This is a genomic window from Paraburkholderia sediminicola (assembly GCF_046030555.1).
GTDB lineage: Bacteria > Pseudomonadota > Gammaproteobacteria > Burkholderiales > Burkholderiaceae > Paraburkholderia > Paraburkholderia sediminicola_E.
In genome coordinates, this window is the sequence record NZ_JAQQCH010000003.1 from 1 (window position 1) to 57,671 (window position 57,671).

Consider the following 57,671-nt stretch of genomic DNA (forward strand, 5'->3'; position numbering starts at 1 on the left):
GAGAACGGTCGGCATGTCGTCAACCCCCTTTTGTGAATTTTCTTTGGGGCAAAAGCGAATCAACGCCCGGACTTGCATCCTGCTATAGCGCCCCTATATATAGCGAGGCGGCGGAATGCAAGCACGCCGTGTGAGGGTGCGCGAGTTCATCTATAGTAGGAGGCTTGTCGCCAGGCGCGACGAATGGCCGGCACGCCGTTCGTAACGAGCCCCCGCCCATGACCAGCGGGGCGCGAGGGAGTCTGCGGCAAGAGTGCACGACGAAATGGTGTGCTCACAATGAGCGCGAAGGCGCAAGGTCGTATATAATGCGAGCCGCGCAAATTCGCACTTTTCTATCGGCCCGCTTCGCGCGGGCTCATCTTTTTTGCTCCCCAGAGCACAGCCAAACAACCGCGTTGAGTCACTCAGGTGATGTTGAGCCATGCTCGAAACGCCTGACGGTCGCGTCTTGCGTCTCATAGCGAAGCCTCTAGAGGAGAATACGTGAACCCTTTTGATCGCGAAGATTCGCAACACGAAACGGCCGGATACACCGCCAAGGCACCCGCTGGCCGTACAGCCAAGGGCAAAGGCGCCGGCAAAGCGATCCCCGTAGCGGCTGAGCTTCTGCCGCAACAAGCCGAAGAACGCCAGCGCCAGATGCGCGCGCTGATCCAGCTGGGCAAGGAGCAAGGCTACCTGACCCACGCGCAGATCAACGACCACCTGCCCGACAACTTCGCGCAAACGGCGGCTATCGACAGCATCGTCAGCGCCTTCAATGACATGGGCGTGGCGGTCTACGAGCAGGCTCCGGATGCGGAAACCCTGCTGCTCAACTCGAACGCCCCCGCCGTGGTGTCGGACGATCAGGCAGACGAGGAAACCGAAGTCGCGTTGTCGACCGTCGATTCCGAGTTCGGCCGTACGACCGACCCCGTGCGCATGTACATGCGCGAAATGGGCGCAACCGAGCTGCTGACCCGCGCGGGCGAAATCGCGATTGCGAAGCGCATCGAAGACGGTCTTCACGAAATGGTGCAGGCGATTGCCGCTTGCCCGCTCGCGATCTCCGCCATTCTGGCAAGCGCTCAACAGGTCGCGGACGGCGAATTGCGCATCGACGAGCTGGTCGACGGCCTGAATGAGGACACGGTCGCCGCGGAAGATGCCAACGCGAGCGCGGACGCGGCGGACGTCGACACCGACGCAACCGACGATGACGACAGCGATAGCGAAGACGACGACGACGCCGGCCCGGCCGATTCCTCGGCGGCGGACGAAGCACGTCTGAAGCAGCTCACCAACGACTGCCTCGAAATCTTCGCCCAGGTCGGCATCCTGTCCGACCAGATGAACGCCTCGCACACCCGCGGCGACGTCAGCTCGAAGGCTTACCTGCGCGCCCGCGAAGAGATCCAGCAGCACCTCGCCAAGATCCGCTTCACGGCACGCACGATCGACCGCCTGTGTGGCGACGTGCAACATCAGGTCGCGCAAGTACGTGCGATCGAGCGCCGCATTCTGCAAATCGTCGTGACGAAGAGCGGCATGCCGCGCGAGCAGTTCATCGAGTCGTTTTCGGGTCATGAAGCCGACCTGGGTTGGACCGAACGTGCCGCGCGCGGTGCGTCGGCGTTCGGCGCGGCGCTGGAGCGCCATCTGCCGGCAATCCAATCGGAACAGCAAAAGCTGATCGACATCGAGGCGACCGTTTCGCTGCCGCTCAAGCATCTGAAAGAGATCAATCGTCAGATGGTTGCGGCCGAATCGAAGATGCGCAAGGCCAAGAGCGAAATGATCGAGGCGAATCTGCGTCTCGTGATCTCGATCGCGAAGAAATACGTGAACCGCGGCATGCTGTTCCTCGACTTGATCCAGGAAGGCAACATCGGTTTGATGAAGGCGGTGGACAAGTTCGAATACCGCCGCGGCTGGAAGTTTTCGACGTACGCAACGTGGTGGGTTCGCCAGGCTGTGACGCGCTCGCTCGCCGATCAGGCGCGCACGATTCGCGTGCCGGTGCACATGATCGAAACGATCAACAAGCTCAACCGCATTTCGCGCGAGATTTTGCAGCAGACTGGTCAGGAAGCCCATCCTTCGGTGCTGGCCGAACGCATGGAACTGTCGGAAGAGAAGGTGCGCGGCATTCTGAAGATCGCCAAGCAGCCGGTGTCGATGGAAACGCCGGTCGGCGACGACGGCGACGCCACGCTCGGCGACATGATCGAAGATTCGGCAGCTTCCTCGCCGGCTGACGCAGCGATGCAAGCCGACTTGCGCGCCGCCATCGATGACGCGCTCGACTCGCTGTCGCCGCGCGAAGCGAAGGTGCTGCGTATGCGCTACGGCATCAACACGAAGTCGGACCACACGCTTGAAGAAGTCGGCAAGCAGTTCGACGTCACACGCGAGCGGATTCGTCAGATCGAAAGCAAGGCAATGCGTAAGCTGATGCATCCGAGCCGCGCAGATCGCCTGAAGTCGTTCCTCGACCGTTAAGCAAACGGGTTGCGCTTGTCGTGTGTCATGCACGGCAAGCGCATGCCGCACACGCTGCGCGCGCAACCGACCTGAACCGCGTAACGTCCGCCGGCAACGGTCTCATTTATCCACACAAATTGTTCGCAAGCCTGTGGATATCCTGCGCAAGACTCACACAAGTCGTTGAGCGTGTTGAGATTTCACCCTCTGCTCGCACCAGGTCGCAAGCGGCGGAGCGTACGGCTTCGCGGGCAAAACGCACGGCCTTAGGCTTAAGGCATTACAAACGTCTTCACGAGCGTCAGTTCGCCCGGCTTACGCATCGGCACGCGAATCGTTTCGCTCTTCTCGTTCGGCGTATTCTCGTTCGTGATGATCGTCACCTGCGCGACAGTGATATCGCTGCCGCTGTTTCCGTTGCCGTAGTAATTCACGTACACCAGATACGTACCCTTCAACGGCGCCGCCGACGAGTAAATCTCCGGCCCGTAGCCGGTCGTCACATCCACGTCGAGCGCGCCGCCGTTCGGCGCAACGCGGTCCCCATACCAGGTATGCACGCCGTCCGGCGAGACGACATGCAAATCCAGATCGGTCCCGTCGGTGTCCCACGCGAGCACCACACGCAACTTCGGTTGAGTCTTGCCGCTGTACGCGTCGTAAAACTGCACGCGCTTGCGCGAACCATCCGGCGCCCGCAATTCAACGCTATTGCTGCCGGACGGAAACGCGTAAGGCCGCGAAAATTTGCCGTCTTCCTCAACGCGCTGCGGCAACGGCGTACCGTCGACCACCAGCGTGCCCACCGTGGTGCCCTTCTTCTTCGGCGCGTTGCGGATTTGCCCTTCGATCAGCGCGAACTTCGACTGCCCTTCCGGCGTCGTGACCGACACCGCCGGATAATGCACGTCCTGCGTATAGCGCTCGCTGTCGCCGCTGGTGTTGCGCCAGCCGTTCAACGGCGCGCCGAAGTCGATATCGCTCGCGTGCGCCGCCGTCGCAGCCTGCAAACAGGCGACGACGAGCACCATCCAGCCAGCCTTCACCCAACCCGTCGTCTTGACCTTCATCGTCACTGCTCCCATCCCGCTGTCAAAGTCGCTCGCTTTTCACGAGTATCAGGTCGCCGATCTTGCGCAGCGGCACGACCATCGTTTCACGCCGCTCGTTCGGCGTGTTTTCATTGAACACCAGCGTCAACGTCGCAGTAATCACGTCGCGCTCGTGCGCGGCGGCGTCGAAGTTGTAGCCGGTCGAATTGAAGTTGCCCCAGTAGTTCAGAAAGAACAGCCACGTACCGTGCTCGGGTGCCGCCGACGAAAATATCCCCGGCCCCGCGCCGTCCACCGAATCGACGTCGAAGCCACTGCCGTCTTCGAGCGTGGGGTTGGCAAAGAACGCGTGCAGACCGTCCGGCGTGATCACGTGCAAATCCACCTGCGCTTTCGGATCATCCCACGTGACGATCGCGCGCAGCTTCGCTTGCGGCTTGCTGCGGTCGGCTTCGTAGAACTGCATGCGCTGGCGTTGTTTTCCGTCGGCGGAAATCAATTCGATGCTGTTCGAACCGGCGCCGAATGCCCACGGACGCGCGAAGGCGCCTTCGTCGTCGGTATAGAGCGGCGTCGGGTTGCCGTTGACGACCAGCGTCGGCGGCTTGCGCGCGTGTTTGTCGATGCGCTTCAGACGCCCTTCGATCAGCGTGCGATAGCGTTGCGCGCCACGGTCGACGGGCGGCCGGGGATACGCCGCGACGAACTGCTCGCCTTCGTTCGTCAGTCCACTGTGACGCCAGCCGCCAAATGCGCCGCTGAGATCGGCGAGCGCGCCGCCACCGCCACCATCCGCGCCGGCAGCTTGCGCATTCGTCGCCATATTCGCCGCTAGCGCAGCCGAGGCCACGGCCATTGCCATGCGAACTCGAACACCGCGCGTGGATGGCCTAAGAGGCGCCAAAGCAACAGCCACAAGAATTCGAACGCGGCGCGTCACAGGGAGCGTGCGGAACATGGCGGAAAGCGAGCGCGAGACGGTATTCATTGGATCGGATTGTCGGTACGAATCAGCGTGCGCGCGGTACGTTCGACGAACGCTTCATCGAGGCCACGCGGATGATGCTGGAACGCGAGGTGAATATATTCATGCGCCAACGCGATACGGTCCTCTTCGGTTTGCAGGCGATACACGTACACGCGGTTGCGCTGCGCGTCCGCATAGGGCCGCCCCTCACGCACCGCACACACGGCCGGCAGATCGGGCGTCTCGTAGCCGGCTGCACCGTCTATGCGCCGCGCCCACAACGGCGCGTTGCGCTGCAGCCATTGCTGGGCGCCAGCCACCTGGATGCAATCGCCCGACAACGGGCTCTCGAACGACGTCAAGGTCGCCTGCGGCCAGGTGCGGGAGAGAATCGCGTCGAAAGTGAGACCCGTGTGCGCGGACGCTTTCGCGGCAAGCCAGCTCATCTGACCGGGTGCCGCCTGGTCGTGGTGATACTGAACCGGCACGCCGGTGAGCACGAGGGTGTCGGTGAGATCGGCCGCACGGCGCGCCGCAGCGGTCGGCGCGCGCGGCAGGACGCGCTGCGTGCTGCTGCTATCGTCGATACGGAAGCAGCCGTGATCGTGATTGCCGTGCTGCACGACGTAGGACCGCGCCGCGACCGCCAACGCTTTTGCCGCTTCCGGCTGGCTCGTGTCGCCTTCCCGCTCGACGACCCGTGCGACGTAGTCATTCATGCCGAAGCGGCCAACCACTGTTGGCGCACCTGTGGCGTCGCGATCAAGCCGCAGTTCGCCGCGGCTTTCCACACGCGCCCAGTTGCCGTTGACAAAGCCGATCCGGAAATCGCCGCGCAGCGGACCATCGGGCACCGCTGCCGGCCCTTTGTCGCCGAGCACCTGGCGAATCGGATAGCGGCTGAAGAAATCGACCAGTACGCACGCGTTGTCGTCCGGTACGGTGACTTGCGTGAGCAAGGGCGCAATGCGCGGCGCGGCAGCGGCCAGTACGCGCACGCTGCCGCCGGGGCCGCCCAACCACACCGGCGTGCCGTCGGCGAGCCAGCCTGCCGCGCCGCCCATCGAGGCGCCAGGCCGCGCCGGGTCCGGCATCGTCCATGTTTTGGCGCGCAGCACGCTGCCATATAGCGATACGGTCCCCTCACCGCGTCCGCTGGTCAGCACCGACACCAGCGTACTCGCCGCCGCTTCGCGCGGCCGTACCGGCATCGCCTGCAATGCGGCGAGCAGGTCGATCACCGGCACGCGGCGCGCGGGCGTCATCGCGTGCAGGTCGCGCAGCCAGACGGGCGCATGCGCGGCCGTCCAATACTTGCGCCAATCGGCAGGATCGAGCTGCAGACGTGCAGGCTCGAAAAAGCGTCCGCATGATTGCACCAGCGCATGCTCGCGGTCGATGTGACCACCCGTCATGCAGCAATACACTTCTTCAGGATCGCCGCCGCTGCAGGTGTAATCCGGCGTGGCGATATTGCGATCGACCAGGTAACCGTAAACGAACAGCTTCCACACGCTGCCGAGCGGCGTCTCCAGCGTCGCCGGCAAGGGGCGTGCGGACTGCGGCGCGAGGCCGTCCGCCGCGCCGGCTGCGCTGAATTGCCAAAGCTGCGATTGACCATCGCGCAACCAGGCGAAGCGCAGCATTTGCGCCGAGGACGCGGCGGGCGACGCCATCGCCATACCCACACCCACACCCACACCGCCAAAAACACACCCCACCCCCACGGCGAGCGCAATCCGCAGCATAGCTGCCAGACGATCGCGCGAGGGCCGAAGAGCGGGGAGCATAGCGGTCCCGTCTACTGAATACGCAGGGTCGTCATACGATCGCTCTTACCGCCTTCGAACGCCTTGGCATCCGGCTGATACATGCGAAAATAGCGCGCGGGCGGCAACGCGAACGTGCCTGGCAACGCAAAGCGCACCAGTTGCCGCAGCGTCACCGGACGATCGAGCAAGGGCACCGGCTGGTGATAAGCCAACTCACCCATCTCATACGAAGCGGCACGCGCGAACGGCTGCGGACCGCTTACCCCTTCCTTCTCGCCCGGCAAACCGTCGATCGACACACCCCAGCTAGTCGCCTCGACATCGCCGCCCGGCGGCAGCGGCACGTCGAGCAGACCATAGTGATACGCGTTGCCGGAGCGCGGCGTGAGCGTGACTTCGTCGACGTACAACGCATTGCTGTCGATCGCATCGCCTGGCTTGACGAGACGCGCGGTGAATGCCGAGCGGCCCAGTTGGCTCCCGGCATCACCCGCCTTCTTAGGATCGGCCTTCACTTCGAGCGGCTCCAGCTTGTAGAAACGACGTTCGACGGTGATGTTCAGACGACTGTCCTCGCTCGTATGGCTGCGGAATGAGACCAGCGCGTTCACGTCGGTACGCGCGCCGCCGGCATCGAGCGTGGTCGGCACGGTTACGCCGCTCCACTTCCACAGCGGCGTGCCGGTCGGCGTCGAAGCGCGCGTCCAGCCCGCGCCTTGCAGCGACGGCAGCGAAGCCGGCGCCGTGTCGCCACCGAGCGCTTTACGCACCCATAGCAACGTAAGCGCACGATCGAGCGTCGGGTAGTCGGCGCTGCTCTTCGCGAGCAAAGCCGATGGATCGATCGCCGCGCCACCGTCGCCACCCGTCATGTAAAGCAGGCTCTGCACGAGCGGCGCGGGATCGTTGGCCAATGCCGTACGCGCCGCGCCCGTCGCGGTATCGAAGCCGTCCGGCAGTTGAGCGCTCGTGCTGCGCGCCATGTTGGCGATCAGCAGCGTCGCCATCTGCTTGCCGCGCGGCGAATCGGCTTGAGCGAACACGATGCTGTCCGACGCGCCATACGTGCCGTTGCGTGCAGGGGTCGAAGCATTGGCCGCGGCCGCTGCATCGCTCTGCAAGTCCGCCGCGACGCCCGAAACCGGCGTGGCGACCGGCAAGCCCATCTGCTGCATGAACCACAGCGCCAGCGCGCGATGCAACAGCGGCTCTTTCGCACCGGCATCCCGGTAGACGTCCATCGCGTGCTGCCAGTTGTCGGCGGGCAGCGTAATGCCGAGACTGCGGCTCGCGAGCCAGTCCGCGTAGTACGCGTACGCGGTGATCAGCGAGCTGCCACCGGTCGTATCGCCCCACCAGCCGAACGTGCCGCCGACACCCGCCAGCATCGCCAGACGTTGCCGCTGATTACGCAACAGCGCTTCGAGCCCCTGCGTCGAACTCGCGTTGTCACCGCGACCAATGGCATCGTGGGCGAGCGCCAAAGGAATCAGGCGGCTCGACGTCTGCTCAGCGCAACCGTACGGGTAATTGATCAGATCGTCGGCGACGCGCGCGAACTGGCTCGCGGCACTGCCAATGAAACGCACGCTGACGTCCTGTGCATCTTGCGGAAGATTGAGCGGCTTGTTCGAGCCGTCGAGCGCAACCGTGTTCTGATGCAGATCGAGCCAGCCGCTCGCATCGAGATGGATGGTGGTCTGCAAGCGATCCACATCCTTACCCGCCCGACGCAAGGTCGCGTTGATCACACCCGCCTTCAACGCACCGGTCGGCAGACGCAAATAGTTGGCGCCGCGCTTGAGCGTGACCTTCTGGTTCAACGAGAGACCGCCGCCGTCGACCACCCAATCGGCGTCCATATCGGCGTCGGTCTGATTGAAGGCGATCATGTCGACGGCCGGCTGATCGTTGGCGCGGAAATGCGAAGGCCCGCTCCACTTCAAATACAGCGCCTTGTCCGAACGCACATACGCAGTGCGTTGACCGACCATGCCGTCCGGCGCCGCCGCGCGCACGGTAACGCGCCAGCGAGCCAGCGAGTCCGGCATCTTGAAGGTCATCGTGGCGTGACCATTCGCGTCCGTCTTCAGCGTTCCGTCCCACGCGGCCGTGTCCTGATCGTCACGACGCGGCCGTTCGAGCACCTTCACACCACGCTCGTTGTAATTCGCGCGTTGCGGGCCGCCTGGCGCGCCCTTCAACGGCGAGCGTGCAAGGTCGTACGTAATGAACGACAGACTCGACGACGTCCGCACATTGTTGCGGCGCGGGTGATAGAAAAAGTCGACGATATTTGGCGCGATTTCCGGCTGCAACACGTAGACCATTTCATCGACCACGCTCACCGTCAGATTCGCCGCTTCCGGCTTGCCGTTCAGCGTGCTGTCGAAGTTCAGCGTGACCGTATCGCCCGGACCGTACACCGGCTTGTCGCTCTTCACATTCAGTTCGATCTGCGGTTGCGCGACCACGATGCCTGCGTTCTGGAACACGTATTCGCCGGCGTGCACGTACAGCACGGAGAACGTCATGTTCGGCGCGAATGCTTCGCCGACCTTGATGCGCGCTTTCCACTGTGACGGCGCCACACGTTGCAATTGCAGCCAGTCGCCGCCTGCCGTCAGCAAAGCGCGGTGTTCGACGTTGTCGCGCTCCAGCGTCAGCAAGGCATCGTCGACCGGCATCGGGAACGTGATCAGCGCTTCGGCGGTGTCACCGATCTTGTACTTATCGCGATCGAAGACGATTTCGACGCTGCCCGGAATCGCCTTCAACCCATCGCCCGCCACCCAATGACTCGCAGCGGCGAGCAGATTACCCGTGTCGTCCTTGACCGACAGCATGTACGAACCCGGTTCGTCGAATTGCACCGGGAACGACAGCTTGCCGCCTGCCGTTGCGCCTTTGAGCACGCCTTCGCCGTGCGTCTGTGATTCGAGTCGCGTCCATTCCCACTTGGCCGGCGCATGCGAAGACGGATCGATCGTACCTAGCGCTTGCAGATCGAAACTGACCGCTTCCTTCGGTTGCGAAAACGACTTGGCTGTCGACAGGCGATAAGGCGTCGCGCCGCGTGCGATCAGCACCTCACGCGTCACACGCACCTTGTAGGCCGCGCCATCCTGCGCGAACAGTGTCAATGCATAACGGCTCGGCTCTTTGGCCGCGGGCAGCGTGAGGCTCGCGTTACCGTCGCTATCGGTCGTGAGTTCCTGCTGTTCCAGCTTGACCGGGAACAACCCCGCATAGCGCAACTCACCATCGACGATCGTCACTTTCTGCGCTCGCAGCGTGACCGAAACCTTGCTGTCGCGCACCGGCTTGCCGTCCGGATAGCGCAACTGGATCTTGCCCTTCAGTTGCTCGCCCGTCGCATAGTCGGCTTTATCCATCGACAGGTTGACGTCGAAATGCGGCTTCACGTATTCGGCGACACGAAATGCGCTGCCGTATACATCGCCGTTGTAATCGAAGCGCAGCGTGTAGCCGCCGGCGGTGGCATCGGCGGGAAGCGTGAACGAGGTATCCGCGCCCGTATCGGAAGCAAAATGCACCTTGCTGGTCGCCAACGGCGAGCCGTTCGGATCGAGTACGTCAAGCTTGATATCGGCGTCGGCAGGCGCGGTAGATTGCGTCGCGTTCTGGAACGTGCGGCCGATGAACTTCACATGCACCGCATCGCCCGGACGGTACATCGGACGGTCGGTCACCGCGTAGATCTTGGTGTTGTAGATCTCGCTGTCGTAATAGAAATTCTCCGAGACGAACACACCGCCTTGCGGATCGGTGCCGAGCACGTAACTGCGCTCGGGGCTCACGTGTTGCAGCACCAGTGCACCGTCGCTGCCGGTAGCGCCACTTTGCAGCACGCCTACGCCGTCGGTCCAGTTCACGTCGGTATTCGGCACGGGCTTGCCGTTATCGCGCCGTACGGTCCACACCAGCATGCCGCTCGACGCCGCTTTCACGACCGCGACCGTGTCCGATACGAACAGCAACGTATGCGCGCGATAGTTGCCGATCACCGCTTCGACGATATACAGCCCCGGCGGCAGCTTGCCGACCGGAATCATCACGTTGCCCGAACTCGCTTCGATAAAGTTACTGCTGCTGCCTTCGAGGTTCACACCCTTCGGCGGCGCAATCACCTTCGCATCCCAGATCGGATAGCGAAAGCGCGCGACCATGTCATAGCCTTTCAGCGGCGCGAATTGAGAGTTCTGCTGGAATTGCGTCTGCTTGCCGGCCTGCTCGCCAAGCTTGAATTGCGGCTCGGCTTCGGTCGCCTTGCTGCGCGTCGCGAACGACAGCACGCGTTGCCAGGCGCGGCGTGCTTCGGTGAACCAGCGGTCCCACAGATAAGCCAGCGTATTCGCCAGCCCTTCACCCTGATAGTTCGGCGCGACATTCAAGCGATGCAGATTCTTCTGCGCCTTCAAAAAGTCCAACGGCTTTGGCACGCGATACACGACGATGTCCGCGCCGCCATACGCTTGCAGCGCGTCCTTGAAGTCCCGACCGGGCGCTTCCAGCCGCACCTGCGCCAACTGATCGCTGCCGAAGCTCGCATCCGAGAGCAGGAAGAACGGCTGACCGTCGATCTTCTGCGAAGCAAAGTTGCTCGACGGCGCCGGTTGCAGCGTCGGATTCGCGGCGATGTTGGTATCGGCGGCGGTGCTCGAAGCGTCGTCGTCGGCATGGGCCGCCGGTGCGATGACGAGCGCCATGGCCGCGAAGAGCGCAACCGCAGTGAAGCCCGCGCGACGATGTAAGTTGCCGAGCCAGGCGCGCGACGCAGTGACGAAGTTCATTCGGGTCATGGTGTCAGAAAGTCCAAACGAAACACGCCAACGAAATTCGGATTGCCGTCGAGCGGCTGCCAGCGGGAATCTTTCCATTGCATCAGGTCGGAGACGGCCACGGCGCGCAGACCGGTATCGGTCGGCGTAACGGTGCCTGTGTGATAAGCGATGTAGCGATCCAGCCAGATCATCAGATGCTGGTCGTCGCCCTGGTCGAAGAACAGCAGGTCGCCAGGCAGCGCCTGGTTGACGTCCTTCGAAACAAAACGGCTATTGCGTTGAATCAGTGCGATCGCCGATGCGTATGCGCCAGTGGAACCATCGAGCTGGGTCCAGCGATTCGCGATTCCGCGTTGCGATGCGGACAGTTGCAGTTCGGGCGGCATGCTGCTGGTGTCCGCGAGACTGGTCATGCCGTTGGCGCGCAACCATTTGGTGTCGTGCGGCTTGAGCGTTTCGCCGACGGCAAAGCGCACGAGACCCGCGCAATCGCGTTGCGTCCAGCGCGGCGTCGGGCCGCGGCGCATTTGCTGGTCGACGATGCGCACGAACCAGGCGCGAAACGCGACGGATTGCTGCGGTGAGAGCGCGTCGGGGTCGGGCGATGCGGTGGCGCTGGTGAGCGCGTTTGCATAGGGCGCGAGGGCGGCCATAACGAGTGCTGACGCAGCGCGTGCGAGCCAGACGCGGCGCGTGGCAGAGAGGGCGTGGGTCATCGACGAAGTAGCGGTCGTGTCAATCGCGGCGGCTGCGTTGCCCGTGCCAGTGGCGAAATGCACGATCCGTGTGCGCTCACGCGCCGCACATTTACGCGCCTGTGCCTGCACGCGCGCATCCCTCGCGTATACCACGTCACCGACGTGAAGGCGGCGCATTCAATCGCCCTCGGTGCCGGGTTGTTCCGCAGGCGCATCGGCCGCACCGGCATCCGCACCGCCACTCGCCCCCGCCTTCGCACGATCGAACCACCACTCCACCGGCACCCAACCTGTGGAGCCGGGCAAGTTCTGCGGCAGCGTCAACGAAACCGGCGGGTAATGTGCGAGCGCATGCAGCTTCGGCACGAGATGAGTGCGCGAGGCATTGCGGAACACCGCTTCCTGATCCGCCGGCAACGCCGCGCCCGCTTCGCGTTCAATCAACGCAGCCGCGGACGAAGGCGTCAGCGTGAGAATCGTGTGCGGCAGACGCTGCGGCGCGAGCGTATCGGCGAGCGCCGGATAACGCTTGTCGAGCACGGCGAGCGTATCGTCGACGAGACGCGAATCAGGAGAGAAAATCAGGTAACCGTGCGCCAGTGCGAGCGTTACCGGGAAATAGCGCTCCGCCGAGAGTTGCGAGGCGAATGACGCCTTGCTGGACACTGCGGTACCCGAGCGTGCACTGACCGGCCGTTGCCACACGGTGACGCTGGCGCCCTGGTCATGCTTCGTGACTGGCAAGCGACGATAGCCCGAATCAGCGTCGCCGGATTTGGCGGCCTTCGCCTCGTACGCGCCGATCACGTTGCCAAAGGTCTTACCGAGTGCGGCCTTCAGCGCAGCGATGCTCGCCGCGTCCTGCGTCTTCACGCGAGCGACGAACACCGGCGCGACCAGTGTGGACTTCGCATACCAGCAGACGGCCGCAGGGCCGGCGAGCTGATCGCCGATCGCGGCGGCGCCGTCCGCGCCCACGTCCGCAACCTTGCCCAACAGACCCGACGCCTCTTTCCAGTCGGCCGGCAAGCTCGTGCACGCCGCCGGATTGGCCGGCAACGCGCGCCACAAGTCGGCGCTATTCCACGCCTGAGGCAACTTGCCCGGCTCGATCAGTGCGGAGGTTTGCCAGTTCGCCGCCAGATTGCCGTTCGGCGAAAAATCGAATCGCAGTGCGTCGATACCTGAGAAGAACGCCTGATAGCCAAACGACAGATAATTCGCGGACACCACCAGCCGGTGGCCCTTCGGCGCATCGCCAGGCGCGTCCAGTTGATAGGCGCGTGCCGCATCGTCGCGGCCTGACGAAAGCATCTCGGACACGGCATCGGCGCGCTCGCTCAGCAAGCTGCCTTTCGCGTCGAGCAGCACGCCGGGTGCGGACACCACGACCAGGCGGTCGTCTTTCGTCGCGAACAGAATCGTGCGGCCAACCGCCAGCTTTAACGCGTAAACCGGTACGTCGCCGGAGAGCTTCGCGACCTGGCTCAACTGCGAGTCGCTGGCGGCGACGTTGCCGAAGCCCTGCAGCAGCTTCGCCAGACCGTTACGGTGCATCGACATCACCCAGTAACCGAGGCGGCCGTCCGGCGAGCGCCACAGCAACACGTGCGCGGGTTCGTCGAATACGCGGCGGATCAATTCATCGCGCCAGTCCAGTTGATGTTCGAATGCGAGACGCCGCAGCGCACCTTCGGTGGACAGCCGCGTGTCGTTCGATTCGTAATAGTCGACGAAGTCCTGAGTCAGCACGTCGTGCAACAGCGGTACGCGCAAGATATCGCGCGGCAAACGCGAGAGCGCTTCGCTGTCGATCACCGCATCCGGATGATGAATATCGAGCACGACTTCGGCGGTTTCGGCGGCTTTGCGATGCGCGAAGGGACGCCACACCGCCTGAATGATCACGCCGGCCACGACCAGAAGACCGACTACCAGGATTGCAATCTTTTTGCGCGACATCTTCATCTGATTTTTTCTGGTTCGATGCGACGGTATTAACGTGGATGGCCGATGAATTAACTCATCGGAATCATTCGCCGAAGGCAGCGATGATAACCGATATTTTTAGCCCCAAACCGGTGACACTCTTCATTTAACAATCAGCCATGTTTCAGGAGTTTGACGGAAATATTGAATGGGCGAAAATAAATCTTTAGAAAGCGTGCTCGTTTGAAGCGGCGGCTTGAGTTAAACGGCGGCGGAAAGGCGGCAGCATACAAAGAAGGGGATGCTTGCGGCGGCCGCCGGCTTGAGCAGCACAAAGGAGAGCCTGCGAGCATAGTCCGGCTGGGCGCGGGCGGATGCTGCTTTACCGGATCGGGATGGTTACGCTAAATCTTCGCGATTTAGCACCTGCATAAAAAAACCCGGCTACGCACTTCATGCTCACCGGGTTATTTCAGGCATTGCTCTTACTGCTTTGCTGCCAATACCACGTTAGTCGCGTTATCCGTCATCAAAACAGTACGAGCGCCTGCGTCATTCTCTGCACGCCGGTTTCGATTTCGGCGATATCGGGCGCTGCAAATGACAAGCGCAGTGCCGCCAGATCGATATTGTCTTTATAGAACGCGACGCCCGGCACGAACATGACGTTGCGCTCGATACAGGCATGTAGATAATCGGACGCGTTCTGCCCACCCTTCAATCGCGCCCACACGAACATGCCGCCGGCTGGACGATGAAACGCGATGGCGTCGCCCAAATGCTCATCGAGCGCGTCGCATAGCGCGCGGCACTTCACGGCGTAGGCATCGATGATTCGTGGCAGATGACGCTCCAGCGCGCCGCTCGCGAGGTATTCGGCGGAAATCACCTGGGCCCACGGCGAACTGCACAGATCGACCGTTTGCTTGGCGATCACGCAACGGCGCAAGATTTCCGCATGCGCGACCATCCAGCCGACTCGCAAACCCGGCGCGACAATCTTCGACAAACTCGAAAAATGCACAACCCAATCGCGCGAACCAGGCACCTGATCGCTCAACGCGAGCAGCGACGGTAACGCCGCGCCGCTGAAACGCAGGTCGCCATAGGGATCGTCCTCGACGATCAGAAAATGGTGGCGCGCCGCCAACTTCAACAACGCTATGCGGCGCTCGAGCGTCAAGGTTGCGCCAGTCGGATTGGCAAAGGTCGGTACGGTGTAGAGCAGCTTCGGCGGCCTCGTTAACGTCCCCGCGTCGAGCAATGCGGCGAGCGCGGCGACATCGAGCCCGTCCTGATCGACAGGCACGGTGACGACATCGGCCTCCTGCAGCTTCAGCGCCTGCAAGGTCGCCGGATACGCGGGTTGCTCAACCAGCACCACGTCGCCAGGCGCAACCATTACACGCAGCAGCAGATCGAAACCTTGCTGCGATCCGGTCGTGACGAGCAATGCCTGCGGCGTACAAGGTGTACCGCGCCGCGTCATCAGATGCGCGAGTTGTTCCTTCAGGACGGGAAGGCCGTCCGTCGGACCATATTGCAGACAGAGCGTAGCCTGCTGCGACGCGCGCGCTGCGGCCGCCTCAAGACCTTCGCGGTCGAACAGATCGCTTGCCGGATAGCCGCCGGCAAACGAAATCATGCCAGGCTGCGCCAGATACTTGAACAGCTCGCGGATCGGCGAACCGGTCGGCGCTTCGAACGCGGGGTTGAACGTGAACATGGTGGCGGGCCGTTTATCTTGTCGATGGAACATCGGCATCGATTGTGGCCATCGCCCGGGTGAGCGGCAAACGATATCTATGCACTACATATTGCGTTTTCCGCATTACCTCCCACGCACCGGCTAAACCACGTTCTTCTCCACGATTGGCCGGTTTTCGAGCACGCGAGCGAAGCTCAGCGAACCAAGATCAAGCGTCGTGTAGCGGCCATGCAAAATCAATTCGCTGATGCCGCGGCCAGTTGCCGGACCCTGTTGCAGACCGTGCCCGCTAAACCCGTTGGCAAAAATGCAGTTATCGACGTCCGGGTGATAACCGATGATCGCGTTCTGATCGAGTACGTTGTATTCGTAATAGCCGGACCAGCAATTCTGCACGCGCAACGCTTCGAATTGCGGCACACGGTGCGCGAGCGCCGGCCAGATCACATCGACGAATAGCGCGTGATCGACTTCGTCGAGCGGCAAGTCGTCGGGATCGTTATCCGCTGACGGCGACGTACCGCAGATGAACGATTTGCCCTCAGGCCGGAAATACACGCCGCTCGGATCGATCAGCAAAGGACAATGTTCGAGCCGCGCGGGCGACGTGACATTGAAAATACTTCGGCGTCGTGCAAATACCGGAATGTCGATACCGACCATCTGTGCGACTTTGCGCGACCAGGCGCCCGCCGCGTTCACTACCACGTCGCAGGCGTAGACCTCGCCATTCGCGGTTTGAACTTGCGTGACATGTTTGCCTTCGCGATGCAGCGCGGTGACGTCGGCGGCAACATAGCGCGCGCCGAGCGACTGCGCTTTTTTACGCAGCGCTTGCACTAAACCATAGCCGTCGAACCAGCCCTCACCGCTTTCGCCATAAGCGCCGGCAATGAGGTCTTCCGTATTGAGCCAGGGAAAGCGCGCTTGCAACGCACCTTTATCGAGCAAACTGATATCGGCGCCGAGACTCTTTTGCAGTGCGTGATTCTCACGCAGCGTCGTCTCACCGGCGGGTGTAGCGAGAAAGAGATAGCCGCCTTCGTGCAGATCGATCGACGGTTTCGCGCCGTCGATATCGAGCCGCTCGCCGATCGAGCGCAGAAACTCGATGCCGAATAGCGACATCTGAATAGAAAGCGGCGTAGAGAATTGCTGACGAATGGATGCCGCCGACAATGCCGACGACGAGCGCGCATAAGTCGGATCGCGCTCAATGACCGTGACGCTGACCGTCGGATCGGACAGTCGCAGAAAATACGCAATTGAGCTGCCGATCACCCCACCGCCGACGATCACGACTTTGGAACTCACGTCTTACTCCACGAGTAGCGTAGCCGCTCAGAAACGGCGGGCGGCGCAAACGGATTGCTGAAGAGGTTGTGAACAGCGGCGCATCAATGCGCCGCTGTTTTCTGCTGAATGCTCTACTGCTTTTTTCTGTGTTGCTACTTACCGGATCAGCCGATATTGAAGTCGATGCCCTGCGCGAGCGGCAACGCCGACGAATAATTGACCGTGTTGGTCGCGCGCCGCATATAGGCCTTCCACGCATCCGAGCCCGACTCACGACCGCCGCCGGTTTCCTTCTCACCCCCAAATGCACCGCCGATTTCCGCGCCGCTCGGTCCGATGTTCACGTTAGCGATACCGCAGTCGCTGCCCGAGTCGGACAGGAAACGTTCAGCTTCGCGCAAGTCGGTCGTGAACACGCACGACGACAAACCATGCACCGCCGCATTGTTCGCCTGGACGGCATCCGCGAAATCCGAATAACGCAGCACATACAGAATCGGGGCGAAGGTTTCCTTCAGCACCACCTCCGTTTGCGATGGCATCTCGACGATGGCCGGACGCACGTAGTAACCGCCTTCATGTCCCTTTACTTCGACGCGCTCGCCACCAAACACCTTGCCGCCTTCGGCCGTGGCCTGCTGCAACGCTTCCTGCATGCGCGCGTACGATTGCTTGTCGATCAGCGGCCCCATCAGCGTGCCTTTTTCGAGCGGATTGCCGATCGGCACCTTGCCGTACAACTGCTTCAGACGTTCGATGGTTTTGTCGTACACGCTCTCGTGCACGAACAGACGCCGTAGCGACGTGCAACGCTGCCCCGCCGTACCCACGGCCGAGAACAGGATGCCGCGCATCGCGAGCTCGTGATCCGCGGTTTGCGCGACGATGCCCGCGTTGTTGCCGCCAAGTTCGAGCAGCGAGCGGCCAAAGCGCTTCGCCACCTCAACGCCGACCGTGCGGCCCATTTCCGTGCTGCCCGTCGCGCTGACGATCGACGCACGCGGGTCGGCCACCAGCTTCGCGCCGACGTCGCGGCCACCGTTGATGAGGGCGGTGAGACCTGCCGGCGCGTCGCCGAATTCCTTCAGTGCCTCACTGAGAATCTGGTTGACGGCAAGCGCGGTCAGCGGCGTCTTTTCAGACGGCTTCCAGATCACTGCGTTGCCGCACACCAGCGCCAGCGCCGCATTCCACGACCACACCGCAGCCGGGAAGTTGAATGCCGAGATGACGACGCACGTACCCATGGGATGCCACGTTTCAGCCATACGATGGCCCGGGCGTTCCGAAGCGATCGTCAGACCGTACAACTGGCGCGACAGACCGACCGCGAAGTCGCAGATGTCGATCATTTCCTGCACTTCGCCCATGCCTTCCTGCAGAATCTTGCCGGTTTCGAGCGTGATGATGCTGCCAAGCGCGTGCTTCTTTTCACGCAGACGATTGCCGAGCAGGCGCACCAGTTCGCCGCGGCGCGGCGCCGGGACGTTGCGCCATGCCGTGTACGCCTCTTTCGCATTGGCGAGGGCCACGTCGACTTCTGCCACCGTGTTGCTGGCCACACGACCGATGAGTTCGCCGGTAATCGGCGAATGAACCGCGATGTCGCCGGCTTGCGCCGCGTGGGCGATGCCGAGGTCGGCGAGGATGGTGGAAGCGTCCATGAGAATCCCTTTAATTTCCGATACGAAACAAGAGTAAGTTCGGAAACTATACACGCGGGATTTGATGGCGGCAAGAATATTTGCCTGGGGCGGCTTGTCTGAACGCGCGATTGCGCTTGCTGCGCCTGCCGAAAGCGCTCAAATGCCCCGGCCCTGATGGCTGACGCGCACGCGCTCACCGATCAGTCCGCGGCGCCTCACCGCCCACCCGTCCGTTTCTTATTGGAAATAATGGGCGCACGACGCTCACGCCTCCCTATCCCACTGCACCAGCAGTTCTGGCGGAATCGCTTGCGCCACCTCGGCGTACCGCTTGCCGACGAACTGTTCCGCGCGCCGGAGCAGAACCGGAATCGGACTGCTCGGCTCATGGGTTTCGAACCAATGCCGTGACTCGCGTATCGCCTCCAGCGCTGTCTGCCGGTCAGAAACATGCGTGCTGGCGCTCCGCGCGGATTGAACCGGCTCGACGAGCTGCGGCGTCGCTGCCGCCGGTGCTGTGGTGGTGTCGTCGGGTGGCACATCCACGCCACCGACCCGCACCGCACAAGCGGCTGCGTCGTCCAGAATGGCGTCGTGCACAGTCTCACCTTCGATTGGCCACGCAAATAGCCGCAACAACCTACCCAGCGCGGACAGGTCCGGTGCAAATGAATGCAGGTGCAGTTCAGACCATGTCTCGATGCCCATGAAACTGGCCAGCGCCCGATCGAATTCACTCAACACGGCAGGATCCTGTGCGCGTAGATCGTCTAGTTGCTGCCGCACCGAATCCTGCGCAAGCGCATCGGCCAGGCGTGGCCGGGCAAACGCACGTTCCACGTCCCGCACCTGTAAGCGCGTAGCGGTCGACTTGACGATGGATATTTCCCGCACATCCGACAGCAGGCCATCGCCGTCGGTCAGTGCCTGGAGTGTGTTCGAGCGTATCTCTAGCGCTGCATCGCGATCCGCGTCGACTGCAAGTTGTGGATGGATCGTGTCAGGATACAGGTCGAGCCAGCTTGCCAGCAAAGACATACCCTCCGCGAAACCAGCGCCGCCAGCCAGCCGCGTCCGGCTGCGCGCGAACAGTACGGCGAGCCGGATATCCTTGCTGCGCAGCATCAGCCTGCGGCAATCTCGATCGATATCGCTCCAGTTGACCGGTTCTGGCGATCCGACAAAGTTGCCGTACTGTGCGTCCGGTCGCGCGGTCGCCTTTGCGGACAGGACGACATACTCCGGATCGTATTCGAGGTCGCTGCCACAGGGTGCGTCATCGGAAATGGGCCCTACCCAGTCATGGATAACGACATCGAGGCTCCGTGCTTTCGCCGTGGTGTGTTTTTTCGCGTTCATTGAAGTATCTGCGAGTTATTGCGCCGCCAGCGCGTAGTGTTCAGGTTCGAAGCGCATGCCCGTAATCGGTTCGCCCGTATGCGAGCGGCCGAGCCATCCCGACCAACCGAGCCGTTCCGCACCGCCAATCACGGCCGGCGGTGCGCTCTGTGCCTTGATCCGCAGTTCGAGTTCCCAGGCGAATTCATAGCCGATGAAGGCCCTGACCCACTCCACCAGCAATGGAAGATCATTACCCTGTGGCGTGAACCTCAGGTACTCGTCGATATCGAGCGGACCGATGACGATCCGAAACTTGTGCTGCCGGTCGGGTACCTGCTCACCGAGCATCGCCCCCTCGGACATCACCGACGGCGCGCCTGGCGCACCGAGCTTACTGTGCTCGGCAGGGTCGACCTCGATCCAGTTCCAAACGTGTTCATCAATGGCGACAGGCACGCCGAAGAACCGCGCGAGCGTGGCCCGAAGTCCGTCGGGATTGCGTGCTTCGCGTATCAGATGGGCTGAAGCTGACATGCGTGCGTGGGCCGGCAGCCGGCCCCGGCCTATTTCACCTGTGTTCTGCCCAAACAGGCTTGCCACGTAGAACGAGAACCGCTCGTCGTCCGGACGATCCAATCCGGCTGCAGCTTGCGCGGACGACCAGGCGCGGTAGAACAGCGTCAGGTAGCGGTGGTGAAAAAGATCCAGAAAATCGACGAGCGTATTGTCGCGCCTGCTCTCCTGGCGATCCCGCGCGATTTCCGTGACATGGATCGGCAATGGTCCATTAGGGCCGAGCATGCCGAGACCAAACAGCTTCACCCGGAGACGGCCGTCGATTTCTCCGGCCTCAGCAATCTCGCGGGGTGCAAAAGCGAGGCTCGGTTGCTGCCCCAGGCGAAAGGGTTCCGTCTGCGGACGCCGCGCACGCCCGATCGGTGGGATGCGGGAATTTGCACCGAGGCGCCGAAGCAGACTCAGAAAGCCGTAACGCCACGGTTCGGCGCGTAGCCGCTCGATCAGTTCGGGTGAGAGCACGGCATCGCGCATGACGGCCGGGAGCGGAGCGCGGTCCATCAGGCGGCTCCTCGCGTACCCATGCGCACGTCCCAGCGGGCAACATGTCCCCGCTGCATTGAGTGCAGTTCGGTTTGCGTAAAGACATTGATCGAGACGTGGCGCGCCAGAAAGTGCTCGAGAATCACGCCGAACAGGTACGGACTCGTGCCTGAGAATCCAGTTTCATCAACCGTCAGCAGGCATTCAATGCCACGCCCGAAAACAAGCGGCCCGCCTCCGGGCAACCGCCGGGTCACAGGCCGGGTCCTCACACCCACCAGACTCTCGATCTGCCGGCGTTGTGCTTCGTCGTCGCCAGTGAGGAACAACCGCAGCATGTCCCGCAGCCCCTGACCGCCCGCGCGATGATCGAGCTCCGCTAATGGAAGATAGTTGAAATTCAATTGGCGAATCAAACGCCAGGCCATTTCGCGCTCGGCGTACGGTGCTTGCGGCGCGCTGGGCGCGCGGATTATCCCGATGCCCTCAAGCGGAGCCGACTCCGATACGACGAGATCCCGTTCGCCGTTGTGCGGCACGAGGTTTGGCAGATCGCGGTTGGTGAGCCACGCGTCGACCGACAGATAGCGGATCGCCTCCGCATACGGCGCTTCGTTCTGGTCGACCAGCGACACAAACGTCTCCGTCCCAACATACGGTGTGCGCGTGCCGTAGCGGCGCGCGGAGTCGGACATCAGCCGGCGCTCGCGACGGATCGAGAAATAACGCCCGTAGTTGCCTTCATCGTTGTTGAGGGTCTGGTACAGGTGCCGGAATTCGAACTGTTCCGACGTGGCAGCGACCTGACCAGTTATCGACTCGACGGAAAATACTTCGTAGTCCAGTGGATGAAGTCGAGCCGGCACCAGATGGAATTCCGTGTCGCTCTTTGTCAGTTCGATACGATCCGTACGTTGCCGGAACAGATTGATGACAGGCGTGCAAAAAAGCGCGAAGCGCGATGCGTCGACCAGATTCGCGAGCGCTTCTGGCGCCCTGTCCAGCAGAACGACAATTTCGGCCTCCTTGCCAGTAACACGTCGCAGACCGCCTTCGAGACCGTTTAGCGAAAAGAAATAAAACCGGCTTGGGCATGCAAAATACTCGTGCAGCAGGTTGTGTCCATGAAAACTCGACCAGGTTAGGGGCAGCAGACCCTGATCGGATCCAAGTCCTTCGTGGCTAGCTGGCTACGCGTTTCGTCGCCGTGGCAGGGTAATGAGTTCGGGGCCATTCATCTGCCGCGCATCGGACAGGAAGTAATCGTCAGTCACCTGAATGGTGACCCCGATCTGCCGATCGTGACCGGCCGCGCTGTGAACGCGTTCAACGAACCGGCATGGAAACTGCCAGACAATCAGGCACTCTCAGGATTCCGCTCGCGCGAGATCGGTGGCAGTCGTTCCAACCATCTTGTGATGGACGACACCAAGGGCAAGATTCAGGCACAACTATCGAGTGACCATGCCCTTTCGCAATTGAACCTGGGTAGCCTGACACGAATTCCTGGTAACCTGGGGCGGCAGGACGCGCGCGGTGAAGGGTTCGAACTGCGCACTGATGCGCACGGTGTGGTGCGGGCCGCGCAGGGAATACTGCTGACAACCGAGGCGCGCCGAAATGCCCAGTCGCACGCGAAGGATCTTGGTGAGACTGTCCAGCGGCTCACTCAAGCGCGCGACCTCCATGAGAGTCTGACTCAGTTGGCGCAACAGCATCAGGCGCAGGACAGCAGCGCCGATCAGAGTGATGTCGCGAAAGCCATTAAGGCGCAAAACGACGCAATCCGCGGCGGGGCGAAGACGGACGACAACGGCTTCCCGGAATTCGCGGAACCGCATCTCACGCTGGCTAGCCCCACCGGTATTCAAACAACGACGGCGGGCAGCACGCATCTTGCGAGCGACGATCATCTCGCCGTGACCACAGGTGGAAACGTCGGTATTGCGACAGGCAACTCGTTCTTCGCAAGTGTCAGGAATCAGCTCTCCCTGTTCGTACACAGACTCGGTATCAGGCTCATTGCCGCATCGGGAAATGTGCGCATCGAGGCGCAATCCGACGATATAGAGATCATTGCCAGACGTGTCGTCGAGATCATGAGCACAACCGACTGGATCAACCTGAAGGCGAAACAGGGCATCCGCTTCAACGGTGGGGGCACCGAGCTGGAAATAAGCACACAGGGCATTCGCGGCTTCACGGCCGGTGAGTTTCTCATGCATGCCGGTAGCCACGATACGGAAGGTCCGCAAGCAAAGCCGATTCAATTCTCGCCCTTCTCTTCCGGACAGGCGAACCAGGCGTTTCCATTTTCCCTTTGATCACTGAAGGACGTAATCGATGATCATCAGCCCACCGTTTTTACCACCTCAACCGGGACACGAAATGGACTCGGCGGACGCCGGCAATACCATCGTGCCGCATCACGACGTGTGCGCGGCCGGCATGCAGGAATGCGCGCCGGGCAATGGCGCTTATCCTGTTAGCTTCAACCTTGGTTGGCATGGCGGGTCTCATTTCGTCGCGCCGAAGGCTGCTAACGGCCATTCAGAATCGGTGCGCGCAATCGCCGACGGCACCGTGGTCTATGTGAGACAGACATCGCCTGAGGGAACAGCCGCGCTGCAATACCGAGATGTACGTACCGACGACGGTTGCGTGGTGATCAAACACAGCACCGAGATTGGCGAAGGTGACGACGCGAAGGCCACGTATTTCTCCGTCTATATGCATCTGCAGACGGTTGTTGTCTCTCCTACCGCCGTAGGCAAGAAGATTTATCGAAAGGATGTGCTTGGCGTTCCGGGGCAGATCTACGGGCAGCTCGGGCAGATTCATTTCGAGATCGTTTGCAATGACGCGAATCTGAAGAAACTCATCGGACGCGTTACTGGCCCGTTGAATGCAGCCCAAGGACGCGTTGACGCGATCTATGGCGATATCTGGTTCAAAGTCCCCAAGGGGGCGAAGATTTTCGGAAATCAGCCCCACCCCTACCGGGGCGACGCTAGCGAGTCTCCGCTTGGTCCGCATCCGTCGGTACAAATGCAGCAGCCTATCGGGATAACCAGTTCCGATCTGTTCATCCGGATGCACTACGAGAAGACCTGCACTTTAACGACGTTCAGGTTAGCGGAGGATGGACGCAGCATTCAGGTAGGCGAGCCCTTGTCCTCCACAACTACGTTTGAGTACGACCTTTATACCGAAGTCAACCGACTGAATCGGATGTATACCGACGGCAGCACTGCGCCCGCGAATCCGTCACCCAAAGCACCGTCGCCCAGCCTCATCTACGCGATGCTGCGCTTTGGACGGCCGGTTAGTGAGACGATGCCTTCGGACGTGAAGTTTGCCCATTGGCGCAGGGTTGTTACGCCAGAAGGAACCGGCTGGATCAATTTGCACCGGTCGACGACGATTGGGGTGTATAGCGACGCGGACTTCCCTCACTGGGCAGGCTGGAGCCTCATAGATGATGACAGCACGCCCGAGAGTCACTGTGATTCGCCAACTATTACGAAGTGGCTTGACCTGAACGGCGATGGACATGTCACGCATGCAGAAGCAAAGGCAGCGCTGCATAACAACGACGTCGCGAAACGGATGGCACAAGCGATCTGCAAATTCCCAATCGAATGGACTAGACAAAACATTGAGGGGCGCTGGGGATGGGTGCTAACGCAGAACGAAGCGCTGCCCGCGCCGCTGTCGAAGGACGACTTCACGGTGCTGCAGGCGCATATCGAAGCGCTGGCGTTTTGGGAGGACATTCACGACGCTGAATTGCCCCCGGCTGCCGGATGCTGGCATTTTCCGCCGAAAGCGTTTGTGGAGCATTTCAGGAAATGTGGGTGGCGCAGTCTTCGCGAACTGACACAGACATTGCCACGTCGCTCATCCAACGAAGCAGGCGGCAATATCCTCTGGTCAACGGCGAAACAACGATGGTGTGAGGGAAATACGCATCACGGTGTTATGCCCGCCAACATGAACGTTGCCATCAATCGGATGTGGGCGAAGTACGGATTCTCGAGCGTGCAGCGGCAAGCCCACTTTCTTGCACAGATATTTAAGGAGACGGGTGCTCTTCAGTCGACTGTCGAACGTGGCGACGATCGCTATTTTTGCACTATGTACGAGATCTTGACGCCGCAGGAAGCAGGTGACGATTTTGACCATAAGCATCATTGGCTAGAGGCAATGGGTTTTCTGAAAGGGCGGAATCGACAAACATACATGGCGCGGCGTCCCGATGAAATTCAACAGAAGGCGGTCACCCTTGGGAACACACAACCCGGCGACGGACCACGCTTCCGCGGTCGAGGGTTGATACATCTGACAGGGCGTGGAAGTTATAAAGATTATGGAAAATATTGTAGCCGCGACTTCACGACAGACCCGAATCCGCAATTGCTTTCTACGGAGGCAAACGCAGTCGCTGACTCGGCCGGCTATTTCTGGATCAGCAAGGTCATGCAATCTCCCAATACAGGTGCGCTGCGTAGTGGAATGAACATTCATCGTCGAGCTGATGTGGGTACTGGGGAAGCAAACGTTGCAGCCATTACGACGCCCGTCAACGGCGCAAGCAATGGTCTTCCGGAACGCAAGGAATTTTTCCGTTATGTCTATTTCATTCTCGGTGACACCACATCCCTGCCGCCAGGATTCGTTAAACAGGTTGAGGATCAATAACGTGCTGACTATCCGTGGTTTTCAGCATGTGCTTATCGCCTTGATTTTCGCGAGCGCAGCGATGGGTGCGCATGCACTGGATTATTCAAAAATATCTTCCTCCGGGCTTTCGAAGAATAGCGCTCGGATGAAACCGTGGCCGCCCGAAGATGCCACGCGTTGCGGCGTCGATCTGTTCTATCCAGCCCTGAAAAATTTCTTCGACCAAGAAATTAAACCTGAATGTGTTGGCTCATATCATTCGAAAGAGGGGGCTGGAATCGTTTTCGACTATACGTTCGGATCCGATCCCCAGGAGACACAAAAATCGATTGATATAAGTGTTATCCCGATTGGAATAGATAAATTTGTCGGCACGTCAAATCAAAAAAAATCCAGTGTGGTTGAAATCGTCGATGGCCAACCTCGAGTGATGCATTGGGCTGGACTCGGAAACGAATGCCACAACTTATTGCGAACGTCGATCACCCCAATTTCAACCACCAACTGGCAAGGTTGGACTGTCGAAGATGTCTACGGCAAGAGTCGAATCAAGACGCGCGACTGCCGAATTTTTTCTCCTGAGTACCGTTGCATCTCTTTTGTCGTTGGAAATAGTGAAATGTCGGCTGAATTTGGCGGTGCCTGTTTCCCGCGGAAACGGACCCTGAGTCTCAACAATGGGATCAGTTACGACCTGTTCATGAAAATGGTGAAGTCGATACGTTTCAGAGAGCCGTGACGCTCCTCTTGCTGCTGCCAACTCGCCGCAGAACTCGATCTTCCATGAGCCAATCATCGCAGCACGCTCGCTTCCAAGAAAATACACTGAAGCAGCATCGGACCTGGACAGCAACTTCAGCAGAAATGTCGCGTCGCTGGCTGGCTGGCTGGCTGGCTCAGCACCAAACTCAGTTTGCTTTTTTGCGCAACAAAAGCTTGAAATCATTCAGATCATCGATAGAGCGTGCACATGAAAAAACGAGGCTTGTTGCCTATTACACAAAGATTTATGCGCCACCTGACAATTGCATGTTCTCTCGCATTCCTTGCGATCCACGCAAAAGCCGATGCGGGGTGTGTTGACCAACAAAAAGCAGACGGCAATCTTCCCGGTCTGACCAATGCAACTGTTCGCGCCATCGCATGCAATCAATCGGACATGAACGGCGACATTTCCATCGATGTCTATTTGAATGGAAAGCACGCAACGACGTTGCGCACCAGTTACGAAAGCCCTGCGTATGTGCTGTCACTTGACACGTCGATCAGATTCGGCGAAGGCACAACGCAGGGGCTCGGTGTATCAACGGGAAAAGGCCGTGACGGAACTGGCATGCATTACTGGAAAATCCCAAAGACGGGTGCGCCGACAGTTGATCTCGGAGATGCGCCTACTCTCGAACCTGATGATTTCATGCCCGGCACCTTTTCCACGCTTGTTTCGAGTACAGGAAAGTACCAGGCAGTCAGGTATTTTTACGAGATAAAGCACGATCGCCTTGTCGTCACAAAAGCGGTCGGCTTCTCTCTGTCTAATCCCCAAACTTATGTGTCGACTCTGATGGCCGTCGCGCTATCCGGGGAAAGCGTCATCAAGCGACGACGCACGTTATCTGTGGAGAAGGCAAACATGTGCATGGCCGGAAAAATAGCATGCTGGTAATCGCGCAGTGCTTAAAGATCAAGTTATCTACTATGAAACGTATACCGCGTCGCAGACTTAGACGTTCCGCAAACGAAGCACCGACGCACGCTCGCCGCATCGGTTACGTCGCTGTTGTGTGGCGGAACCACCGGCCAATTGTCAAGAATTTCATTATGTTGATCAGTCACCAAGACCATCGAGGGCGACCAACGAATCGCGCACTGCAGGTTTTCATATTTTCAATACTTTTTTCACTTTCAGCACTTGACGCTGCCGCAAAAGATATTTATCGGCTCGTGGGTATGGCACCTCTTGACGGGGCCAATGCCTTAGTCACTCGAAACCTTGATTTACCTATCGACCCGGCATCGTCCAGCGCCATAACGCGTGATGGCGGTAATTTTATCCTACACAAATACGGCACACTTTACTCTACGAATTTTACGTGCAGCATGGCAGGCAGTGAATATTCAAAGCATGAATATCCACGCGATTTTTATCGTCTTAATATCTTTGAAAATCAAATCGGACTAGATCATTTCCTTAGGAGGAAGTTCCACTCCAGCTCTAAAGGCTGGACTAATTTTTACATATTGGGCAATTCGACTTCACCAGCTTGCGCCACCCTTCGTTATAGCACTTTACATGCATCGAGTAACGAACTCGTGCTTGTTCAGCTGCCGTACGTTTATTTATTCGCGAAGCAAATCGACGCCTTTGCAGGCTCGGAAAAGGCTTTGACTGCAAAAAGGCAAAAACAAACGTTGAACATCTGATTTGCGAGAATCCAGATCTTGTAAAAATGGATTCAACAGTGAATCGCGGCTTTAAGAATATGCAAAATGAATTCTCCAAAGAAATATCCTATGAAGATCCGATAAGAATTGATCAGCTTAAATGGATATCGCACGTCAGAAACAGATGCTTGACAAGCGAATGTCTTGTGATCGCATATAAAGATCGAATTGAATACATAAGGAAAAAAATATCCGACGAATACCCATCCTATCCGGATGAGGAGGAGGCTTACGATTGATTAGGGAATATATTTTTTTAACTTGGTGAAAACCATGTCCACATGAATTCGGCGATCACAGTGGACTATGGACATCAGTGATTTTTATCGCCTGTCGCGTTGCGTCCGGTTGCCCCGACGCATCACTCGACGCTATTCGCACGAAACTCACTACGAGATATTTTTTAATGAGTAGTCAACTGAGTGAAGTCACCTCGTCGTCGAAAGACGGATATTCTTCATCGATTCCCGGCAAAACTAGGCCCGCGACTCCGCCGACCACCGACTCCGGTGCCCGTCAGCTTGAGATCGAGCGAGCGAAAAACCCACTCCTCAAAGCAACCGCCCCCCTCCTTCGCGCACTAGCCGACATGCCCGAGTACCTCGAGGCGGACGCCATCCCTGAACTCCGCTCACTACTCGAACAAGAAGTCCGCACGTTCCAGAAGCTCTGCGAACAAACCACCATCCGCCGCGACCACGTGCTCGGTGCAAGCTATTGCCTATGCACCGCACTCGACGAAGCCGCCATGCAGACAACCTGGGGCAGAGCTGGCGACAGCGGTGTCGAATGGATCACAACCGGTCTCGCTTCGACTTTCCATGAGGACCGTAAAGGCGGCGACAAGGTCTACCTGCTAATCGGCCGTCTCATGAGCGAGCCGAAAGAGCACATCGATCTGCTCGAGGTGATCTACCGCATCCTCAGCCTTGGATTCCTCGGCCGCTATCGCTTCGAAGCAGACGGTCATCGCAAGCACGACACAGTACGTCAGCGTCTTTACAGCGAAATCACAGCGCAGCGCGGTCCTGTGCCGGCCGCGCTGTCGCCTCACTGGGAGGGCGACACGCGGGGCCGCAGCCGACCGTTCTACGACTTCCCTGTCTGGATCACCGTGACCGTGCTATCGCTGATCCTGCTCGCGATGTTCGGTTACGCGAAATACGACTTGATGACGCACAGCGCCGTGGTGGAGAAACAGATCTCGGACATCGCTCGCATGACGCCACCTCCCGCCTCACCGAGCCTTCACCTGAAGGAACTACTCAAGGACGAGATCGCGGCGGGCAAGGTCAGCGTCGATGAAGACGATCACCACAGCACGGTGACGTTCCACGGCGACGACATGTTCGTAGCCGGCAAGGCGACCGTCAACGCATCGATGCAGCCGCTCATCAACAAGATTGCCGCCGAAGTCGTCAAGGTGCCGGGCAAAGTCACTGTCATCGGTCACACCGACAACACACCGATCCGCAGCCGCACGTTCGGCTCGAACCAGGCGCTGTCGGAAGAACGCGCCACGCAGGTGATGCAGTTGCTGCAGGACGTGGGCGTTCCCGCGAACCGACTTGAAGCAATCGGCAAAGGTGATGCAGCGCCAATCGCAGATAACAAGGCGTTCCAGGGACGCGCGCAGAACCGCCGCGTTGAGATCAACGTCGCGGAATGACCGCCCCGGCGGAATCGTGGGCTTTCGGGATTTGAGAATGAAGAAGTTATCGTTTCTGGTGTCGCGACAGTTTCTGGCTTTGATCGCGCTTATTGTCGTCGGACTAGTGATCTGGTTTGTCGGGCCGCTCGTCGGCTTCAACGGCATCAAGCCGCTTGCCGGCATCGGCATGCGGGTTCTGACAATCGCCATGCTGCTGGCCGGCTTGCTGCTTTGGCTGGCCGGCTGGTCGACCAGCATTGTCTTTGTGACGTTGATATGCCTGTTGATCTGGTATGCCGCGCCGCTGTTCACCGTGGGGCACGCGCAGCCGTTCGAGCCGGAGTCATCGCGCGGGATTGCAATTGCTGTTGTGCTCGGCGTGTTCGCGATCTATTGGATCTTCCGCCTATGGCACCGGATGCGTACCGACGAGCAGTTCCTCTCACGGCTACTTGAATTTGGCGGCAAGCAGGAAAAATCGCCCGCCGCCGAACAACTGCGAGAAGTGAGCCAGATCGTCAACAGCGCACTGGAGCGCTTGAAGTCGATGCGCACCGGTGCGCGCGGACTCGGCCGCTTGTTCCAAGGCAAGCGCTATCTGTACGAACTGCCGTGGTATGTCACGCTCGGGTCGAAAGACGCGGGCAAAACCACAGCCGTGCTGAATGCCGGGCTCGTATTTCCCGTCGCAGAACAGATGCAGCAGGCTGTCGGCAAACTGGACGGAAATAGCGGTACCAGGCATGTTGACTGGTGGCTGACCAATCACGCCGTGCTGCTCGACACAGCAGGTCGCTACACACGCCATGGCGTGACTCGCGTGGGTGAGCAATCGGCAGCGACCGTTGAACTATCCGCCAGCGTAGACAACAACAAGGCCGTTACCGCGGGCGATGCAGACGGCGGTATCAAAACCGATAGCGGCACCCAGCCAGCGAAGGGAGCCAACAAAACAGTTCCCGTCGATCCCGCCGACGTCGCTCGCGCCGCCAACATCGCAGAATGGCTCGGTTTCCTCGCGCTGTTGCGCAAACACCGTCCCCGCGCGCCCATCAACGGCGCAATACTGGCGGTCGATCTCGCCGAACTGACTAGCGATGACGTCCATGCCCGCCTAGCCGAAGCAGCAGCGTTGCGCGCACGGCTCGCGGAATTACGCACCGAACTGGGCATTCGCTTCCCCGTCTATCTCGTGATCACAAAGATGGACCGCCTGGGTGGTTTCAGCGAGTACTTTGGCTCTCTAACGGCCGAAGGCCGCTCGCAGACGTGGGGTTTCACGCTGCCGTACGGAAAGGAGACCATCGCTAAGGAAGGACTGCGTGCACGTTGCATGTCCGAACTGGGGTTGCTCGCATTGCGCCTTGCCGATGGCGTGAACACGCGCCTGCAGGACGAATACGATACGCATAAACGCCGGAGACTCGCGGCACTGAGCGAGGAATTCGCGGCGCTTGTCCGCCCTCTGGGAGCGCTGATCGATAGTGTGTTTCTCGATTCCCGCTACGACTCGACCCAGCTTCACGCGACGCTGCGCGGCGTTTATTTCACCAGTGCGGCTCAAGCCGACAGCGCAGTCGTTGCCGAGCGACAAACTATCGTGCAGCGTCTCTGGAGCGCGCTTGCGCGCCGGCCTCAGTCGCAGAAACCCGTCACGTGCGGTCACCAGAGCTACTTTCTGCATGACCTCCTGACGAAGGTCGTATTCCGTGAAGCGCATCTGGTGCGGCCAAACCTGCGCTGGGAATTCCGTTTTCGGCTTCTGCGTCTGGTCAGTCATGCGTTAGCGGTATTGATGTTTGCATGGCTTGCCAGCGGCGTGTGGGTAAGTCTCGGACACAACCGCGCCTATCTTGACGCCATCTCACGTAAAACTCAGGCGCTGTCGGCAAAGGTCACGGCGCTCTACAGGACCCCGAAACCTGAGGCCGTGCCCGATACGCTCACCGATGCCCGCTATCTCGCGACATATCCGGGACTTGATCTGTCAGCACCGGACAGTGCGTATCGCTACGGCCTTTTTACCGGCACGAAAGTCGTGGCCGAAAGCCGTCACGCCTATGACGCGCTTGAAGACAATCTACTGCTGCCGCAGATCGTGCGCCGCATGGAAACGGTGCTGTCGGAGGCCATTGCCGGCAAGGATGCCAACACGGCCTACCAGACCTTGCGCGCGTATCTGATGTTGCAGGACAAGGCCAAGTACAACGCCGATGAAGTCAAGGCGTGGGTACTGTCAGACTGGGCGCGAACAGACAGCGCATCAGTGTTCGGTGGACGTGCTTCGATGATCGAACATGTGGCGCAACTCTTCTCAGGGGATCGCATCGTGCAGTCGCCTTTCGTCAGAAACGACACGTTGATCCAGCATGCCCGCGCGTTTCTCGACACGAACAATGCGACCCAACGCCTCTATGAACGGGCAAAGGCGGCCATGCAGAAAGAAGCCCCCGAGGAGTTCACGCTGCTGCGTGCCGTCGGCCCGCAGGCGGGCACGGTCTTTACGCGGGCCAATGGCGAGCCGCTCGCACGCGGCGTTCCTGGCCTCTTTACCTATGATGGCTATCGCAACCTGTTCGACAAACGTCTGCCGGAATTCGTCCAGATGGCGCGCGATGACGATGCATGGGTGATGGGCCACAGCCTGCTCGGCGATGCTCAAAAAAAAACGTCTGAAATTGTGAGCGGTGCCGGCATAGGTGACGATCCGCTTACCGAAGAAATCCGCAGGCAATATCTAACGGAATACGCGCAACGTTGGGACACGTTCCTGTCGACTATCAGGACCGTGACAGGGACGAGTCTCGCGTTCAACCTCCAGGTATTGCGCAGCTTCGCGGCGCCCGATTCACCGCTTTCAAGGCTGGCTCGTGCGGCAGTCAGGGAGACGACGCTAACCCGCACGGACGCCGGCGACGAGAAGTCGTTCCTGCAGAAGGCCGCGGGGCAACTGGGACAGAAGACCGATCAGGCGTTGGGCATCCGCGCCGAAGAGCGTCTGGAGCGCGAAATCGTCGATGATCATTTTGCAGCGTTGCGCGAGGTGGTAACAGGTAGCGGCGAAGTGAAAACGTCAGCGCAGACGGTTACTCAACCCACGGCGCAAAGCGGCCCGCCACAACTCGATGGCCTCACGAGCCAATTGAACAACTACTACACGGTATTGACGGTCGCCGACAACGCACTGACGAACAACAGCATGCCTCCCGCCAGCGACGCCGCGGTGAAACTCAAGTTGACGGCGGACACGCTGCCCGCGCCGTTTCGTGAAGTCATGCGGGATCTGGCGATCCAGGGTTCGCGAGAAGTCAATCAGGGCATTGGTCAACTGCTGTCACGCCAGATTGTCGCGACCATTGGCGATGCATGCCGGGTGACGGTCGACGGTAATTATCCGTTTGCGTCCGAAAGCAAACAGGACGTGAATACCGATGATTTCACGCGCGTATTCGCCCAGGGCGGCGTAATTGACGACTTCTTTGTGAAGACGCTGGCACCGTTCGTCGATACGTCGGCGAAGCCGTGGCGCTATAAAACGCTTCCCGGCGCAACCGAACCGATGCAGGGGCCAAGTCTGGTGCCATTCGAGCGAGCGAAAGCCATTCGGGACGTGTTCTTCACTGACCCGGGGCAGAAAAAGCTCGCGTGGAAGGCCGACATCACCATCCCCGAACTCGATCCGACGATCACGGGGCTCGTGCTCGATATCGACGGTCAGAGCGAGCAATACCGGCACGGACCCGTCAGGCCATTCTCCATCACGTGGCCTGGGCCACGCGGCGGCGCACATGCGGAAATCTCAGCGAACCCGCGCGTTCGTCCGGATACCTCAGCCATCGCGACCGACGGTCCCTGGGCGCTGCTGCGTCTGCTAGGTAAAGGGACGCTGATCAACACGGCGACCCGTGGACGCACGCGCGTTGAATTCGATTTCGATGGACGCAAGGCCGTGCTCGATATTGCAAGCGCAGGCAGTGTCGCCAATCCATTGACAGGCGACGTTCTGCGGGGTTTTCAATGTCCAGGTTCGATGGCCATGTTCAATTTGCCGGACAGCGGGCCGCCGGTGGGATTGCCAGCGGGGTTGCCGTCGGCGCGGACAGGGAATTGACATAGAACAGCGGGTCATACGGTGCGACGTACGGCCAATCGTGCCCCGCTCGAACAACACCGACACCGCGCATCTCAGGCAAGCGCCGCCGTAGCACGCATGGTCAGATAACCGTCGTGATCTTTGGCCCACAAGTCGATGGTCTTACCGTCGGCAGAAGGTTTGCCACACACCGTGAAAGGCTGTCCAGCGAAAGTCGGCCGCACCGCCTTGAACGCGAAGCTTTGCAGCGTTGCATCCGGTTGCTCACGGCGCACCAGATCGACCAGCAGGGTCGCAATCAACGGGCCATGTACGATCAGGCCGGGATAGCCTTCCACCCCGGTCACATACGGATAGTCGTAATGGATGCGATGGCTATTGAAGGTCAACGCCGAATAACGGAACAACATCACAGCGTCCGCATCGACGGTGCGGCGCCACGTTTCGCCCTCTGGCGCAGGCGCCGCTTGCGGTGGGCGGGCACCCTCCTGCGGCGCATCGCGATAGACGATGTCGTGCTCTTCCTCAAGCTTCAGTTCACCGCCGGCTTCGATTGTGTGCTGCACGGTCACGAACACGAGGCGGCCCGAGCGGCCAGTCTTGTCTTCGATATTGGCGATGGTCGACGTGCGTTTCGCATGCTCGCCGACTTTGAGCGGCGCGTGGAACGTCAGGCGGCCACCGGCCCACATGCGGCGCGGCAGAGGCACCGGTGGCAGAAAGTCGCCGCGCTTCGGATGACCGTCCGGACCGGCATCGGACAGCGGCGAGATCGGCAGAAAGTACAGCCAGTGCCAGAGCGGTGGCACCGAATCGCCACTTTCTTCCTGGCTCAGGGTGGCGGCCATTGCCGTCAGCGGAAAAGCAGTGATGTCGTCTTCGGTCACGGCCTCTTTGTTGAGCCAGTCGTCGAGTTTCTCTGGGGAAGCAGACATGGGCAAAATCTCCGAATGCGCTTGTGGGGCTAAATAGGGTCCTACTATGGGCCTCGCGACGAGGTTTCGCGAAGCTTGCATGTTCGAATCAGGCCTTTGCTCTTGCTTAAGACGCCCCGAATGCCTGCGCAGCAGGTGCGAAAGAGGCGCGACCATAACGATACGTGAATTGGAGAGCAAGAGTCGGAGTGCGTCGCCTTCTGCGCGTGCCTACACTCAGTCATCGTTCGATGAATCGCCTTACGGAGAATGCTCATGAATACGGTCGCGAAGGCTCCGCACTCGCAGTCACCGGAGTTGGAACTGGAAATGGAGCTTGGGTTCGAACCCAAACTGAAACACGCTGGAACACGGGAGGCGGACTCCGGCACCGTCGCCGGCTCGCTCACGCGGCGCATCGACGCAATCGACTGGTTCGATGTCGAACAAGAGATGAATGGCTACGGCTGCGCGATGCTGCCCAATCTGCTCAGTGCGCAGGAATGCGACGCCCTGACCGCGCTCTATCCGCGCGAAGACCTGTATCGCAGCCGCGTCGTGATGGCGCGACATGGTTTTGGCCGAGGTGAATACAAGTACTTTGCGTATCCGCTGCCGCCACTGGTTGCGAATTTGCGCACGGCGCTTTATCCGCGCCTCGCGTCCGTCGCGAATCGCTGGAATGAAGCGATGAATATCGATGTGCGTTATCCGGCCGTGCACGGCGAATTTATTGAGCGCTGCCACGCCGCCGGTCAGTTGCGTCCGACGCCCTTGCTTCTTCAATACGCCAAAGACGACTACAACTGCCTACATCAGGACCTATACGGCGAACACGTGTTCCCGCTTCAGGTCGCGATTCTGCTGTCCGAGCCGGGCGCGGATTTCGCGGGTGGCGAGTTCGTCATGACGGAGCAGCGTCCGCGGATGCAGTCGCGCACGGAAGTCGTGCCGCTCGGCAAGGGCGACGCGGTGGTGTTTGCGGTTCATCACCGGCCGGTGCAAGGTACGCGCGGTGTGTATCGCGTGAATCTGCGGCATGGCGTGAGCCGCCTGCGGTCGGGTCATCGGCACACGCTCGGGGTGATTTTTCACGACGCGACCTGATTGAGTGTCGCTGCTGCGCCGCCGCAAAAATTCGACAACGGTAATTTTGAACCGGTATCATCCGGGAAAACCCGAACCCGCCTGACGTGCTGCGCCACCCTTTGCAGCGCGCCCGGCGTGACTGTTCGAGTGTTATCGCCCGTCGTCGGACGGGGCTTTCAACCGGTGATCCCGGCATGGCGGCCCCATTCGACGATACGAAGCTGGCGGGCTCGCATGCCCGCCTTGTCGCAATCGGCCAAAAGCCGGTGGCGGCCATTTAGCCTGGATATCATCGATCATGATTGCTGCCGCGTTTTCGCGCGTCGCCGACCGCCTGCTGGTTGCGGACCCGGGTCTCGTGCGTCTCCATACCGCGCTGCGCGTTGCGCTTGCCTGCCTGCTAACCGGCATTGCCAGCATCGCGTGGACCGTCTTTCATCACCAACCGATTACCCTCGCCGCACCCGGCATCCTCTTTGCGATGGTGGCGCCTTTGTTCGTGCGCGACGCGCGGCGGCCGGCGTGGTTCGGCACACTGTTCTGTCTTTATCTCTGCGCCTGCGCGTGCTTCGCTGCCGCTGCCGTTCTGAGCCGTTATCCGCTCGCCGGCGATGCCGGCTTTCTGGTCGTGATGTTCGTCGGCATGCTGGTCCAGGCGTGCGGTCCGCGCGCGCTGGGTTGCGCGATGCTGGGCGTGGTGTGTTTCTACCTTGGGCTGTACCTGCATCCTTCGTCCTTCCATCTTGTGCAATCGCTGTTGCTATCCGTGTTCGGCCCGCTGATGGTCGCGCTGGTCGGCCGCGTGATCGTGCCGATGCGGGCGGCTGCCAGTTTCCGGCTCGCCATTCACACGGTGACGTTGCGCGCATCGCGTTTGCTTGCCGCACCGGGCGCGGTGCATCTTTCAGCGTTGAACGAAGCTGCGCTCTCGCTTGAAGAACAATTGGCGTTGCTGAATCCGCCGGATGCCGAGACGATTCGTGAGCGAATTGTCGAAGTGGAAGTCGCGGCTGGGCAGCATGCGTTTGCTTCCGCGCCAACACATAGCGGCGCGCAAGCGAGTGCCGACGTGCTGCGTCACGCGATTGCCCGGCTCAAGGAGATCGCGCATCGGGGCTACGGACAGCGCGCGTCGCCTTTGACGGCCAACGATGCAGGCGCTATTCCCCTGGCGCAACGGCTTACCGATTTGCGCGCGAAGCTCTGCTGGCTGCCCGCCACGCGCGCCACGACTGCGGCTTTTCTCGCGATGCTGATTGGACACTCGCTATCACCTGAACGCTGGTTCTGGGCGGTCATCACGACGTTCGTGGTGTTTCTCGGTACACGCTCACGTGCTGACACGATTTATCGCGGCGCGCAACGTCTCGCCGGGACGCTGGCGGGCGCGTTAGTCAGCGTGTTGCTGGTTGCGCCACTGCATGACTCGCCCGTGCTGCTCGTCGCTGCGATGGTGCTGTGCGTGTTCGGTTGGGCCTACTACATCCTGAGTGCGTATGCGCCGGGGGTGTTTTTCATTACCGTGCTCGTCGGGCTCGTGTATGGCGAGCTGGGCTTCGCGATGGGACCACTGGTTGAGTTGCGGATCGAAGAAGTGCTGGTCGGTTGTCTCGTGTCGTTTGCGGTCGCGATTTTGATGATGCCGCTTGCGGCGACCCGGCATGTGGAGACGAAGCTTGGGGCTGTGCTTGGTACGCTGCGCGAGGTAGTCCGCCAAACAGGCGCTGCGCCTCAAAAGCCTGGAACGGCGCCGGCCATGCGCAAGCTCGATCGCACCTGGCATGATTTGCGGATTGCCCTGAAGCCGCTGCAGACGCAGCGAGTGGTGGTGTGGAATCCCGGCGTCGAACTTGCCACGGGTTCGCTGCTGTGTTGTTTACACTGGGCGCGGGTGTTGAGTGATGCTTCACGGCAAGGTGGGTCGTCGGAAGATGCGGCGCTCAATGCGGTGGATGTCGGCACGGCGCACGTGGAATCGATTGTGGCACGGCTGGATTCGTTGATCGCGCGATATAGCCATGGGGCGGCGGGCCCCGCACGTGCCGACTTGGATGAACGTGTGTCGGTGACTTCTGCCGTTGATGTCGATCCGGCGAAGGCACCGGCACTGGCTCAGTTAGATGGCGCGGTCGCACAGTTGTTTGATCGGTTGACGCACCCGGCTGCCAACACGCGACGAATGTTCAATTTGGCGCTGCGGGGGAGGAACGCATAGGCGGCGTTGGATTTTGATTTCGGTTGCCTATGGCGTTTGGGGGATTGTCGCGCTTGTGAACTTGTCCACAGAAAATGTTCGCAAGGCTGTGGATAACAGCCCCACAACAGCGCCAACTGCTTGATCCACTTAGCTTCCTAAGCGCTGCACGCTGCATGCCGAAAGGCGATTCCCATCACCCCGCGGCGATCTCGAACCACGCGCCATGCGTGCGCTCACGGTCAAGCACCCGCGGCTCCGCTTTACCATCAGCGCGCAAAGCGACACCCAACACCCCTTCCCCACGCGTGTCGAGTTGCCGGCGCAACGCTGCGCCTTCGGCGGTGACGCTCGCGGTATTGACATGCGCGGGGCTTAGCAACACAACGGACGCATCGCCAATCGACACCGTCGCCGACACCGCCCCCAGCCCCGGCAAAGCCACCGTCCGCGTCTCCTGCTTACCGATACCAAGCAACGCCCGATACCGCTGCAAACTCACATTCACGTCATCCACAGCGACCGTCAAACTCGCCACCCCTCGCACGCCGTTCGCATGCTCACGCACCGCGCCTTCAGCCACACGCAGACTACGCGGCGTGATATCCCCGCACAGGAACGGCAAGTCACTGGTCTGGGGCCGGCCCGTCTGCCACTCGAGCCGCGCGCCGTCCGGACGCACACGCCCACCTGGCTGCGGACCGTCGTATTGCAACCCACGCCCATGCGCAGCATCGATCACGGCGCCCACGCTCGACGGCAACAATGCGTAGTCGACAAAGCCATCGCCGTGACGCTGTCCCGCATCCCACCAACGACGCTGCGGCGCCGCCTGCAAAAAGGCGATCAGCTCGATGTAACTGCCGTCGGCGAAACCGATAAGCGCGTTGTGCGTCACGCCATCGGCATGGGTGCCGCCTTGTTGCACGGTGAAACCGAGCGCGGTGAAATCTTCGATGGTCTGCGTCAGGTCGTGGACGCGAATCACGATGTGATCAAGTGAAAGGCTCATAGCGCAAAAGTCGTGAATGTCGTGAATGTCGTGAATGATCGGAGAGCAAGACGGTCAGCGGGATGCCTACTTCTGCGCAACGGTCGCCTTACTCTCAAGCAACGCCCACTTGTCGTTCTTCACCACCACGTTGATGTTTTTCACGCCAATCACACGGCGCGTCGTCGGATCAAAATTAGCCTTGCCGAACACAACGCTCGGAATGTCATGCAGCTTCGGCAACGCGTCGCGCACAGCTTTACGATCGGGACCACCGGCGCGCAGCGCGTAGGCGGCGATGATGACGGCGTCGTACGCATAGGCGTTGAACGCGTCCGGCTCGCGGTGGTATTTCGCTTCGAAGCGTTTGACGAAGCTCTGCACTTCAGGCCCGGATTCACCGGGGAAGAAGCTGGTATTCGTCGCCACGCCGTTGACGGCCGCCCCGCCGAGTTCGAGGAATTTCGGCGAATACACGGAACTGGCCGCGGCGATCGGCAGGTTGATGCCGCTCGTGCGCGCCTGGCGTGCGATCTGCGCGCCGTCGGAATAGTACGAAATCAACACGATGCCATCCGGGTTCGCAGCGCTCACCCGCACCAGCGTCGCGCGGAAATCTTTCTCGGCCGACTGATAACCCTCGGCCGCAACAACTTGCGCGCCCCGTTCATTGGCGGCTTTGACGAAGACGTCTTTGCTGGTGCGCCCCCAATCGGTGTTCAGATAGAGCACGGCGATGCGCTTGAGGCCAAGCGTTTTCACGGCGAGGTCGGCGAGCAGCGGCTGCGCGTCGGCCTGACTGACCGACGGGCTCCAGATGTAGTCGCCACCTTTGGTGAAATCAGGATGCGAGTTGGTGAAGCCGAGCTGCACAAGGCCGGCATGCTGGTAAATCGGCGAGGCTGCCATCGAAGCCGGGCTGGAGAAGTCACCGAGTTCGATCAGGATGCGCGGATCATTGACGAACTTCTGCGCGATCGTGATGGATTGGCGTGGGTCGCTCTGGCTGTCCTCGAAGACGTAGTTCAGCGGACGGCCATTGATGCCGTTATGACTGTTGATCTCATCCAATGCAAGATCGAAGCCGGCCTTCCATTGAGCGCCGTACTGCGCGTTCTGGCCGGTCAGCGGGCCGCTTACGCCGATCAGGATCGGATCGCCCGAAGGCGGTGCCGCTACGGCCGTTGTCGTCGTTATTGCCGACGCGGCGAGCAGCAGAAGTGCCGCGAAGTGAGTGGCCCATGATGGGCGCAGGCTTGATGTGTTCGACATGGCTCCAGGCTCGATTTGCTTGAGATTGGAGTGAGTGTCGGATTTGCCCAGGCTTCGGGCAACCAAGCGATTCGCATATCGTTATACGGTCGGGGAACTTGTCCACAGAAAATGTTCGCAAGCCTGTGGATAACATTCCTGCAAACGCGCCAAGTGCTTGATGTATCTATATTCTTGCGCGTTGCACGTCGGCGCAACCGTCGCGGCGGTTGCGCCCGCTTCATGCCGTCAAAGGTAAGCGGACTTCGTCGCGCTACGCGTCGCGGGAGTCAGCAGTTTGCTCCGCTCAACCATGGCGCCGAACAGCAGCCCAATGGTCGTCCACATAATCACCTGCATCCCGATTGCCGCGACACGAAACTTCCACAGCAGCACCGCTGGGAAAGCTGCCGGCACTTCGTTGATCGCCGGCATCGACAGTTGCACGGCAGCAATGATCACGACAAACACCACCACGGCCACGATCGAGCCATTCCACGCGCCCAGTTTCAGCGCCGCGCGGCGGCGCACCTTCAGCGAGAACACCAGCGCGGCCAGCGAGATTGCGATCATCAGGAAGAACAAGCCCGTGCGCATTCCGATCGTCTCGGGGTCACCCACCGAGGGTGGATTCGCCGGATATTTGATGTTCGGGACGATCACCAGCGCGATAAACGCGCCAAGCGCCAGCCATGCGGACAACGCGCGCGCACTCAAGGCGCCGACGCGGCCATATGCATACGCGAACACCAGCGCGAACAGCCCACCGAATGCCGCGCCATACGTCACCACGCCCGTCAGCAGTCCGAGTCCCGCTTGCGTATCGCGGCTCACCAGTTCGGGTTCGGGTGCTTCGCCTTTGGCGGCGTCGGCCTTTTCCTCGAAAGAAATCGCCTGATCGACTTGCGGTTCGCCCACTAGCCTGGCGAAGCCGAACGTGAGCAATCCCGCGGCGATGCCCGCAAGCATCCCCCGTACCAACAATTTACCAACCATGTTCGACTCCGTTAGTGGCAGGGAAAGCCGAGCAGATGGCGGCCGTCGTGCACGAATTCATGCACGTACATGCCAGGCACCAACGAGGTGGCGCCTTCTTCCGCACCAACGAAATAAATCGCGAGCAACAGCAGCAAGCCGCCGAACACGATCCAGGGCAGCAGTTCACGCAGTGGAATTGGTGTGGGTTGAGCGACAGGCTGAGCCGCGGGATCAAAAACAGCGTTGGTCATAATGGACATCTCCTGGGGGTAACGCGCCCCGATAGTCGATCGAAAAGGATGGTGCGAAGCTCAGGTCTGGCTTTCGGCTCGTGAATACCGATTACAGTGGCGCGACCGCGCCGGGCTCTCACCGGCTTCCGTGCTTCGCAGTGCCGCTATTCTACGCGCTAAACTTTGCCTCCCGGCAACGCAAAGAATGCACGCGGCGTCCCGCTTTAGTCTGGTCTTTATGAATATGAACTGAATGGACACACGGCTCTTACTGATCAGCCACGCATCGACCGCAGCGATGCGCGCGGGCTGCTTCCCCGCCGACGACCCGCTCGATGCACGTGGCCTCGCCGAAGCAGGCGCCGCGCATGCGCGCCTGTCGATTCCGGACGACGCGGCGGTTTTCGTCAGCCCGGCCGTTTGCGCGCGCGATACGGCATCGGCCTTGGGTAAGGGCGCATCAGTCGACGAGGGACTGGCAGACATGGACTACGGCCTGTGGCATGGCCGCCGCCTTGCCGATCTCGCGGTCGAAGCGCCGCAAGACCTCGCCGCATGGACGCACGATCCCGACGCTGCCGCGCATGGCGGCGAGTCATTCAGTCAACTCGTGAAGCGGGTGGGACAGTGGCTCGATGCGCTAAACGATGCGTTGAGCGAGGGCGTGATCCGCGCAACTGACAGCGCATCAAACGATGGAACGAACGAGGCAAAGAACCGTAAGTTAAGCGAAAAAACGAGCGTCATACCGAGCAACACGCAAAATGTGGTCGCTGTCACGCACGCGTCAGTGATCCGGGCCGCCATCGTTCATGCGCTCGGCGCGTCGCCGGCCGTGTTTCCGCGCATCGAGATCGCGCCGCTCTCGATGGTCGAGTTGCGACGCTCGCGCCGCGGCTGGACATGGTGGCCGGCGTCGCAATAACGGCGGCGCGCGGACAGCCCGAAACTCATGTGCCCGCTCACTTGCCCGAGACGACCAACCTCAGCTTGTTCGAACCGGCTCGCGTCAACGTGATATCGGTCCGTTTGGCACGCGTGCCAAGATAAAAATGCTGACGTCCCGGTGAATTCTGGTCATGCGTCGCCTCCGGCAGACACGAGGCGATGTCCGCCGCGACGCCCTGCAGCGCGTCCGCGCTCGAGCCGGCGTCATGGTGCGGCGTCCATGTGCATTGGTAGCTGCCACGGCTCGCCGAACACTGCGCGTCATCACCGTAGGGTTGCGCAACGCCCTTGCCGTCGTCCGGCGTCAGCGAGGCCAAACCGTCCGGCGCCGCCGAGACGATCCGTTTGAGCGACGCGCACGGGCTAGGCGCATCGTCGGCATTCGCACTGTACGGCAGCAGGGCGCTCAGCGATACAGCGGCGATCGCGGCGGCGAGGATTCGGGTCTTGTTCATGTCGGCGCAGTCCTTCGAAAGATAGCTCACGGATGACACTAGCGCAGTAGCACACTTTGTGCCCGTGCGCGCTGGGCGCAACCTGGTGAGCGAAGTCCATCCTCCTGCATAGCCGCGCGCCACATGCCTCGACGGGCGCTTCAAGGACTCACGTTAATCACCTACCCCAAACAACGCGGCCAGCCCAGACGCGGATGCAAAAATCCCCTTCGCATCGTGCCCAACACCGTCGATCACAAACGTATGGTGCTTCGCCGCCGCTTCCGGATGCCTCGACGCCATGTAGCGCGTGTAAGCCAAGCCGCGCGCCAACCGATGCTCGCCCTGGGTCTGCGCAGCGCATGAACGATCGAGTGCAGGATGCTGCGGATCGCAATCCGCGCCGCCGAGCAGCACGGTGACATCGCGACGCGCATAGCGCGATTCGAGCGTGTCAGCGGAACCCGCGCCCCCTCTGCCCGAAGCATAGGCCGGCAAATCCTCAAGTCCATATTTCCAGCGATTGAACGACGGGCACGCTGTCGCATCGAAAGCCTCGAACTTGCCGGACGCGGTCGGCCGCATGACATCGAAGTACACATACGACGAAGGATTCGCGACCACATAGCGCAACGCAATCCCGCGCGCGACGAGCGGCGCCTCACCCTGCGCCACCACGGCATAACGCTGCACCACCTGGCCACCGCCCGAATGTCCGGCGATCACCACGTCGGTCAGCGACGCAAACTGCTCGCGCGACGCCAGCGTCTGCAAGATGGCATCGAGTACATCGAACGAACTGATCGGCGCCGGACCTTCGGCGTTCCCGCCGCCCATCCAGCTAGTCCATTCCCAATGCAGCGTGGACGGCGGCAGCGCATGCGCGCTGACGTCGGCACTGGCGAGAAACTGCGGCACGATTAGCAGCGTATCGGCGGCATCGCCACCCGCCAGCGCGCACGCGTGCTCCGCCAACTCGAAGTACGAGTCCGCATTGCGCAGGCGTCCATGAATCAGGATCACCGCACGCTTGACGTCACGCGTCGGCGCAAGCCAGTCACCGTTCGCGAACACCGGCACGGTGCCGCTGCCCGCATGCGTTTCGACACTCAGATGGCGGCTGGCGACGACGGCGACCGGGCGTTCATTCGGTGCGCGTTCGTCGTCTGTAATCAAAGGCTGGGTCATGCAATAAGCTCTGGTTAATCGAATGAGTCTGGCGAGATGCGTCTAATGCGTGACGAACTGCGCCGTAGCGCCGCCGGGCTCGCGTCCCGAACGCGTGAAATACACCATTGCGAGCGACACGAAACCGGCAAAAATCAGATAGAAGGCCGGCGTCAAACTACTACCGGTCAGATGCGTCAAACCGGTGATGGTGAGCGGCGCCATACCACCGAACAGCGTCACCGCAATGTTGTAAGACAGCGCCACGCCCGCCGAACGGCTACGCACCGGAAACAGCGTCGCGAGCATGCCAGGATGTGAACCGGACATGGCGGCGAGGAACACGGTCGCGACCATCTGCGCGATGAACAAATGCCCCGGCGTCGGATTCGTCACGACAAAGTGATAGAGCGGATATACGCACACCATCCACGCAATGACGATCGGATAGAACAGCCGGTATGCGCCATAACGATCGGCAAGCTTGCCGGACAGCGGAAACAGGAACAGATTCAACACGCCCGACACGAAGGCGCCAAGCAGCGCGGTGGACAGCGGCAAATGCAATTGCCGCTCGACATACACCGACAGATACGAGTGCCATACGTAGTTGGTCGCCGCGCCGATGATGATCACACCCATCGCACAGATCGCGGCGTCGCCGTTATCGCGGAAGAACTGACGCATCGTCACGCGCGGCGGCTTGTCCTTCTGATCGAGCAAACGCTCGAACTCCGGCGACTCGGCCACGCGATGCCGGATATAAAAGCCGAACGGTCCCGCCAGCGCACCAAACAGAAACGGCAAACGCCAGCCCCACGCCACCAGTTGCTCGTGCGTGAGTTGCGTGGTCAGCAGATAGCCGACGCCTGACGAAAGCAGCAATGCGAACGCCTGCGCCGACATGTTGAAGCTGCCGTAGAACATCTTCTTGTGCGGCGGCGCGTACTCGACCAGCATCGCCGAGGCGGTCGCGAACTGCCCGCCCACCGAGAGTCCTTGCAACAGCCGCGCGAACACCACCAGCAAAGGCGCGGCGATGCCAATGCTGGCATAGCCCGGTGTGAGGCCCATCAACAGCGTGCTCGCCGCCATCGAGATGATCAGCAGCGAAAGCGCTTTGCGCCGCCCTGCCCGGTCCGCATAAATGCCGAGCAGAATGCCGCCGATCGGTCGCACGATAAAGCCGACAGCGAACGTGGCGAGCGTCAGCATGATCGACACGAAGCCACCACCGCCGGGAAAAAACACCTGCGCGATGATTTTGGCGAAGTAGCCGTAGATCAGAAAATCGAACCACTCGAGTCCGTTGCCGAGCACCGAGGCGAAGATCGCGCGCCGCACCATCGACGGGCTCAAGCCGTTCGATGCCTCCGTGGTGGGCGCCGCGCCGTCACGCTGATTCAAGCTCGCCTCGCTCATTGCTCGCATCCTTTGGTGTCGAACATCGCCGACAATGCGCAGACTGACGTCAGCATGCGCGCGCCGTTGTGGCCCACGCCCGGGACGATATGAAAGCGCTGCTTCAGACCTTCCGGATGACGCGACTGGATGTACCGGTAATACGCTTCTGCACGCGCAACACGCTGCGGACCTTGCGCTTCGGCGGCACAGCTTTTATCGAGTGCGCTTTGCTGCGGATCGTCGTCCGCGCCGCCGACCAGGTAGTCGATGCGGCGCGACGCATACGTCGCTTCGAGTTGCACCGGCGAGCGGTCGTCGAGATACGGCGGCCGATTGTCCATGCCGTATTTCCATTGATTGAAGTCGGCGCATTGCGCGGCGTCGAACGGCGCCGCCACGCCTTGCGCGTTCGGCCGTTGCGCATCGAAATACGCATACGTCGATGGGCTCGCCACGACGTAGCGCACGTCGATGCCTTCATTCGTCAGCACGTCGATGTTACGCGCCGCCACAGCGTAACGCTGCACGACCTGCCCGCCACCCGAATGCCCGGCGAACACGACGTGCTGCAGATTCGGAAACAGCTTGCGATCCGCGAGGCGCGTAACAATCGCGTCCAGCACCGTGTACGAACTGATGGGCAACGGCGCCCGCGCCGCCTCACCGCCCATCCACGCGTCGCCCGTCCAGCGCAGGAGATCGGCCGGTTCGTCATGCATGCGCGTGTCGAGCGTGGCGAGGAATTGCGGCGCGATCAGGAGCGTGCTGTCGGCGTCCGCGTGAGCCGCCTCGCGCGCATTCTGCGCGGTGCGGAAGTACACGTCGGCGTTGCGCAGCTTGCCGTGAATCACGATCACCGCACGCGTCACCTGCGGTTGCGCGACGTTCCAATCCTTCGACAGATACAGCGGAAATTCAGCTTGCCCTTGCGGCGTGTCGATCGTGAACCGCGTATCCGAGATCGCCGCCACGGGTTTCAGGTGAGATTCGTAGGCATGCACCGCGAATGCCGGTTGCGTGAGCAATGCCACCATGGCGGCGCCCGCTGCCACGCACCCCATCGCCAGACGCCGTGAAAGTTTGAATGTCATGCAGCTTGCTCCTGATAGCCGTGCACTGTCTTGAACGCGGCGCATCGTCAAATCCGTCGTTGAACAACTCAAAAACTCAGAACCGGTGCCGGATGCCGAGCGTCACACCTGTCTGGTTCGGACCGAACGCGGTATCGCTCGTCAAGCCGACTGGCGTGTACTGGCCGTTGGCATAGCGCGTGGAAGCAGCATAGGCAACTGTTGCATACACATCGGTTCGCTTCGAGAGAATATAGTCCGCACCGAGCACGCCCATCAACGAGTTCGACACGTTATCCGCCTTGTTGCTCTGGTAATACGCGGCGGCGGTCACGCGAAAATACGGCAGGACAAGATAGCGGACCCCGCCGAACCACAACGCCGACGACACGGTCTTGCCCTTGGTCGGGTTGTACAGGTAGTGCTCGTAGCCACCCATGATGGTTACGTCGCCGATCTGCTCGCGCGCCGAGGCGCTCCAGTTACGCGACTTGGTCCACAAGCCGGTCGAATTGATGGCCCCGTTGCGATAGTCGTAGGCCACCGCCGCGGCAAAGCTGCCAGCATCGTAATCAAGCGCGCCGCCGTATGCCGCGCTGCTTTGAAACGAGTCGGCCGTGCCGCCGAAACTGTAATCCGCCGTGGCCGTCAATCCGCCGAAGCGGCCCACATACTTTACCGAGTTGTTCACCCGCGCCTTGAACGAAAAACCGTCCACGGAACCAGTGGTCGGCATCCATGTGTACTGCTGACCGAACACCATCGGATCGTATTTGATCAACGTGTCGTACATCGCCGTGTACTGCAAACCCGCCGACAACGCGCCGAATGCATCATTCGACACCCCGACCGCCGCGGTCCGATTGAATAGCACGCCGGCGGTTGCGTTGGTGCCGTCGTTGCCGTTGAAGCCCGCTTCGAGGATGAAAAACGCCTTGTTGCCGCCACCAAGGTCTTCCGTGCCACGAAAGCCGAAGCGCGAATTGCTCAGTCCACCGGAGTTTTCCCGGACCAGGGAGCCGCCGCTTGCGCCCGCATGGTTGAGGAATTCGATGTTCGTGTCGATCAAACCGTACAGCGTGACCGATGCCTGCGCATGCGCACCCGCGCTCCCCACCAGGGCCAATGCGGCCACCGCACATTGTTTTTTCACTGCCGTCTCCTGTCGATGTTGTTTTATGTCGCCATGCGCTCGAGCCTGCTTGCCGTGAGCAACGCGGGCCTCGGTCGATGCGATGGACGAGATCGTAGGATTGGGCGTGGTAAATGTAAAATACATGTTTCAGGCACTATCCATATTTATAGAATATGGCATTAACTAGAACGCTGAGAATAGTCAAGGAGACAGAACACGATGGAGCTTCGCCATTTGCGCTACTTCCTCGCCGTTGCCGAGGAAGGCCAATTCACGCGCGCGGCCGAGCGACTGGCGATGCAACAGCCGCCGCTCTCGCAGCAGATTCGAACGCTGGAAGAAGAGATCGGCTTCGAGCTGTTTGTACGCATGCCGCGCGGCGTCACCTTGACGCCCGCAGGGCAGGCCTTTGCAGAAGACGCGCAACGCTTGCTGCAGGACCTGCAGTTGTCGGTGGACAAGGCACACCGGATCGCGCGCGGCGAGCTCGGCACGATCTCGATCGGCCTGACCAGTTCTGCGGCGTTCCATCCCTTCACGACGGAGGCAATCCGGGCCTTTCGCGCAGTGTGTCCCGAGGTCGCCGTGGAACTTGCCGAGCTTAACGCTGCGGAGATTATCGAGCGTTTGGCCGCGGGACAGATTCAGGCCGCGTTTCTCCGCAAGCCCGTCGATGTGCGCGAAGGCGTGGCGTTCGAATTACTGCTCGACGAACCGATGGTGGTGGTGCTGCCGGTCGGACATCCGTTACTGAAGGGCGCGGGCAAGAAGCGACCGCAGGTTTCGTTGAAGGCGCTGGCGCAAGAAGATTTCATTCTGGTGCGCCGGCCGGGAGCGCCCGGCATGTATGCGGATATCCTGGCGGCCTGCAGACAGGCCGGGTTCGTCCCGCGGATTGCGCGCGAAGTGCCGCGCATGGTGTCGGGGATCAATCTGGTGGCCGCCGGGTTGGGCGTGACGCTCGTGCCGGCGTCGATGCAACGTTACGACCAGGTGGGGACCGTGTATTGCACATTGACGGATCCCTCGAAGTTGAGCGCTCCGCTGCATCTTGCTTACCCTGCCGGACTGCGCAATAGCGCAGCGACCCGCTTTATCGAACTGGTGAAGGAACGCGCTGGCGGTTGAATACGCCGGGATTCTGCGACAGTGCCACGCAGGCCCGGAAACCTGCAAAGGCCCGTTGGCATGGTGGACCCGACACTCGCAGGCATGCAAATTGCAGCGCATCCGGACCGGCTAACAAGTCAAAGCCATTATCGATGCAATCGCTACGCTATGCTCAAAACACCTGCTGCCGCTCCGCCGAGCCGTCTCTCCTCCGGAATCGAGGGTATCGACAACATTCTCGGAGGCGGCCTCACTCCCCACCGCATGTACCTTGTCGAAGGCGCGCCCGGCACAGGTAAAACGACCCTTGCGTTGCAATTCTTGCTCAAGGGCGCAGCAGAAGGCCAGGCGGGCCTGTACATTACGCTGTCCGAGACGCGCGCCGAGTTGATCTCGGTCGCGCAGAGCCACGGCTGGGACATCAGCCGGTTCACGATTCTCGAACTGCTGTCCGACGAAGGCCTCGACCCGCGGTACGAGCAGACCGTGCTGCATCCGGCCGAAGTCGAGCTTGGCGAGACCGTGCGCAATGTCATCGAGCAGGTCGACGAACTCAAGCCCGTGCGCATCGTGCTCGACAGCCTCTCCGAGTTGCGTCTGTTGTCGCAGAACCCGTTACGCTATCGCCGGCAGATTCTCGCGCTCAAGCGCTATTTCGCGACCCGCGAATGCACGGTGCTGCTACTCGACGACAATTCGTCAGACCCGGGCGACATCCAGTTGCACAGCATCGCCCACGGCGTGATCGCCCTCGACAACCTCGTACACGATTACGGCGGCAACCGGCGTCGCATGCGCGTCGCCAAGATGCGGGGCATCAAGTTCCGCGAGGGCTATCACGACTTCACGCTCGACACCGGCGGCATCCACGTCTATCCCCGCCTCGTGGCGGCCGAGCATCACACGGCCTTCGACACCGAGGTGCTCAGCACCGGGACGGCTGGCCTCGACGCGCTGCTCGGCGGCGGCCTGATCCCCGGCACCAATGCACTGATGATCGGCCCATCGGGCGTCGGCAAAACCACCACCGTGGTCTCGTGCCTGATTGCGGCGCTCGAACGTGGCGAGCCCTGCGTCTACTATGTATTCGACGAAACCCTCACGACACTGATGATTCGCTGCGCGACGCTCGGCATGCACCTGGCGCCACACGTCGAAAGCGGTTTGCTGACGCTGCGCCAGATCGACCCGGCAGAAATCTCGCCGGGCGAATTCGCGAGCGACGTGCGCAACTCGGTCGAAAACAACGGCGTGAAATACGTCGCTATCGACAGTCTGAATGCCTACCTCCAGGCCATGCCCGGCGAGCGCTATCTGCTGCTGCAGATGCATGAATTGCTCGGCTATCTGAATCAGCAAGGCATCATCACAATGCTGGTGCTCGGTCAGCACGGCATCATCGGCGAGGTGCGGAACGATCTCGACATCAGCTATTTGAGCGACGTGGTCGTGCTGTTCCGCTATTTCGAGCACCATGGCGAAGTGCTGACGGCGGTAACCGCCGTGAAGAGTCGCGCTAACGCACATGAGCGTTCGATCCGCCAGTTCCGGCTCAACCGCAACGGCGTGGAAGTCGGCGAAGCATTGCGCGACTTCGAAGGCGTGCTCTCCGGCCTGCCTGCCTATCGCGGCAGCACCGCCCTGCTCGGCGAGCAAGATCGTGTCATCGACACGTCCCGGCAGTAGCGCCATGGAGCAACGCGTCCTTATCCTGGCGCCGTTTGGCCGCGACGCCGATGTGATTGCCGAAGTCCTGCAGAAGGACGCCCGTACATCGGTTGCCTGCCGCGACGCCAATGCGCTCGCCGAAGCGCTGGACGCCGGCGCCGGCAGCGCGCTGATCGCCGAAGAAGCCCTCGCGAACGGCCACGCGTCGCGGCTGTTCGACTGGCTCGAGCAGCAGCCGGCATGGTCCGACTTCCCCTTCATCCTGCTCGCCGCCAATCGCGTTGGGCGCCGTTCGGCACGCAGCCTCGAAGTGCTCGAACGGCTCGGCAATGTCGTGGTACTCGAGCGCCCGCTGAACTCGGAAACGCTGCGGCGCGCGGTGGGCTCGGCACTGCGCGCCCGCTCGCGGCAGTACGAGTCGCGCCGCCATCTGGCCGAGTTGATGGAGGCAAAAGAGGCGCTGGTGCAACTCAACGATTCGCTGGAGAGCCGCATCGCCGGGCGCACGCACGAACTTGCGTCCGCCAACAACCGGCTGATGATGGAGATTCACGAGCGGGCCAAAGTACAGGCCGTGCTGGTGCAATCGCAAAAGATGGAAGCGCTCGGACAGCTCACCGGCGGCATCGCGCACGACTTCAACAATCTGCTGAACGTCATCATGGTCAACTCGGAGTTGATCGCGCGGGTGGGCAGCGACGATCGCATTCGCGCCATGGCCGCCACCGTCAAACGCGCAACCGAGCGAGGCGCGAAACTGACGGGCCAGTTGCTGACCTTCTCGCGCAACAGCAATCTGGATCTGAAAGCGGTGAACGTGGTGACCTTGCTGCAAGGCATGCGTGACATCATCACGGTGTCGCTCGGCTCCGGCATCCGTTACAGCACCGAATTCGATTATGAAGAATTGTGGACCCAGGCTGACGCCAATCAGCTCGAACTGGCCATCCTCAATCTGGCGATCAATGCGCGCGACGCGATGCCTGGTGGCGGCCAGCTCGCGATTCACGTGAACGAGCGCACGGCCCCCGATCAAACACTCGACGAGGGCCGCTATGTCGTGCTCGAGGTCGCCGACACCGGCTCAGGAATTCCTCCCGACGTAGTCTCACGGGTATTCGATCCGTTCTTCACGACCAAGCCGATCGGCAAGGGCACGGGCCTCGGCTTGAGTCAGGTCTACGGCATCGCGCGGCAAGCGGGCGGCACCGCGCGCCTGCTCAGCGAAGAGGGTGTGGGCACGACGGTGGAGATCTGGCTGCCATTGCGCGAGCGCGTGGCACTGCAGACCGAAACAGTATCCAACGCCGAAGAGAACGTGGTCGGCCTGAAGCGCGTGCTGGTGGTCGAAGACGACGGCGAAGTGCGGGCGATGCTGGTCGAGTGTTTGCGAATGCTCGGCTATACCGTGACCGAAGCCGCGGACGGTCAGGCCGGGCTGAACCGGCTGCAAGACGACAATCCCGACTTGCTGATGGTCGACTTCGCGATGCCGGGCATGAACGGCATTGACGTGATCGCCGCGGCGCGCAAGATGCGCGAGGACCTTCCGGTGATCCTCGCGACCGGTTATGCGGACGTGGATATTTCGGGCCTTGTCGTCAAGCGCTGCACGATCTTGCGCAAACCCTTCCAGCTCGACGACCTGGCGCGTACGGTGCGGCTCGGCCTCGCGGCCTGAGAAGAAACCACGGGGCGGGGCGCACAGTCTGAAGCTCGTCCCGGGCTTCGCCGGGCGCTCCTCACTCCGCCGTGTATTGCCACAAAAAATTCAAATTCAATAGTTTGCTAACGAATATTTAGGCAATACAATACCGGCCATGTCGAATCTCGATACCTTGCGCCGCACCGTCAGCAGCACGCTGGTCGTCGCCGCCAGAAAATGGCGGCGCACGAGCCACGGTGTGCTCGCGGCCTTTAACGTCTCCGAAGCGTGCGCCACGCCACTCCTCACCGCCAGCCGGCTCGGCGAAGCGGTGCGGCAGGTCACGCTGGCCGATCACATCGGTATTGAAGGGCCTTCGCTCGTGCGGCTGCTCGATCAATTGTGCGCGGCCGGCCTGATGCGCCGCGACGAAGATCCTGAAGACCGGCGCGCCAAGACCGTTGTGCTTACCGACGAAGGCCGCGCCGTTACCGCTAGAATGGAAGAAGAGCTCGTTACGCTGCGCGCGCAAGCTTTGAAAGGTATTTCACGCAGCGATCTCGAAGCGACCTTGCGGGTGCTGGCCGCTTTCACGGCCGAGGCGGCGCCACACAATGCCGGGGATTCCGAGTAACGGTTTATGGTCTATCCCTCCATCCGCGACTGGCTGTTCTCCGTCAAGACGTTTGCCGCGGCAATGATCGCGCTCTACATCGGTCTCTCGCTCGAGTTACCGCGGCCGTACTGGGCGATGGCCACCGTCTACATCGTATCGAATCCGTTTGTCGGCGCGACCCGCTCCAAGGCGCTTTATCGTGCGCTCGGCACCGCGCTCGGCGCGTCGGCCGCGGTGCTGCTGGTGCCGCCGTTTGTCGAATCGCCCTATCTGTTCAGCGTGGTCGTCGCGTTGTGGACCGGCACGCTGCTGTATCTGGCAGTGGCTGACCGTACCGCGCGCAGCTATGTCTTCATGCTGGCGGCCTACACCATGCCGATCATCGCCTTGCCTTCGGTGACGAATCCAGACGGTGTGTTCGATCTCGCGATCAGCCGCACCGAGGAGATCACACTCGGCATCGTGTGCGCGAGCATCGTCGGCAGTTCGCTGTTTCCTAGCCGGCTCGCGCCCACCATCATCGAGCGAACCGACGCGTGGTTTCGCGACGCCGCGTTCTATGCAACCGAAACGCTGTCCGGGCGCATTGCGGGCGCGGCGATCTCGGGGGCCCGCCAGCGGATCGCAGCCACGATCAACGGACTGGAACTGCTGCTGAGCCAGCTTGCCTACGACCATACCCGGCTGGACATCCTGGCACGTGCTCACGAGTTGCGCGGGCGCATGCAGTTGCTGCTGCCGATGATGTCAGCGCTGGCCGATCCGCTCGTCGCGCTCTACAACAGCGGCCGGCAGACATGGCCGGAGGGTCTCGAAGCCTTGCTCGACGACGTCATCAAGTGGTTCAATGCGCCGCTTCCGCCAGCGAGCGAGGGCTATCACCCCGACCTTGTCGCCGACACACTGCGCGCGCGCATCGCAGCCATGCAGCCGCCGCCGACCGCGCTGGCCAAATGGGACAGCGCGCTGCTTTCGAACGCGCTGTGGCGCATGAAACAGGTGATCGACGTCTGGCAGGACTGCCGCTCGCTGCGCATCATCATCACGCGCGAAGAAGGCTCATGGCGGCCACGCTTTCGCCATTGGCGGCTGGGCGGTACCGAGCGGTTCTTCGACCGCGGCATCATGCTGTTTTCGACGGTTTCCGCGGGCGCCGCGGTCATCATCGCGTGCAGTCTGTGGATCAGCTCAGGCTGGGCGGACGGCGCCAGTGCGGTGACGCTGGCGGCGGTCGCGTGCTGCTTCTTCGCCGCGCTCGACGAGCCCGCGCCCATGGTGTTCAAGTTCTTTCTCGCCACGGCGGTCAGCGTGGTGGCCGCCGGCATCTATCTGTTCGCGGTGCTGCCACACGTGCATGATTTCCCGATGCTGGTCATCCTGTTCGCCGCGCCGTTCATCCTGGTCGGCACGCTGATCCCGCGTCCGCAGTTCAACATGGTGACCGTGCTAGTGGCCGTCAATACCGCCACCTTCATCAGCATTCAGGACGCTTACTCGGCCGACTTCCTGATCTTCCTGAACAGCAATCTCGCCGGCCTCGCAGGCTTGCTCTATGCCTATCTGTGGACCCGCGTGACGCGCCCGTTCGGCGCTGAACTCGCGGCCTCCCGCCTGCTGCGCTCGAGCTGGTCCGACGTGGCGCTGACCGCGTCCACACGGACAATCGAAGACCCGCGCAATCTCGCCGCGCGCATGCTCGACCGCCTGATGCAGCTGATCCCCCGCCTTGCCGCTACCGACGACCATCGCCACCCGTCGATCGAAAGCTTCCGCGATTTACGCATCGCCTTCAACGCGCTCGATCTGCGCCGCCTGACACGCAAGCTCGGCGGCGAAGCGCCGGCTTCCATCGACCAGGTCCTCGACGACGTGCGCCAATACTTCGAAGCCTGCGTCGACCGGCGCGTACGTCAACCGGTGCCCGAGAGCCTGATGTCGTCCATCGACGCAGCCGTGGCACGCGTCACGGCACAAGGACTCGCCAATGCCGGCGCACCCAGCGCGACCTCGCAAGCTTCGGCACGCCGATTGCGCGAGGCGCTGCACGCGCTGGTCGGCTTGCGCCTTTCACTGTTTCCGGCCACGCTAGTCACACCCACACCGCCTGAACCGGAGGCCGCTGCCTGATGCGCCCATCCCGCAACCCAATCCTCCCCTTTGCCCGTTCCCGCGATGATCGGTGAAATCGATATCTTCGGCGTGTTCGTGCCGGCCGTGCTCGTGCTGATGTTGATCGCCTATCTGATCAACCTCGCCATTCGCACGGTGCTCGCACGCGTCGGCTTTTACCGCTTCGTCTGGCACCGTTCCATCTTCGATCTCGGCATCTATGTGCTGGTGCTGGGCCTTGTCGTCGTCGTTTCGCACAGACTAATAACGTGAAAAAAACCTGGTTCTCCGTCGGTCAAATTCTGCTGACCCTGATCGTCGTCGTGGTTGCGGCCTTCGTGCTGTGGAAACTGGTCGCTTATTACATGTTCGCGCCATGGACCCGCGACGGGCACGTGCGCGCCGACGTGATCCAGGTTGCGCCGGATATCTCGGGGCTGATTTCATCGGTCGAGGTGGTGGACAACCAGCAGGTCAAGCAAGGCCAGGTGCTGTTCGTGATAGATCAGGCCCGCTATGCGCTTGCATTACGCCAGGCGCAAGCCACCGCGCTGCAGCGGCGCGCCACCCTCGATCAGGCGCGCCGCGAAGACGCGCGTAACCGTCAGCTCGGCAACCTCGTCGCGGCGGAAGTCGCCGAAGAAAGTCGCTCGCGTGTCGAAACGGCGGAAGCCGCGCTCGCCGATGCGAACGTCGCAATCGATACCGCCAAACTGAATTTGCAACGCACCACGATCGTGAGCCCGGTCGACGGTTATCTGAACGACCGCGCGCCGCGTACCGGCGAATTCGTCTCGGCGGGCCGCGCGGTGGTGGCGGTGGTGGACATGCATTCATTCCGTGTCGACGGTTATTTCGAAGAAACCAAGATGCGGGGTATCGACATCGGCCAGGCGGTCGATATCCAGGTGATGGGCGAGCCGAACGTGCTGCGCGGGCATGTGCAAAGCATCGTCGCGGGGATTGAAGACCGCGACCGCACGCAAGGGTCGAATCTGCTGCCGAACGTGAACCCGGCGTTCAGCTGGGTGCGGCTCGCGCAACGGATTCCGGTGCGGGTCGCGCTCGACGAGGTCCCTGCCGACTTCCGCATGATCGCGGGACGCACCGCGACAGTATCGGTGCGTGATCTATCGCCGGGCGGCAAGAAGCATCCGGCTGCGGGCGCTTCGGGTGTTGTGGATGCGTCCACGGCTTCGACGGCGGCTACGGCTTCAGCTACGTCTGCTGTTCCGGCTGCCTCGGCTGCTTCTGCTACGCAAGCGGCATCCGCTGCCGTTATTTCGGGCGCCTCGCAATGAAGCTGTCGCGTGCCCTGCCCTTATTGCCGCTGCTACCGTTAGCCGTCGCGCTCAACGGCTGCATGAACGTCGGCCCCAATTACTCGCTGCCGAAGCAGGCGCTGGTCAATGCGCCGCTCGCCAATGCACCGATCGAAGGCGCCGATGCCAAACTGACTACGCGTCAGAACGTGCCTGCGGTCTGGTGGAAGCTCTATGACGATCCGGTGCTGAACAGCCTCGTCGACGAAGCGCTGCAATCGAATACCGACCTGCGCGTCGCAGCGGCTAACCTCGCGCGTTCACGCGAAGCACTGGGTGTCGCGCAGGCGCAGGGCGGCTTCTCCGGCAAGACGTCGGCGGTTATCGAGCGCGCGCAGGAATCGGCCGAGCAGTATCTGCTTACCGAGAAGCTGCCGGTCGTCAATGAAGGCGACATCGGCATCAGCATCTCGTACGAAATCGATCTGTTCGGCAAGCTGCGGCGCGGTGTCGAAGCGGCGTCAGCGGATACGGAATCCGTGCAGGCGGCCGGCGATCTCGCGCGAATCACCGTGGTCGCGGATGTGGTCCGATCTTATGTCGACCAATGCTCGGCCGCTGAGGAACTCAGGATCGCGCAGCAGTCACTGGCCTTGCAGAAGCAGCGGGTGGACGTGTCGCGCCGGTTGCGCGACGCGGGTCGAGGCAATCAGCCTGACGTGACGCGTGGCCAGACTCAGGTCGATACCCTGGCGGCGGATATTCCGCGCTACACGGCGCGCCGTCAGATCGCGCAATACCGGCTCGCGGCGCTACTGGCACGTGCACCGTCCGACTTGCCGCCAGCGGTACTCGCTTGCAGCAAGCTGCCGCAAATCCGTCAGCCGATTCCGGTCGGCGACGGCGCCGCGCTGCTCAAGCGCCGCCCGGACGTGCGCGAAGCCGAGCGTCAACTGGCGGCTTCGACGGCACGCATCGGCGTGGCAACGGGCGCGTTGTATCCGACTGTGAGCATCGGTGCATCGGCGGGTTTGACCGGGGTTCTGGAAGACCTCGGCACGTCGCCGACGGCGCGCTGGGGCTTCGGTCCGCTGATCAGCTGGACCTTCCCCACCAATGGCGCACGAGGCCGTGTCCGCGAGGCGGAAGCGTCGAGCAACGTCGCGCTGGCGAAGTTCGACGGCGTGGTGCTGACCGCGTTGCGCGAAACCGAAACCAGCCTCGCGACCTATGCCTCCGACTATGCCCGCGCCGACGCTCTGCGTGCCGCGTTAAAGTCGGCCATCGAGTCGGCGGATGAAACGCATCGGCTGTATCGCGCCGGACGCGAGTCGTTCATTTCGGATCTGGATGCAACGCGCACGCTGACTTCGACGAAGTCTCAAGTGGCGGCCGCGGAAGGTCAGGTGGCGATCGATCAGGTCAACCTGTTCCTCGCGCTTGGCGGAGGGTGGGAGACGGATGCGCAGATGGCGTCGAGGGCGAGGCCTGATGCAGCCACGTCCGCCGCTACACCGTCCACCTCTGCAGGGCATGCGGCGACACCGGCTCCTGACCTGCCTGTCAGGGCCATGCCAACAGCGGCGGCCAAGGCGCCTTAATTCCACCATAAACGGTTCCACAACCTCGGCTAGCACAGTCGCACCATGCCAGCGGGCCCCAGAGTTATTTTTGACAAGCTTTCTTTTACCTTTCAATTCAGGTTAAATACGAGCCTCAACCACACGTTACGGGGTCACGTATGTCGCATTTCATGCAAGGCGCAGCCACATTGGGCGGTTGTATCGGCGTTTTTACGGTGGTCGTCGCGGTCGTGGAGATGCTGGCGAACTGAGCCTCATT

Annotated in this window: 40 protein-coding genes and 1 pseudogene; 19 read left to right on the plus strand and 22 right to left on the minus strand. The window is 61.2% G+C overall.

Annotation, left to right across the window (positions count from 1 at the left end):
• Positions 1-486: 486 nt before the first annotated feature.
• Entirely contained in the window at positions 487-2,487 is a 2,001-nt protein-coding gene (gene rpoD, locus PQQ52_RS05810; RefSeq protein ID WP_408207765.1) for an RNA polymerase sigma factor RpoD, read from the plus strand.
• Between the two features lie 254 nt (positions 2,488-2,741).
• Here the strand turns inward: rpoD and PQQ52_RS05815 are convergent, their stop codons facing one another.
• The 12 genes and pseudogenes from PQQ52_RS05815 to tssF form a co-directional block, all read right to left on the minus strand.
• Positions 2,742-3,539 (minus strand): YfaP family protein, encoded by a 798-nt coding sequence (locus tag PQQ52_RS05815; protein WP_408207768.1) that lies wholly within the window; start codon positions 3,537-3,539, stop codon positions 2,742-2,744.
• A gap of 22 nt (positions 3,540-3,561) precedes the next feature.
• Complete coding sequence (locus PQQ52_RS05820; RefSeq protein ID WP_408208602.1) at positions 3,562-4,344, minus strand: YfaP family protein; 783 nt, start codon at positions 4,342-4,344, stop codon at positions 3,562-3,564.
• A gap of 161 nt (positions 4,345-4,505) precedes the next feature.
• The gene (locus tag PQQ52_RS05825; RefSeq protein ID WP_408207771.1) at positions 4,506-6,278 is read right to left on the minus strand and encodes a DUF2300 domain-containing protein; all 1,773 of its coding nucleotides are present in this window, start codon (positions 6,276-6,278) and stop codon (positions 4,506-4,508) included.
• Between the two features lie 11 nt (positions 6,279-6,289).
• Positions 6,290-11,083 carry an alpha-2-macroglobulin family protein gene (locus PQQ52_RS05830; protein WP_408207774.1) on the minus strand — a complete coding sequence of 1,598 codons (4,794 nt, stop codon included), beginning with the start codon at positions 11,081-11,083 and terminating at the stop codon, positions 6,290-6,292.
• Positions 11,080-11,781 carry a DUF1175 domain-containing protein gene (locus tag PQQ52_RS05835; protein WP_408208605.1) on the minus strand — a complete coding sequence of 234 codons (702 nt, stop codon included), beginning with the start codon at positions 11,779-11,781 and terminating at the stop codon, positions 11,080-11,082. The genes PQQ52_RS05830 and PQQ52_RS05835 overlap by 4 nt, the downstream gene beginning before the upstream one ends.
• Before the next feature lie 159 nt (positions 11,782-11,940).
• The gene (locus PQQ52_RS05840; protein WP_408207777.1) at positions 11,941-13,731 is read right to left on the minus strand and encodes a DUF2138 domain-containing protein; all 1,791 of its coding nucleotides are present in this window, start codon (positions 13,729-13,731) and stop codon (positions 11,941-11,943) included.
• Between the two features lie 490 nt (positions 13,732-14,221).
• On the minus strand, positions 14,222-15,418 hold the full coding sequence (locus tag PQQ52_RS05845) for an aminotransferase-like domain-containing protein (RefSeq protein WP_408207780.1): 1,197 nt from the start codon (positions 15,416-15,418) through the stop codon (positions 14,222-14,224).
• A 123-nt stretch (positions 15,419-15,541) separates the two neighbouring features.
• Positions 15,542-16,714, minus strand: coding sequence for an NAD(P)/FAD-dependent oxidoreductase (locus tag PQQ52_RS05850; protein WP_408207782.1), 1,173 nt, complete (start codon positions 16,712-16,714; stop codon positions 15,542-15,544).
• 146 nt (positions 16,715-16,860) lie between these two features.
• Positions 16,861-18,360 carry an L-piperidine-6-carboxylate dehydrogenase gene (gene amaB / locus PQQ52_RS05855; protein ID WP_408207785.1) on the minus strand — a complete coding sequence of 500 codons (1,500 nt, stop codon included), beginning with the start codon at positions 18,358-18,360 and terminating at the stop codon, positions 16,861-16,863.
• 246 nt (positions 18,361-18,606) lie between these two features.
• A complete protein-coding gene (locus PQQ52_RS05860) occupies positions 18,607-19,701 on the minus strand; it encodes a type VI secretion system protein TssA (protein WP_408207787.1) in 1,095 nt (364 codons plus the stop codon).
• A 15-nt stretch (positions 19,702-19,716) separates the two neighbouring features.
• Positions 19,717-20,760, minus strand: coding sequence for a type VI secretion system baseplate subunit TssG (gene tssG, locus PQQ52_RS05865; RefSeq protein ID WP_408207790.1), 1,044 nt, complete (start codon positions 20,758-20,760; stop codon positions 19,717-19,719).
• A pseudogene (gene tssF, locus PQQ52_RS05870) lies at positions 20,760-21,926 on the minus strand (type VI secretion system baseplate subunit TssF); the annotation flags it as partial. The gene tssG and the pseudogene tssF, both read right to left, overlap by 1 nt.
• On the opposite strand from tssF, the gene PQQ52_RS05875 reads away from it, so the two are divergent.
• From PQQ52_RS05875 to tssM, 7 genes are all read left to right on the plus strand, one after another.
• Positions 21,921-23,066: a DUF2345 domain-containing protein gene (locus PQQ52_RS05875; RefSeq protein ID WP_408207792.1), complete on the plus strand. Its 1,146-nt coding sequence runs from the start codon at positions 21,921-21,923 to the stop codon at positions 23,064-23,066. The pseudogene tssF and the gene PQQ52_RS05875 overlap by 6 nt on opposite strands.
• A 19-nt stretch (positions 23,067-23,085) precedes the next feature.
• On the plus strand, positions 23,086-25,443 hold the full coding sequence (locus tag PQQ52_RS05880; protein ID WP_408207795.1) for a hypothetical protein: 2,358 nt from the start codon (positions 23,086-23,088) through the stop codon (positions 25,441-25,443).
• Position 25,444: 1 nt separating this feature from the next.
• Positions 25,445-26,164: a hypothetical protein gene (locus PQQ52_RS05885; RefSeq protein ID WP_408207798.1), complete on the plus strand. Its 720-nt coding sequence runs from the start codon at positions 25,445-25,447 to the stop codon at positions 26,162-26,164.
• Positions 26,165-26,395: 231 nt separating this feature from the next.
• Positions 26,396-27,088: a hypothetical protein gene (locus PQQ52_RS05890; RefSeq protein ID WP_408207801.1), complete on the plus strand. Its 693-nt coding sequence runs from the start codon at positions 26,396-26,398 to the stop codon at positions 27,086-27,088.
• Positions 27,079-27,846: a hypothetical protein gene (locus tag PQQ52_RS05895; protein ID WP_408207804.1), complete on the plus strand. Its 768-nt coding sequence runs from the start codon at positions 27,079-27,081 to the stop codon at positions 27,844-27,846. Before PQQ52_RS05890 ends, PQQ52_RS05895 begins: the two co-directional genes overlap by 10 nt.
• 427 nt (positions 27,847-28,273) lie before the next feature.
• Positions 28,274-29,536: a type VI secretion system protein TssL, long form gene (gene tssL / locus PQQ52_RS05900; protein ID WP_408207806.1), complete on the plus strand. Its 1,263-nt coding sequence runs from the start codon at positions 28,274-28,276 to the stop codon at positions 29,534-29,536.
• A 37-nt stretch (positions 29,537-29,573) separates the two neighbouring features.
• Positions 29,574-33,629, plus strand: a complete 4,056-nt coding sequence (tssM, locus tag PQQ52_RS05905) for a type VI secretion system membrane subunit TssM (RefSeq protein ID WP_408207809.1) — start codon at positions 29,574-29,576, stop codon at positions 33,627-33,629.
• Positions 33,630-33,703: 74 nt separating this feature from the next.
• Here tssM and PQQ52_RS05910 read toward each other — a convergent pair whose 3' ends face one another.
• Positions 33,704-34,546 (minus strand): HTD2 family dehydratase, encoded by an 843-nt coding sequence (locus PQQ52_RS05910; RefSeq protein ID WP_408207812.1) that lies wholly within the window; start codon positions 34,544-34,546, stop codon positions 33,704-33,706.
• 255 nt (positions 34,547-34,801) lie between these two features.
• Here PQQ52_RS05910 and PQQ52_RS05915 point away from each other — a divergent pair, with 255 nt between their 5' ends.
• Together PQQ52_RS05915 and PQQ52_RS05920 are read left to right on the plus strand one after the other, a co-directional pair.
• Positions 34,802-35,632 carry a 2OG-Fe(II) oxygenase gene (locus PQQ52_RS05915; protein WP_408207814.1) on the plus strand — a complete coding sequence of 277 codons (831 nt, stop codon included), beginning with the start codon at positions 34,802-34,804 and terminating at the stop codon, positions 35,630-35,632.
• 280 nt (positions 35,633-35,912) lie between these two features.
• Positions 35,913-37,829, plus strand: a complete 1,917-nt coding sequence (locus PQQ52_RS05920) for an FUSC family protein (protein WP_408207817.1) — start codon at positions 35,913-35,915, stop codon at positions 37,827-37,829.
• Positions 37,830-38,004: 175 nt separating this feature from the next.
• Here PQQ52_RS05920 and PQQ52_RS05925 read toward each other — a convergent pair whose 3' ends face one another.
• The 4 genes from PQQ52_RS05925 to PQQ52_RS05940 form a co-directional block, all read right to left on the minus strand.
• A complete protein-coding gene (locus tag PQQ52_RS05925) occupies positions 38,005-38,820 on the minus strand; it encodes a VOC family protein (RefSeq protein WP_408207820.1) in 816 nt (271 codons plus the stop codon).
• Between the two features lie 66 nt (positions 38,821-38,886).
• Positions 38,887-40,071 (minus strand): ABC transporter substrate-binding protein, encoded by a 1,185-nt coding sequence (locus PQQ52_RS05930; protein ID WP_408207823.1) that lies wholly within the window; start codon positions 40,069-40,071, stop codon positions 38,887-38,889.
• A gap of 228 nt (positions 40,072-40,299) precedes the next feature.
• On the minus strand, positions 40,300-41,046 hold the full coding sequence (locus PQQ52_RS05935) for a CbtA family protein (RefSeq protein ID WP_408207826.1): 747 nt from the start codon (positions 41,044-41,046) through the stop codon (positions 40,300-40,302).
• An 11-nt stretch (positions 41,047-41,057) separates the two neighbouring features.
• On the minus strand, positions 41,058-41,279 hold the full coding sequence (locus PQQ52_RS05940; RefSeq protein WP_408207829.1) for a CbtB domain-containing protein: 222 nt from the start codon (positions 41,277-41,279) through the stop codon (positions 41,058-41,060).
• A 235-nt stretch (positions 41,280-41,514) separates the two neighbouring features.
• Here PQQ52_RS05940 and PQQ52_RS05945 point away from each other — a divergent pair, with 235 nt between their 5' ends.
• A complete protein-coding gene (locus PQQ52_RS05945) occupies positions 41,515-42,186 on the plus strand; it encodes a histidine phosphatase family protein (RefSeq protein WP_408207832.1) in 672 nt (223 codons plus the stop codon).
• Between the two features lie 37 nt (positions 42,187-42,223).
• Here the strand turns inward: PQQ52_RS05945 and PQQ52_RS05950 are convergent, their stop codons facing one another.
• From PQQ52_RS05950 to PQQ52_RS05970, 5 genes are all read right to left on the minus strand, one after another.
• Positions 42,224-42,664: a hypothetical protein gene (locus PQQ52_RS05950; protein ID WP_408207834.1), complete on the minus strand. Its 441-nt coding sequence runs from the start codon at positions 42,662-42,664 to the stop codon at positions 42,224-42,226.
• A gap of 153 nt (positions 42,665-42,817) precedes the next feature.
• Entirely contained in the window at positions 42,818-43,831 is a 1,014-nt protein-coding gene (locus PQQ52_RS05955; protein WP_408207836.1) for an alpha/beta fold hydrolase, read from the minus strand.
• A 42-nt stretch (positions 43,832-43,873) separates the two neighbouring features.
• Positions 43,874-45,232: an MFS transporter gene (locus tag PQQ52_RS05960; protein WP_408207838.1), complete on the minus strand. Its 1,359-nt coding sequence runs from the start codon at positions 45,230-45,232 to the stop codon at positions 43,874-43,876.
• A complete protein-coding gene (locus PQQ52_RS05965; RefSeq protein ID WP_408207841.1) occupies positions 45,229-46,305 on the minus strand; it encodes an alpha/beta hydrolase in 1,077 nt (358 codons plus the stop codon). Before PQQ52_RS05965 ends, PQQ52_RS05960 begins: the two co-directional genes overlap by 4 nt.
• Positions 46,306-46,381: 76 nt before the next feature.
• Positions 46,382-47,437 carry a porin gene (locus PQQ52_RS05970; RefSeq protein WP_408207844.1) on the minus strand — a complete coding sequence of 352 codons (1,056 nt, stop codon included), beginning with the start codon at positions 47,435-47,437 and terminating at the stop codon, positions 46,382-46,384.
• 201 nt (positions 47,438-47,638) lie between these two features.
• Here PQQ52_RS05970 and PQQ52_RS05975 point away from each other — a divergent pair, with 201 nt between their 5' ends.
• From PQQ52_RS05975 to PQQ52_RS06010, 8 genes are all read left to right on the plus strand, one after another.
• Complete coding sequence (locus PQQ52_RS05975; protein ID WP_408207846.1) at positions 47,639-48,547, plus strand: LysR family transcriptional regulator; 909 nt, start codon at positions 47,639-47,641, stop codon at positions 48,545-48,547.
• A 150-nt stretch (positions 48,548-48,697) separates the two neighbouring features.
• Entirely contained in the window at positions 48,698-50,215 is a 1,518-nt protein-coding gene (locus tag PQQ52_RS05980; RefSeq protein ID WP_408207849.1) for an ATPase domain-containing protein, read from the plus strand.
• Between the two features lie 4 nt (positions 50,216-50,219).
• Positions 50,220-51,878, plus strand: coding sequence for an ATP-binding protein (locus PQQ52_RS05985; protein ID WP_408208608.1), 1,659 nt, complete (start codon positions 50,220-50,222; stop codon positions 51,876-51,878).
• A 139-nt stretch (positions 51,879-52,017) separates the two neighbouring features.
• Complete coding sequence (locus PQQ52_RS05990) at positions 52,018-52,476, plus strand: MarR family winged helix-turn-helix transcriptional regulator (protein ID WP_408207852.1); 459 nt, start codon at positions 52,018-52,020, stop codon at positions 52,474-52,476.
• 6 nt (positions 52,477-52,482) lie between these two features.
• Positions 52,483-54,585, plus strand: a complete 2,103-nt coding sequence (locus PQQ52_RS05995; protein ID WP_408207854.1) for an FUSC family protein — start codon at positions 52,483-52,485, stop codon at positions 54,583-54,585.
• Between the two features lie 45 nt (positions 54,586-54,630).
• The gene (locus tag PQQ52_RS06000) at positions 54,631-54,840 is read left to right on the plus strand and encodes a DUF1656 domain-containing protein (RefSeq protein WP_007176114.1); all 210 of its coding nucleotides are present in this window, start codon (positions 54,631-54,633) and stop codon (positions 54,838-54,840) included.
• On the plus strand, positions 54,837-55,868 hold the full coding sequence (locus PQQ52_RS06005; protein WP_408207857.1) for an efflux RND transporter periplasmic adaptor subunit: 1,032 nt from the start codon (positions 54,837-54,839) through the stop codon (positions 55,866-55,868). The genes PQQ52_RS06000 and PQQ52_RS06005 overlap by 4 nt, the downstream gene beginning before the upstream one ends.
• Positions 55,865-57,430: an efflux transporter outer membrane subunit gene (locus PQQ52_RS06010; protein WP_408207859.1), complete on the plus strand. Its 1,566-nt coding sequence runs from the start codon at positions 55,865-55,867 to the stop codon at positions 57,428-57,430. Before PQQ52_RS06005 ends, PQQ52_RS06010 begins: the two co-directional genes overlap by 4 nt.
• Positions 57,431-57,671 lie beyond the last annotated feature (241 nt).

Excerpts from the sequence above, each read along its gene's own strand:
- PQQ52_RS05815 (WP_408207768.1), bottom strand. The coding sequence starts at position 3,539 with ATGAAGGTCAAGACGACGGGTTGGGTGAAGGCTGGCTGGATGGTGCTC.
- PQQ52_RS05820 (WP_408208602.1), bottom strand. The coding sequence starts at position 4,344 with ATGGCGACGAATGCGCAAGCTGCCGGCGCGGATGGTGGCGGTGGCGGC.
- PQQ52_RS05825 (WP_408207771.1), bottom strand. The coding sequence starts at position 6,278 with ATGCTCCCCGCTCTTCGGCCCTCGCGCGATCGTCTGGCAGCTATGCTG.
- PQQ52_RS05830 (WP_408207774.1), bottom strand. The coding sequence starts at position 11,083 with ATGACCCGAATGAACTTCGTCACTGCGTCGCGCGCCTGGCTCGGCAAC.
- PQQ52_RS05835 (WP_408208605.1), bottom strand. The coding sequence starts at position 11,781 with ATGACCCACGCCCTCTCTGCCACGCGCCGCGTCTGGCTCGCACGCGCT.
- PQQ52_RS05840 (WP_408207777.1), bottom strand. The coding sequence starts at position 13,731 with ATGAAGATGTCGCGCAAAAAGATTGCAATCCTGGTAGTCGGTCTTCTG.
- PQQ52_RS05845 (WP_408207780.1), bottom strand. The coding sequence starts at position 15,418 with ATGTTCACGTTCAACCCCGCGTTCGAAGCGCCGACCGGTTCGCCGATC.
- amaB (WP_408207785.1), bottom strand. The coding sequence starts at position 18,360 with ATGGACGCTTCCACCATCCTCGCCGACCTCGGCATCGCCCACGCGGCG.
- PQQ52_RS05860 (WP_408207787.1), bottom strand. The coding sequence starts at position 19,701 with ATGAACGCGAAAAAACACACCACGGCGAAAGCACGGAGCCTCGATGTC.
- tssG (WP_408207790.1), bottom strand. The coding sequence starts at position 20,760 with ATGGACCGCGCTCCGCTCCCGGCCGTCATGCGCGATGCCGTGCTCTCA.
- PQQ52_RS05880 (WP_408207795.1), top strand. The coding sequence starts at position 23,086 with ATGATCATCAGCCCACCGTTTTTACCACCTCAACCGGGACACGAAATG.
- PQQ52_RS05890 (WP_408207801.1), top strand. The coding sequence starts at position 26,396 with ATGAAAAAACGAGGCTTGTTGCCTATTACACAAAGATTTATGCGCCAC.
- PQQ52_RS05895 (WP_408207804.1), top strand. The coding sequence starts at position 27,079 with ATGCTGGTAATCGCGCAGTGCTTAAAGATCAAGTTATCTACTATGAAA.
- tssL (WP_408207806.1), top strand. The coding sequence starts at position 28,274 with ATGAGTAGTCAACTGAGTGAAGTCACCTCGTCGTCGAAAGACGGATAT.
- tssM (WP_408207809.1), top strand. The coding sequence starts at position 29,574 with ATGAAGAAGTTATCGTTTCTGGTGTCGCGACAGTTTCTGGCTTTGATC.
- PQQ52_RS05910 (WP_408207812.1), bottom strand. The coding sequence starts at position 34,546 with ATGTCTGCTTCCCCAGAGAAACTCGACGACTGGCTCAACAAAGAGGCC.
- PQQ52_RS05915 (WP_408207814.1), top strand. The coding sequence starts at position 34,802 with ATGAATACGGTCGCGAAGGCTCCGCACTCGCAGTCACCGGAGTTGGAA.
- PQQ52_RS05920 (WP_408207817.1), top strand. The coding sequence starts at position 35,913 with ATGATTGCTGCCGCGTTTTCGCGCGTCGCCGACCGCCTGCTGGTTGCG.
- PQQ52_RS05925 (WP_408207820.1), bottom strand. The coding sequence starts at position 38,820 with ATGAGCCTTTCACTTGATCACATCGTGATTCGCGTCCACGACCTGACG.
- PQQ52_RS05930 (WP_408207823.1), bottom strand. The coding sequence starts at position 40,071 with ATGTCGAACACATCAAGCCTGCGCCCATCATGGGCCACTCACTTCGCG.
- PQQ52_RS05935 (WP_408207826.1), bottom strand. The coding sequence starts at position 41,046 with ATGGTTGGTAAATTGTTGGTACGGGGGATGCTTGCGGGCATCGCCGCG.
- PQQ52_RS05940 (WP_408207829.1), bottom strand. The coding sequence starts at position 41,279 with ATGACCAACGCTGTTTTTGATCCCGCGGCTCAGCCTGTCGCTCAACCC.
- PQQ52_RS05945 (WP_408207832.1), top strand. The coding sequence starts at position 41,515 with ATGGACACACGGCTCTTACTGATCAGCCACGCATCGACCGCAGCGATG.
- PQQ52_RS05950 (WP_408207834.1), bottom strand. The coding sequence starts at position 42,664 with ATGAACAAGACCCGAATCCTCGCCGCCGCGATCGCCGCTGTATCGCTG.
- PQQ52_RS05955 (WP_408207836.1), bottom strand. The coding sequence starts at position 43,831 with ATGACCCAGCCTTTGATTACAGACGACGAACGCGCACCGAATGAACGC.
- PQQ52_RS05960 (WP_408207838.1), bottom strand. The coding sequence starts at position 45,232 with ATGAGCGAGGCGAGCTTGAATCAGCGTGACGGCGCGGCGCCCACCACG.
- PQQ52_RS05965 (WP_408207841.1), bottom strand. The coding sequence starts at position 46,305 with ATGACATTCAAACTTTCACGGCGTCTGGCGATGGGGTGCGTGGCAGCG.
- PQQ52_RS05975 (WP_408207846.1), top strand. The coding sequence starts at position 47,639 with ATGGAGCTTCGCCATTTGCGCTACTTCCTCGCCGTTGCCGAGGAAGGC.
- PQQ52_RS05980 (WP_408207849.1), top strand. The coding sequence starts at position 48,698 with ATGCTCAAAACACCTGCTGCCGCTCCGCCGAGCCGTCTCTCCTCCGGA.
- PQQ52_RS05985 (WP_408208608.1), top strand. The coding sequence starts at position 50,220 with ATGGAGCAACGCGTCCTTATCCTGGCGCCGTTTGGCCGCGACGCCGAT.
- PQQ52_RS05990 (WP_408207852.1), top strand. The coding sequence starts at position 52,018 with ATGTCGAATCTCGATACCTTGCGCCGCACCGTCAGCAGCACGCTGGTC.
- PQQ52_RS05995 (WP_408207854.1), top strand. The coding sequence starts at position 52,483 with ATGGTCTATCCCTCCATCCGCGACTGGCTGTTCTCCGTCAAGACGTTT.
- PQQ52_RS06000 (WP_007176114.1), top strand. The coding sequence starts at position 54,631 with ATGATCGGTGAAATCGATATCTTCGGCGTGTTCGTGCCGGCCGTGCTC.
- PQQ52_RS06010 (WP_408207859.1), top strand. The coding sequence starts at position 55,865 with ATGAAGCTGTCGCGTGCCCTGCCCTTATTGCCGCTGCTACCGTTAGCC.